This is a genomic window from uncultured Clostridium sp. (assembly GCF_900547735.1).
Taxonomy (GTDB): domain Bacteria; phylum Bacillota; class Clostridia; order Lachnospirales; family Lachnospiraceae; genus Otoolea.
The window spans coordinates 115,343-173,013 of sequence record NZ_URHZ01000001.1; the positions used below are offsets into that span (position 1 = coordinate 115,343).

The window sequence follows — 57,671 nt, forward strand, 5'->3', positions numbered from 1 at the left end:
CAACCGGAGCCACGGGAACAGCGGGAGCCGCTGGAGCAACGGGCCCAACAGGTCCAACCGGAGCAACAGGAACAGCGGGAGCTGCGGGAGCAACGGGCCCAACAGGTCCTACTGGAGCGACCGGAACAGCCGGCTCTGATGGAGCAACTGGGCCGACAGGTCCAACCGGAGCGACGGGAACAGCGGGAGCTGCGGGAGCAACGGGCCCAACAGGTCCTACGGGAGCGACGGGAACAGCGGGAGCTGCGGGAGCAACCGGCCCGACAGGTCCTACGGGAGCAACTGGCCCGACAGGTCCAACCGGAGCAACAGGAACAGCCGGAGCCGCGGGAGCAACCGGAGCCACAGGTCCAACCGGGGCGACGGGAACAGCCGGAGCTGACGGAGCAACCGGGCCCACAGGTCCAACCGGAGCAACGGGAGCCGCGGGAGCAACCGGGCCTACAGGTCCAACCGGAGCGACGGGAACAGCCGGAGCCGCGGGAGCAACCGGAGCGACAGGCCCAACCGGAGCAACCGGGCCAACTGGAGCAACAGGCCCAACCGGAGCCACAGGTCCAACCGGACCGACTGGAGCTAACGGAACAGCAGGAGCTACAGGAGCCACGGGAGCAACCGGAGCAGCCGGAGCCACGGGAGCTACAGGAGCAACCGGAACGTCGGTGACCAGCAACAGTATGAATGCCACTAACACGACGGGAGCTACCATTGCAGTAATTCTGGGTGGTACGGATGTGCCGCTGCCGAACGTACAGGTACTGGATGGATTTACTGTGAATGCGGCCAATACGACATTTACCGTACCGGCCACAGGAACCTATATGGTTGCCTACAGAGTTTCCACAACGGCGGCTTTACTGATGTCTTCCCGTGTACTGCTCAACGGAGCAGCTCTGGCAGGTTCCACCTTTGCCCCGATTGTCTCGGTCAACGCGTTTGCCGCAACAACGTTTGCCGCGCTTACAGCAGGCGATACACTGGAACTTCAGCTCTTCGGTCTGCTGGGAGCAGCAGTCCTTCAGGGAGGCAACGGAGCTACACTTACCGTGATAAGGCTTGTTTAAACAGAGTACGGAAGGTATGGAAATGTACCGGAACCGGAGAAATGAAACGAACCAATTGGATAATCATTACCGAACGGTAATTTAAGAAAAAAGGAGCAGTCCGCTTTCAGAAAAGGCCAACGGGCCTGAACGCAGGAAGCGGGCTGCTTTTATAGCAGATGACAGAACGTAATTTTCAAACGCGTTCTAATCGGTCACTTCAAAAATATCCTGAATTGTACAGCCGAACACTTTTGCAATATTCCATGCCAATACAAGAGAGGGATTGTATTTTCCTTTTTCAAGATTTCCGATGGTTTCCCTGCGGACACCCACTAATTTTGCTAAATCCTCTTGTTTCATGTCATATTTGGCCCGGTATTCTTTAATTCTATTCTTTATCATTTCCTGCCACCCAACTTTCCCTGAACCTGAAATACCCAATGGAAAAGCCATGTACGGCGACAGAAACGCCCCATCCCGAGGCAAACCCGGTTAAGAGCGCAGTGTTACCTTCCTGTCCGCCGACAAAGAAGCAAATTAAAGTGATAATGGCTGTGGTTATCATACCGCAGTAATAGGCTGCGGATGCAGACCGGTTCATATATTCTTCCACCATTTCATCCGATTTGATAAAAAAGTACTGAAAGTCCACAACAAAGGCGAAAAAGGCCAAAAAACCTCTGTTTTCAGTAAAGACTCCAATCAACCCCAACAGCGAAAGCAGCCCTGTGAATCCGCATAAACTACGCTTGAATTTCATATTTTTCTCCTTTTTATGTGGTGTATTTGTAACTTTGTGATAGAAATATACCACATTGAGGGAGATACGTCAAGATACAAGATCAAGATACAACTTCAAGATACAACTTCAAGATACAAAAATATCAGGCAAAAATATCAGGTAAAAACAGCCGCATGCTCGCAGCAGTCTATATCCATGCATCAATACGGTCCGGCAAGCCCCCGCGTCTAACTCTTTCATGTCAAAAGCAGCCCCCGAGTTTATTGTTTTTTATCATCTCTTTCATTTTTCTTTGCTTTTTTCTGCACACGCACTTTTGTTTTCTCCGATATCCTCTTTTATAAGGAGGAGTCAAAATGGACATTCAGACATTAACACGTTTTTTTCTACAATACGGAGCTATATTTATTTTCCTGATCGTACTGCTTGAGTACCTGAACCTTCCGGGATTCCCGGCCGGGGTGATTATGCCTCTGGCGGGCATCTGGGCGGCTAAGGGGAATATCAGTTTTCTGGCAGCCATGGTGATTACGGTCAGCGCCGGGTTATTGGGCAGCTGGATCTTATATTTTTTGGGAAGAATCGGCGGTGCTCTCTTTTTACCATGGTATGTGAAGCGCTTCCCAAAGCAGGAACCTCTTATTCAAAAGAATCTTGAACTGCTTCGGAAAAAAGGAGCGGCGGGGGTGTTTATCAGCAAACTGATTCCTATGATACGCACAGTGATATCAATTCCGGCCGGAATGATTAAAATGGACTTTCTCTCATACAGCATCAGCTCCGCAGGCGGAATTTTTATTTGGAATTTTGTGCTGGTAGGCGCTGGATACTGGATGGGGGATGCGGCCTTGAATCTGTTTACATAGCGGGCGGAGAAATGAAAATTAGACGCAGGAGGATGAATTGATGAGAATTGCAATGTTTACTAATAATTATAAGCCGTTCATCGCAGGAGTGCCGATATCGATTGAGAGATTGTCGGAGGGGCTGAGAAATGCCGGACACGAAGTATATATTTTTGCTCCCGACTATGGAAACTGCGGGGAAGAAACGTATGTAATCCGGTACAAAACGCTGTATAAAAAGGATGAAACCGGGATTGTGGTGGGCAACTGTTTCGACGGCAGGATAGAGAAGGAGTTCGCCAGACTCAGGTTCGATGTAATCCATGTTCATCATCCCCTGCTGTCCGGACATGCTGCCCTCTACCTTGGTAAAAAATATGGCATTCCGGTGGCATATACGTACCACACCAGATATGAGGAGTATCTGCACTACTTTAAGCCGTTCCAGGCGTGCGGTCCGGCACACCGTCAGGGCGGAGAGCCAAAGTTCGGCAGCGAGGCTCTGGTGCGTCAGTATATAAAATCCTTTGCCAACTCCTGTGACCTGATATTTGCGCCCACAAAGATGATGCGGGACTGCCTGGAGAGCTACGGTACGGACACCGGAATCGGGATTCTGCCGACGGGCCTGGAGGACAGTTCCTTTCTTGAGGATCCTGAGGCCGCCAATGCAATCAGGACGCGGTATAAGGGAGATAAAAAATATTTGTTCAGCACAATAGCCAGGCTGGAAAAAGAGAAGAACCTGGATTTTCTGCTGGAGGGAGCGGCGGCCTTGAAACGGCGGATTGGAGACTGTTTCCGCATCATGGTGATCGGGGAGGGCAGCGAGCGCGGACATCTGCAGGAACTGGCCGGCCGTCTGGGAATTGGTGATAATATCATTTTTACGGGAAAGGTTGAAAACCGGAGAATCAAAGACTACCAGTTTGCCAGCGATCTGTTCCTTTTTGCCTCCAAATCGGAGACGCAGGGAATTGTCCTTCTGGAGGCTATGGCGGCGGGAACGCCGGTGATCGCGGTTAGGGCCAGCGGTGTGTCGGATATTGTGGAAAACGGCTGCAACGGATATATGACCGGGGAAAATGCGGAGCAGTGGGCCGAAGCCGCAGGACAGGCCCTCTCCGGACGGGAGCATTACCTGGCGCTTTGCAGAAATTCGGTAAAAACCGCATCCGGCTACCGTTCCGCGGAGATTGCAGCCACGGCGGAAGCGTATTATTATCAGATGATGGATCGCGACAGAAAGAAAAGAAGTTCGGAAGCGCTGATGCAGTTCCTTTTTTATCTGAACCCGCGCAACCTGTTTAAAGAAAATAAAAATATGGTTTGAATGACAGACAGCCGCTCTCATGATTTTCCCGAAACGGCACATACTATCGGAAAACAAGATCCGTGATGTGCCAGTGGCCGGAAAGGGAAAAATATGAAATTTGATGCAGTATACTATGAACCGGACAGCCTGAATTATGTTTTGGGGAAGGAACTGAAGGAAAAATACGGTGATTTGCCATGGCTGCCCATTGCCAGCCATAATTCCATCAAAGAAATGCAGGAAAAGCCGAACTCGGAATTTGGAAAAATGAAGAGAAACCTGATAGTCGGGATACGAAAAACCCACAAGTATACGGAAAACCATAAGGTGTCGGACTATCTGGTACCTTACACATCGTCGGGCTGCACGGCGATGTGCCTGTACTGCTATCTGGTGTGCAATTATAATAAATGCGCCTATCTCCGCCTGTTTGTGAACCGTGAGCAGATGCTGGACCGCCTGATTAAGAAGGGACGGGAGAGCAGCAGCCCCGCCGTATTTGAAATCGGCAGCAACAGCGACCTGGTGCTGGAAAATATCATAACCGGAAACCTGCTCTATACAATCCCCAGATTTGCCGAGGAGGGGACGGGAAAACTCACATTCCCGACCAAGTTCGATATGGTGGACCCGCTGCTGCCTCTGGAACACAGGGGGAAAATCATCTTCCGCATGAGTGTGAATCCACAGGAACTCATCAAACGCATTGAACTCGGCACCTCGGGTCTGGCGCAGAGAATCGGGGCGGTCAATAAGATGTGCGAGGCGGGATATCCCTGCGGGCTCTTAATTGCGCCGGTGATTTTGACGGAGGGATGGAAAGAAATGTATACGGGCCTTCTCGAAGAACTGGAAGAGGGACTGACCGCGAAGATGAAGAAGCAGATGTTTCTGGAAATCATTCTGATGACCTATTCCTATGTGCACCGGGCAATCAACAGTGAGGCGTTTCCTGCCGCGCCCGACTTATATGACGGCGAACTGATGACGGGAAGGGGCAGAGGCAGATACTGTTACCGGGAGGATTCCAGAAAAGAGGCCGAAGAATTCCTGCGGTCCGAGGTGAAACGAATCATGGGTGACGTCAAAATACTTTATATCAGTTAGAAAGAACGCAGAAAAGCTCACGGACTTTTCTGCGTTCTTGTCATGGTACCCCGAAAACAAGAGGCTTATCAAGGTTAAAACACACTCCGGGCCGAAATAATTTTAACGCGGGTTTAACACCTGGATCTGGTATCTAAATGGACAGGTGACATAAAATATGATACAATTATTTTAAGTTAGCGGACGATAACATAAGCGCCGCCTGTAACCGTTAACCGGATACTTTTTCAGGAGGTATTCTTATATGAAAGGGAGGTTATTTGAATAAGAAATTAAAAGAAAAGATACAGGAATCACTGACGACAGTTCTTCCAATCACGGCCGTGGTATTGCTGCTGAGCATATTTTTGCTGCCGATTGACGTGGGAACTGTAGCCCTGTTTTTAACGGGAGCATTTTTTCTGATAGTAGGCATGGGTTTCTTCCAGCTCGGAGCGGAAATTACCATGATGCCTCTGGGGGAAGGAGTAGGACAGCACCTGGTGAAAACGAAGAATTTAGTAATAACAATTGTGGTCTGCTTTGTTGTTGGAGTCATTATCACGGTGGCGGAGCCGGATCTTCAGGTTCTGTCCAATCAGGTTCTATCCATCCCTAATGCAGTTCTAGTCTGGACCGTAGCGTTCGGCGTCGGTATTTTTACCATTGCTGCGGTTCTCAGAATCTTACTGAATATCAGTCTTTTGAAAATTCTGATAGTTTTATACCCTGTGCTCTTCCTTGTCTCGTTTCTGGTGCCGGCGGATTTTACGGCGATCGCCTTTGATTCGGGCGGAGTGACCACGGGTCCTATGACGGTTCCCTTTATTATGGCTCTCGGTATCGGTTTTTCCTCCGCCAGGTGCGATAAAAACAGCGACAGCGACAGCTTTGGTCTTGTTGCCCTGTGCAGCATCGGGCCGATTCTGATGGTGCTTCTTTTGAGCCTCTTTTTCCATCCCGGGGACGCGTCATATGACATGGCCGAAATCGTGGAGCTTTTCACGATGCAGGATGTGGTTCATCAGTTCATTATTGCCCTGCCCGCGCAGTTAAGGGAAGTATCGGTTATCATTTTCCCCATACTGCTTGTTTTTGTTATCTTTCAGCTTTGTACGAAACAGTACAGAAGAAAACAGATTTTGCGTCTGCTGGTGGGACTTCTGTATACGTTAATTGGAACAACCCTGTTTCTCACGGGCGTCAATACCGGTTTTGCGCCGGTTGGGACCCTGCTGGGAGCGGAACTGGCCGGAAGTCCGTTTAAGTGGATGCTGGTTCCCGTCGGGGCGCTGGTCGGATTCTATATTGTAAAGGCAGAGCCTGCGGTACAGGTCCTGAATAACCAGGTCGAAGACATTACAAACGGTACGGTATCCAGAAACTCGATGAACCGCTGCCTTTCAATCGGCGTTTCGGTTGCGGTGGCCCTGGCCATGGTCAGGATTCTGACCGGCGTCAACATATACTGGATCCTGATTCCTGGTTACATACTTGCCCTCTGCATGGCAAAACGAGTTGAACCCATTTTTGTGGGGATTGCCTTTGACTCCGGCGGCGTTGCCAGCGGCCCGATGACATCCACGTTCCTGCTTCCGATGGCGATCGGCGCATGTGTGGGCGTCGGAGGCAATATCACGACGGATGCATTCGGCGTGGTGGCGCTTGTCGCGCTGGCTCCGATTATTGCAATCCAGGCCACCGGCCTGGTATACGCATACAAAGCAAAACGGCTGCCGGTTACGGCTGTCTCTGAAGAAACAGATTATGAGTTCGTCGATCTGGAGGAGGAATAGAAAATGGAAGGGCACAGCGACAGTTTGTTATTGAGAATGCTTGTGATTATCACCGATAAGCCCGTAGAAAAGAAGGTAGTAAAGATACTGGACGACTTCCAGGTGAAGGTCAGATACCAGTTCCGGGGAAAAGGCACGGCAAGTTCGGAGTTTTTGGAAATCTGCGGGCTCAGTGAATCCGGCCGTATCATAACGGCGGGCCTGGTACTGAAAAGCAGTGTGCACGGCGTATTTGAGGCATTGGAAGAGAAATTGAAGATCAGGGAGAGAGGACGAGGTATTGCGTTCACGGTCCCGGTAAGCGGTCTTCAGAACTATCTTCTGAAACAGTTGGAGGAGGAGCAGCTTGAGATTGCATCAGGGGATGCAAAGAGGAAGGAGGAGGATATGAAAGAGGAGCTGAGGGAAGAAATGTCATATGTGATGATACTTGCGGCCTGCAACCAGGGATACAGCGGAGAGGTAATGGAGGCAGCCAGGGGCGCAGGAGCCACCGGAGGCACGATTCTGAAAAGCAGAAGACAGGGTCTGGAAGAACCTGTCAAATTCATGGAAGTCTCCATCCAGGAGGAGCAGGAGGTCATAAGCATTGTTGTTCCTAAAAGTATCAAGAAGGAAGTGATGAAAGAAATCAGTGAGAAGTGCGGATGTCAGACTCCGGCAAGAGGAATGATTTTATCCCTGCCGGTGGATGAGATCATCGGTTTATCATAAATTCCGTTATACGGAAAAAACGGAAAAAAATAAAAGAATATTGAGCAAGAGAGGATTCTGTAAGAAATGTCTTATAGAGTCCCCTCTTTTATAGTCTGCCTATTTAGTCTGTCTATTTAGTCTGCCTATTTAGTCTGTCTATTTAGTTTGCCTGTTCAGCCTGTCCGGCCGCTCAATCTTTTTTTCCATTCAACCCATCATTTCAAAAGGTTAGCAATCGCGGGAATCCTGTCTTTAATTACCAGATTCGTCGTATTGAAACAGAAATCATAGTTTGCTTTATCGCCCCATACCTGGCTGGTATAAAAGCCGTAATACCGGGAACGGTTTTTATCCACCTTCTGGATGTGCTGTTTCAGCTCTTTATCGGACAGGGATTCCTGCGGCTCGGCTTTTTCGCGGCAGCGCTTCATCTTGCTTTCCATGCCGGCATATACGAATATGCGGATTGGATTTTGTTCCTGCAGGATGTAGTCGGCGCAGCGGCCTACGATGACGCAGTCCGATTTAGCGGCCATTTCCCTGATAATGCGGCTCTGTTCCTGGAAGATGGTGCAGTTCTGCTCCAGGATAATATTTTCCCTGGGGTAGAAGCTCCGGCCGATGGTGATGGGAAACATGGTGGCAGGGCGCTGTTCCACAACCTGGCTGATGTACGTCTCCGACAGGGCCGTGCGTTTTGCAATTTCCGCAACGATCTCTTTGTCGTAATAGGCAATCCCGAGCTCCTCGGCAAGGCGGCGTCCCAGTTCACGTCCGCCGCTTCCAAATTCACGGCCAACCGTTATAATTTTATTCATTGTCAATCCTCCCTGATAGTTTTTTCGTGTAGCTGCCGATAAGGGCGACGACGGCCACAGCTACGACAGCTTCCGTGATCGGCATGGCAAACCAAAGAGAATTGGCTCCCGCCATCAGCGGCAGTGTGTAAATCAAGATTCCGCTTATAATAAGCCCCCTGGAGACCGATACAAAGAAAGAGGCTCCCGGTTTCATCAGTGACTGGAAATAGTAGGTGGAAAAAATGTTCAGCGGAAGCAGCAGGAAGGAAATTCCGTAGCTTCTCATAATAAACGGCGCAATGCGGTAAATCTCATCGGTCGGTGCCATGAAAATCCGGATAAACCCGTTGGGAAAGGCAAATATCAGGAGTGTCCAGATGACGCTGAAGAAACATACGGAATAGAGCGCGTATTTCAGCGTGTCTTTAATGCGGTTCCACTTCCCTGCGCCGAAGTTGATGGAAAAAATCGGCTGTGACGCCTGCCCTACACTGTATGCGCAGCACTGTACAATTGTGCTGATGTTGACAATGACACCGTAGACGGACAGGGAATCGGCTCCCAGATACTTCATAATCTGACGGTTAAACAGCATGGTCAGGATCCCCATGGCAATATCGATGAAAAAGGTGGAAAAACCAGTCACGATGATTTGCCTGAATTTTATCATAAACTGAACCGGTTTGTCTATTTTAAGCGTGTTTCTTTTTGAAAAGAAATGGGTGAGCATAACGGCAAACGTGATCAGCGCCCCGGCGGCCGTAGCCAGGCCGGCTCCCATAATTCCCATGTCCAGCATAAAAACAAAGAAGTAATCCCCGAACACATTGAAGATTCCTCCCGACAGCACCGCAGCCGTAGCCAGGCCGGGATTGTTGTCGTTTCGCAGAAATGCCGCCAGCATCTGGTTAAACAGAAAGACCGGAACAATAAATTTAACCGGCAGAAGATACTGTTTGGCCAGTGGGAGAAGCGTCTCCTCCGCCCCGAACAGAAGCAGCATCTGTGTGTCGAAAAGTACGATGACAAACCAGCAGGCCAGTCCAAGCAGTAAGGTGGAGATCAGGGACGTTGTGAAATACTGGTTTTCTTTTCCCCTGTCCCCGCTGCCCCTGGCGGCGCTGAAAAGCACGGAACCGCCGATTCCCGTCAGCAGCCCGAGACTGTAGATGATGTTCCAGACCGGCGCAACCACGGCCAGCGCCGCGGTGCCGCCGGGCCCCTGGTACTGGCCGACCATGGCCATATCCACAAGGCCGTAGATAGAGCTTATCAGGGCGCTGCCGAACGCGGCGCTCAGATACTTAAAGTAGATGTTTTTTACATTTCCCTGTAACAAATTCATGTCGTGTTGTCCTCCTTTTACAGAACCAGGAACGTAATTTCCTATGAATCAACAACGAAAAGCACGCTTCGCGAACTTTTCATTGCCACTCAAAAAAAGCCGGACAGGATAACAGGCTTCTCAGCCTGTCACCTTATCCAGCTCATCATTTCCAAACGAATGACTCACCCTCCGAGTGAACAGTGGTTAGTATACTAAATGAAATCCTGAAAGTCAAGTATTTTTCTGCGTCATATACACTCCCTTTCGGCCGGGGCGGGAAACGTGGTAAAAACATGAAAACAGGGAGGAAACAGCTCCCTGAAAGAGCGTTTTCCTCCCTGTCATAAATCGTCTGAAGGAGTCCACGGCAGCCGCCGTAAATCCTTCATCGTGTCCGTGTTATATCTTAAGAACCGTAATTATCTGCGGCCGGTAAGAGCCGACGTATAAGGCAGATTTCTGGCATCGCTGATGCCGAGCTGTCCTGCAATTCTTGAGAGAAGGAGTTTGCACTCCGCCTCGGAAAGAAGGTTTAAGTCTTTCTGGGACCGGGAAGCCGGTGCTGATGTAACGGAATTGTCTCTTTTCATAGGAATTCTCCTTTCATACCATGTGTTGTGGGGGTGAACAGTAACCTTTTAATTCCCCGTCCTGATTTCTTGACAAATCAGGTATTGCAATATTATTATGGGGGATGAGGAATCAAAAGTGTTATTTATGTTGAAAATAATATAACACGATTGAATCATGATGCCTATTCCCGGTTCTGTCATAAAGATATAAGTAATTTGCAATACGAGAAACGGTAGATCTTATGCCTGAAACAGTGCCATGATGCGGAAAAACGTTTTAAAATCAATCTTTTTCAGTCTGGGAGGAAAGAAAATGTATACGAAAAATCCGGAATATTTTTTAACGGTCGCCAGGGAGGGAAGTATTTCCAGGGCGGCGGAAAAGCTGTACCTGTCACAGCCATATCTGAGCCAGTGCATCGGGAGGCTGGAACAGGAGCTTCAGATGAAGCTGTTTGACCGGAGCCACACTCCCCTTGTCCTGACGGAGGCGGGGAGGCTCTATCTCAGTTATCTGGAAAGCGTGGGGACGCTCACCGGCAAGTTTGAATCGCAGGTGGAGGGCTTGAGAACGGGCAGCAGGCAGACCCTGAACGTGGGGATGACGCCGTGGCGCGGTTCCGTACTGCTCCCGGATATCCTTCCGGCCTTTGCCGCTTCACATCCCGAGGTGAGGATTGTGCTGCATGAGAACCATTCGAATATCTTGTCGGGGCTTTTGGAGGAAGATAAGCTGGATTTTGCTTTGATGAATATTCCGAATAAGATGGGCGGCTTTGTCTATCAGGCCGTTTTTTATGAGAAGATGTTTCTGGTGGCCAATAAAGCCCATCCGGCGGTGCGGGATAAAAAGACTTCCCATTCCCATCCCGCATATATCGATATGCAGGAGCTGCGGGGAGAGCGCTTTATCCTTCTGCCGAATGAGCAGGTAATGGGACAGGCGATGGAAAACCTGTTTGTGAGAATGAATATGCAGAATGCCGATATTCTTTATACGACCAGCAGTACAACGGCGGTCAATCTGGTCAGCGAAGGATTCGGCATCACCTTTCTGCCGGAGGGCGGCATCCGCCATGTGCCCCACCTGGACCGTCTGGCGCTCTTCACCGTGGATGATCCGCCGTTCTGCGTGCCGTTACTGATTCTTTATAAAAAGAACGCGTTCCTGACGCCCCAGGCAGAGGACTTTATCAAAATGACGAAAGCATTTTATGCGGGACTGTAGGGGAAGTTTCCGGAGGGGCCTACCTACCTCCCGCAACATTAGCGGGATACCATTTGGCAAACCAGGCCGTGAAGACGCCTAAGAGCGCCGTAATTACCCATACGCAGATTTCAAAGGCAGGAAGTCCCGACGCGCTCCTGTATGTGACAAAGAGTGAGGCCAGGCCCCACAGCAGATAGGCGATACTCCACATGACGGTCAGAATCCGGTTCGTCTTTATAAAGAGGGGATTATTCCAGGCCTTTTCCCCGCCGTAATCCCTGCAGGAATAGTAAGCGGTGACGGGTACCTCTAAAAATGAGGACACCAGCCAGAGGACTCCGATTGCCAGGGAGGGAAGAGCGGCCTGCCACGGCGCTCCGCCGCCGGTCATCATCAAAAGTCCGATCGCTGTGGCGGTAAAAGCGCCGATTCGTTCATAGGGAGTGGGGAGCCAGTGAAAATGCAGGAGCATCACAAGGCTGCCTGCCAGGATTCCAGCCGCTCCTCCTGAAACGGGATCAAAGGGCGTTAAAATCCACATTGCCAGGTAGGGGAGCAGAAGGAGTATCATATTCGAGCTTTTCTGCGGCCTGCCGCCGGATTCGGGAGGTTTCCCGGAACCGAAGAGCTCATCCATTCTTGTCATGACGCTGAAATCGCCCAGAACCTTGTAGAGATGGTTCATCAGCGCTTCGGCTCCGTCGATTTCTCCCTTTGAAATCTTCAGCCATGTTTCAAAGGATGTTTCAATCCTTGTGGTATAAGGGGAGAAATCTTCTGTTTTCACGGTGCATTTTTCCTTTCCCAGCAGAAGCTGGTACGCTTTACCAAGATCCGTGAAATACATTTCCAGGATTATCTCTTTTGTATGGCCGTCCGGGTGATAAAGCGCCGCCATCTGCCGGAGGAACGGGTAGGAACGGTCACCCGCCGTTCCATCTTCTTTGAAGTTCCCGTCATCGGCCATATTCATTTCCCAGTCTGCATTTGCCATTTCCACAAAAACATCGGGCGGATACAGAAGCTCTTCCAGTTTATTCTGCGTTTCCTGCGTAAAAACTCCGTATGACGAATATTCCCTTCCCGCTTTTTTGACATGGGACAGGTACTCATCGATGCGCGCAGACAGCTCCGGGACACGGAACAGTTCCCCTTCCGGACAGAGAATTTTTGTAAGCCTGTCTCCGAACAGTATCTCAAACTGACGTATCAGGCCGTCGTAATTGCCTTTTGCCGAGTAAAAACCGCAGGTTGAGATTAAAAGATGGCGCTGGTGCGATAAATCATACCGGGAGGGATGGCGGTTCGTGCCGTCGCTTTCCACTTCAATCACAGGGAAAAAAAGAGGCAGCAGCCGGTCCATAAAGGCCTTGATTTGCGAAGGCATACCAAAGAAGTAGAGCGGAAAGCTCCATATGACCAGATCGGCGTTCACATACTGAGCGAGCAGTCCGGCCATACCGTCGTTGAGGACACACCGGCCGGGCGTTTTGGTCCAGCAGGCATAACAGCCGAGACAGCGGCCGATTTCTAAACTGCCGATATCCACCGTTTCGATCTTATGTCCGCCGCTCTCAACAGGTTCGCTGTCCCTAATTGATCCGTCATTCGCCGTCTGCCCGTTATCCCGGGCATTAAGTCCGTCCAGGAAGGCAGAGGTTATGCGGTAGGTGTTGCTTTTTCCGCCTTTCGGGCTGCCGTTTAATACGAGTATATTCATTGTAATTTCTCCAGAGTTTTGATGGCTTCTTCCGCAAATTCAAGGCAGGCTTTGATATGCAGTTCCCCAAAGCGGGCGGTAAGTCCCCAGTAAACGGGTTCCCGGTTTTGTGAAGTGAACTGTGAATAATGTTCGATACTGCCGCCCACTGTCTTAAGGGCATCCAGTTCCTCCAGGCATCTCACTTTATATTCCTTCAGCATTTCTATATTATCGCCGGAGTTTTTTTCACCCGAGAAAAAGAGTTTCATTAAAAACGTGCTGCGCGTCTGGAATTCGTTGTCCAGATTGTTCTCAGAAAGCCAGGCGTGCAGTTCTTTCCTTCCCGATTCGGTGAGGGAGTAGAGCTTTTTGTTCGGTTTATCGGTCTGGTAAACGATTTCCGATGTGAGCCAGCCGGACTGCTCCATTCCGTTCAGTTCACGGTAAATCTGGCTTGTCTGTGCCTTCCAGAACAGGAAAAGGGAATCCTTAAATGTTTTGTCAAGCTCGTATCCCGTCATGCTGCCGTAGCTCAGCAGACCCAGCAGTCCATGTTTTAATGACATACGAATACCTCCTGTTTATATTATACTTTTAGTATATTCTACAAGTATAATATAGTCAACCCGTATTTCAGCAGTTTTTTGTTACGATCCGTCTTTATTGAGAAAAGGAGTCAGTTGGATATCTTGACGGATGCTCCGTTCGGTTGTATTATAACGGTGTTATATAACACTATTACATTTGAGGAGATATCCGGATTATGATAGGAAACACAATTAAAAATACGGCCGATGCCATATTGAAGGCTGGAAAGAATGAATTTTTGACCTATGGGTATGAGAAGGCGTCCCTTCGGAGAATCGCTGCAGCGGCGTCCGTTACCACGGGTGCCATATACGGCTGTTTTTCGGGAAAAGAAGCTATCTTTGAGGCACTGACGGGAGAAGCGGCGCGGGAGCTGGTGGACCGGTATATCGAGGTTCACGAGGATTTTGCCTCGCTTACGCCGGAGGAGCAGGTGAGAGAACTTACAACCGTCACCGATGAATACGTGCCATGGCTGATCAATTATGTTTATGACCACTTTGACGCGTTTAAGCTTCTGCTGTGCTGCGGTGCGCCGGGAAGCGACGAGGTGTTTTTTGCCCGCCTGGCCAAAGTGGAGGAGCAGTCATGCCGTGATTTTGTCGCGGCGGTAAAGGAACTGGGCCGGGAAGTGCCGGAGTTGGATGATACGCTGATCCATATTGTCTGTCGCTCTTTTTTTCAGCAGCTTCAGGAGTTTGTGTCCCATGACGTGCCAAGGGAACGGGCGCTTTCCTGCGCGGTGATTCTGGGCCGTTTCCAGCATGCGGGATGGGCGGGGATTCTGAATCTTTAGAGGAGAGCGGGAAGGAGAGGAGTGCAGGAGTGGGAGAAAAAACAGTTATACCGGATGGTTAGTTAAAGCTAACTCACTTGCCGATGACGGTACGAAATGTCAAAGCAGTATGAAATCGTCAAAGCAGTACAATATCGTCGAAGCAGTATGAAATTATCTAAAAGGAGGAGAAATTAGTGGAAGACAGGTATGGAAATACGAAAAAGATCATGACGGAACTGCCCGGGACGGGCAAAATCTCACTGATGACGTTTGCCGGGAAACACCGGTATCTCACGGCTCTTGGCTGCGTGCTGTCCGGCATCAGCGCCGTGGTGGGACTGTTTCCCTACATCTGCATGTGGAATGTGATAAAGGAGACGGTGCTGGGCTGGGCATCGGGGCCGGACGGCGGAAGTCTCGTACGCTTTGGCTGGATGGCGGTCGGTTCCTCCCTTCTCAGCATGTTCCTGTATTTCAGCGCGCTGATGTGCACCCATATATCGGCATTCCGCACGGCCAGAAATCTGAAAACGGTGGCGCTCCATCATCTGTCGCGCCTGCCGATCGGTTACTTTAAACAGGCAGGCAGCGGAAAAATACGGAGAATCATCGACGATGGGGCGGGACTGACGGAAACGTACCTGGCGCATCAACTGCCCGATCTGGCGGGTGCTGTTGTAACGCCGGCAGCGGTGCTTGTGCTGCTTTTTGTTTTCGACTGGAGATTCGGCCTGATCAGCCTGATTCCGATGGCGGCCGGCGTACTCTTTTTAAGCCGCATGATGGGACCGGGAATGGCTAAAGCCATGAAGGAGTATCAGAATGCATTGGAAGATATGAACAATGAGGCGGTGGAATATGTGAGGGGAATCCCGGTGGTAAAGACATTCCAGCAGAGTATTTTCTCCTTTAAAAGTTTTCACGATTCTATCCTGCGCTATAAGAGCTGGGCGATGAACTATGCCGGTTCCCTGCGGATTCCGATGTGCTGCTATACCGTGAGCATCAACGGAGTATTTGCGGTTCTGATTCCGGCCGGACTTCTGCTGGCGGGAGATATTGTATCACAGGCCGCTTACACGACGGTGGCGCTGGACCTCACTTTTTATATTCTGTTCACGCCAATCTGTGTGTCGATGATGGATAAAATCATGTGGACCAGCGAGAACACCATGAAGGCCAACGATGCGCTGAGAAGGATTCTCGAAATTGTGAATGAAAAGCCTCTCCCGGAGCCGGAAAAGTCTGAGAAACCGGAAGATGCAGAGATTCGCTTCAGGGACGTTTCCTTTTCCTACCGCAAAGAAGCGCCCGGGGAAAATCCGGTTCCGGCTCTTTCCCATGTATCGCTTACCGTGCCGCAGGGGACGACGGCCGCCATTGTCGGCGCGTCCGGGAGTGGAAAGACGACGCTGGCAAGCCTGATTCCGAGATTTTTCGATGTGAACCAGGGCAGCATTTCCATCGGTGGTGTGGATGTGAGGAATATCGGGACGGAAGAGCTGATGAAGCAGATCAGCTTTGTTTTCCAGGACAGCCGTTTATTTAAGGACAGTCTGCTGAACAATATCCGTGCGGCCAGGCCGGACGCCTCAAAGAGTGAGGTGGAATACGCCATCTCCGCGGCCAGGTGTGAGGATATTATTGAGAAAATGCCGAATGGGCTTGATACGGTCGTCGGCACAAAGGGAGTTTATCTGTCGGGAGGAGAAGTCCAGAGGATTGCCCTGGCCAGGGCGATATTAAAGGATGCGCCCATTGTGCTTTTGGATGAGGCAACCGCATTTGCAGATCCCGATAATGAGTATCTGATCCAGCAGGCCTTTGAAAAGCTGGTGGAGGGAAAGACGGTGGTGATGATAGCCCACAGACTTTCTACCGTGTGCCGGGCCGATCAGATTTTTGTCATGGAGGAGGGGCGCATTGCCGAACAGGGCAGGCATGAGGAGTTACTTGCGGCGGACGGACTGTATGCATCGATGTGGAGAAATTACCAGATGTCGGTTGAATGGAAGGTAGGTGGAAAGGCATGAGCAGATATTTACAGAAAAAGTTTGCATTAAGTGAGCAGGGAGGGAAAAACCTGACCAAGGCCATATTTTCCTGTGCCCTCACCAATATAGGGCTGATGGTTCCGATGGGCCTTTTACTTATTTTTATGGAATGGCTTTTTGCACCGATGGTGAATCTTGCGGCCCCCGGTATGGGACTGGGAGGCTATATCGGTTTCAGCGCGGTTCTGCTGGCCGTTCTCTTTGTGTTTGAATATATCCAGTACAATGCCACGTTTATTTCCTCTTATGCGGAGAGCGCCAGCATGCGTATCCGAATGGCGGAACGTCTCAGGAAGCTCCCGCTGTCCTTCTTCGGGAAACGTGATCTGGCCGATTTGACGACCACAATTATGGCGGACTGCGCCTTTGTGGAGACTGCATTTTCCCATTTTATCCCGGAACTCATCGGAGCGCTTTTATCTACGGTCCTGATTGGAATCGGACTGCTTGCCGCGGACTGGCGCATGGCTCTTTCCGTACTCTGGGTGGCGCCGGTTTCCTTCCTGCTTGCAGCGGGAACGAGACCGATGGTGGATCGGATGGAGCGCCGTCAGAAGGAAAAGAAGCTGGCCGCCTCCGACGGAATCCAGGAGTGCATTGAGAATATCCAGGACATCAAGGCCAATAACCAGAGGGAAGAATATCTGGAGGGCTTGACCGGGAAGCTCCTGGATGTGGAGCATGACACAATCCGTCTGGAGCTGCTCAACGGCACCCTGGTGACGGCGTCTCAGATGTTTCTGAAGATTGGAATGGCGACGACGGTGCTTGCCGGGGCCTCCCTTCTGGTATCGGGCTCCATCGGATTTATGGTATTTCTTATGTTTATGCTGGCCGCGACGAGGCTGTATCTTCCTCTCAGCAGCTGCCTGCAGAATCTTTCCGCCGTATATTCCACTCTGCTTGTGGTGGAGAGGATGAAGGTGATAGAGGAACAGCCGATCCAGGGAGGCGGGGAGAATGCCCATTACCAGGGATATGATATTGTGTTTGACCATGTCGGATTTTCTTATGAGGGCGGGGAGACCGTTTTAAGAGACGTATCATTTACCGCCAGACAGGGTCAGGTGACGGCTCTCGTAGGGCCTTCCGGCGGAGGAAAGTCCACCAGCGCCAAGCTGGCGGCCAGATTCTGGGATATCGACAGGGGGAAAATTACGATTGGAGGCACCAATGTGAATGAGGTGGAGCCGGAAACTCTGCTTAAGAGCTTTTCCATCGTGTTCCAGGATGTGGTGCTGTTTAATAATACAATTATGGAAAATATCAGGCTGGGCAGAAAGGGAGCCGGTGACGAAGAAGTCATGGCGGCCGCCAGGGCGGCGCGGTGCGAGGAATTTATCCTGCGTCTGCCGGAGGGGTACCGGACCAGAATCGGGGAAAATGGTTCCACCCTGTCGGGAGGGGAGAGGCAGCGCCTTTCCATAGCAAGGGCGCTTCTGAAGGATGCCCCGATTATTCTGATGGATGAGGCGACGGCCTCCCTGGATGTGGAAAATGAGACACTGGTTCAGGAAGCTATCTCCAACTTGGTGAAAGATAAGACTGTTTTTATCATCGCTCACCGTATGAGGACCGTGGCGGGGGCGGATCACATCGTAGTCATTAGAGACGGCTGCGTTGCGGAGCAGGGGAGCCCGGAGGAGCTTATGAAGAGAGAGGGGATCTTCCACCATATGTCAATGCTTCAGGGCAAGAGCCTGAACTGGAGTTTGTAAGCCCCGAAAGAAGTTCCTCTTTCTACAGCAGGGCCTCAGACTTGGCTTATTGAGAGTAACAAAATGTCCGAAAAGAGTTAAAATTATACAATAAAGGTTCCGTTCATTGTTTGTTCCCGGCTTTTATGCTATACTTTGTCCATATATACATTAATATAGAACCAACGGTTCGGGATAGAGTTTTGGGAGGAATGGAAAGTGATTAAGTCTAAAAGAGGGTTGATTTTGGGATTCTTGGTTTTGGGGGCAGTTGCAGGGTGCATCGGCTGCGGAAATCGGAAGGCTCAAACGGATAACCACATTAAGATAAGCCTTTATGATTTTAAAATGTTGGGCGAATATACGGACTATGTGGAAGCGCAGGTGCCGGATGCAGAGATTGAATGGAGCGTGGGAAAGAACACATTGGATTTTTACACCTATCTGCAAAAACACGACGAACTGCCGGACATTATGACAACCAGGCGTTTTTCGGTGCTGGATGCACAGCCGCTGAAGGACAGTCTTTTGGATTTGAGCGAAACGGAGCTGGCTTCATCCTACCACAGTGTTTACTTAGATAAATACAGAAACGAGGATGGTACGGTGAACTGGCTGCCGGCTCCGGGAATTTTTGACAATCTGGTTGCAAACAAGGCTTTGTTTGAACAGTATCAGATTCCGCTGCCCACAGATTATGACAGCTTTGTAGAAGCCTGTCTGGCATTTGAAGCAAAAGGAATCCGTGGATTTGCCAGCGATTATGCTTACGACTATACCAGCATGGAGATTATTCAAGGGCTTTCCATCGAGGCGCTATCCTCGCTGGAGGGGAAAACATGGCGGCACGAATATGAGAACAGGATGACGGCAGGGCTGGACGACGTAGTGTGGCCGGAAGCCTTTGAGCGGATTCAGAATCTGATTGATAAAGGTGTCATAAGGGCGGATGAGGCAGACTGGGACTACTATAAGGTGCACGAGGAATTCATCAACAATCGTATCGCGGTAATCAGGGGAACCGGAGCCATTGCCTCAGAGGCCGTCAAATACGACAACATGGAAGTAGCGGCGCTGCCCTACTTTGGAAGCTCCAGCGAAGAAAACTGGGCGCTGACCTACCCGGTGTTCCAGATAGCGGTCAATCACAGCGCAGAGGAAGATGAGAACCGAAAAAAGCTGGTGATGGAAGTGTTGAATGCCATGTTAAACCGGGACGCACAGCTTATTTTAAATGAAAAGATTGGCGCGCAGATCTCCTACAACAAGGATATCACCCTTCCACTGCCGGAGGAAATGTCCCAGATGGAGCCGCTGATTAAAAAGAATCATATCTATATCAGAATCGCTTCCAATGACTTTTTTAAGACGTCGCTGGACGTTTTTTCCGGGATGGTGTTAGGAGAATATGATGCAGAGCAGGCATACCGGGTATTTGACGATAGCCTGAATAGCGCGGGGGCTGTGCCGGAGCAGACGGTGGTAACCTTTGAACAGAGTTATCCGTATGCGTGGGATTCCGAAAAAGGGAATGCGGCCGGTTCAAGTATTGCCAATACGGTCTGCAAAGCGTTGGGGGCAGACGTGTTTGTCATGCCGTTTTACAACGTTACCTGCGGAGTTTATGCCGATGGGCAGACCAAGGCGGAAATGGGGTATCCAGCGCAGGGACACTCGATTGTCATGGGGGCAGTTACGGGAAGCGAGTTGGAGAATTTATTGAAGCAGTTGGTTGCACAGACCGATGAGGCGTATCAGCTGCCGATCGTCAGTGGTATCACGATGGAAATCAAACAGACGGAAAACGGCTTTGAACTGACCGGCTTAAAGGTCAGAGGAACGGAACTGCCGCCGGATGATGTATTTAACTTTGCTTATTCCGATAAAGCCGGGAGAGATGTGACAAATGCGCTTCAATACGTCGGAGGAAGCGAAAAGTTCCCGGCAGTGGAAGGAAAGAATCTGCAGTCGGTCTGGACCGAATATCTTACAGAGGGGAATCAGCCTCTGGCGCCATCGGACTATCTCGTATTAAGCAAATAGGAGCGGAATATGAAGTTAAAGCTGCGTCGCATCGTCCTGCAACTGTTATTGGCTGGGGCAATTATACTTCTGGTATTTGTCCCATATACCCGGTATATGACCCGCCAGGTCCGAAATGAGAGCGCCCAGCATCTGGAAGAGCTGTTTCTTCAGGTCAACAACACTTTCTCCAGTGTTGTGTCCCGCACATGGGGTATCCTGCATGGCTGGGAGATGTCTATTCAGGAAAAGGGCGGAGATCAGAATGGGCAAAAGCAACTGGAAGCGTATATGGAAGAGCAGAAAGAAGCCTGGGACTTTATTGAAGTCTACTTCCTGGATAAAAACGGAAATTATATGACTCTTTCCGGCCGGAACGGCTATTTTGATTTGGGGGACAGCCTTTTTTCCCTGATGAACGAGAAGAGGGATATCGTAGTCAATAATACACTCAGCACTGGGGAGTCGATCTTTCTGTTTGCGGTTCCCGTAAACGAGGGCAGGCTGGGGGACTTTACCTTTCGGGCAGTCGGTGTCTCCTATCATCAGAATACCCTGATTAATCTGCTGAAAATCAACGCCTTTGATAACCAGGCGGACTGCTTTGTCATTTTGCCCAATGGCACGATTGCCATGTCCGGCCAGGAGCGGAAAGAGAAAATAACCTATAATTTCTTTGCCTACCTGGAAAAGGATGCCCGCTTCCGGTATGGAACGCTGGATTCGCTGCGCTCAGATATCCGGAATCAAAAAATGGGAATGGTAGAGTTCTATGAGGGCGGCGTGGATTACTATCTGTCTTATCTTCCGGTTGGCCTGGAAGACTGGACTATGCTGGGACTTGTTCCAAAGGATACGGTCAATGCTAATACCAACAGCCTGCGCATGGTCACGATCGCCGTGATGGGAGCGCTGTTTTTAGGGCTGTCTCTGATGATTATAGCCAGCCTGATCCGCAGAAACCGCAATTTAATCCATGGCAAGGACATAGAGCTGAAATTTAGGGAACAGTTATTTAACCTGCTCATTACAAATGTGGATGATATTTTCATCATGCTCAGTGCGGGAGCAACAGACGCAGAGTATGTAAGTCCAAATGTAGAACGGCTGCTGGGACTTTCCCAGAAGCAGGTGCAGGAGGATATTTTAAAACTGGAGCAGACCGCGCTCCGGGATACGCCGTTACTGACGGCATTGGGAACTCTTCCCATCGGTGAGAACCGCCGACAGGATGGTTACATGCGCAACTTAAGAACCGGGGAACTGCGCTGGTACTGCGCCGTACTGTACCATGAGATGGTGGAGGGCAGTGAGAAATATATCCTGATCCTGTCGGACCGCACCGACGAGAAGAGGAATGATGAGCGTCTAATCCAGGCTCTGGATGTTGCACGGAATGCAAATGCTGCAAAAAGCACGTTTCTGTCAAATATGTCCCACGATATCCGGACGCCTCTCAATGGTATTATCGGCATGACGGCCATCGCACAGGCGAGCTTAGAGGAGCGCGGCAAGATCGAGGACTGTTTAAATAAAATTTCGTTTTCTTCCAAACATCTGTTAGGACTGATCAATGATATTCTGGACATGTCGAAAATAGAGAGCGGCAAGATGACGCTCAATTACGAGAACTTTTCCATGGAACAACTGGTGGAGGGCATTATGGAAATCATAAGGCCCCAGGCATTGGCGAAGAAGCAGACTCTGGAGACGGCAGTCCGGGTTAAAAACCACGAACTTCTCGGAGATACCCTGCGGCTGAATCAGGTGCTCCTAAATCTTCTGTCAAACGCCGTGAAATATACTCAGGATGGCGGAAAAATTCTGCTCTCCGTAGAAGAACGGGACAGGACGTCCGCTAACTATATGGGATTTCGTTTTACGGTAACAGACAACGGACGGGGAATGACCGGAGATTACTTAAAGACGTTATTTGATCCGTTTTCCAGAGAGAAAGGCGCGGAGGTGTCTAAAATACAGGGGACCGGGCTGGGGATGTCCATCTGCAAGGGTATTGTGGAGCTGATGGGAGGAATTATTCAGGTGAACAGCGCTCCGGGAGAGGGCAGCACGTTCATCGTGGATTTATCCCTGCGAATCGAGAAGGAGACGCTTGAAACTCAGGAAAATGCCAAATCCGGGGGAACCGGAGATTTTGACTACCATGGCAGACGCTTTTTGGTCGCCGAGGATAATGAATTGAACGCGGAGATTATCTGCCAGCTCCTTTCCATGGAGGGAGCCGAAGCTGTCCTGGCCCGCAATGGCCGGACGGCGGTAGAAATATTTAACAGTTCCGGTGAGTTTGCTTATGACGCTGTCTTCATGGACATTCAGATGCCGGTCATGAACGGTTATGACAGTGCGCGGGCGATCCGCGGACTTGACCGGCCGGATGCCGGCAGGGTTCCGATTATAGCGATGACGGCAGATGCTTTCGCGGAGGATATCCAGAAAGCCAGGGAGGCCGGAATGGATGCCCATGTGGCAAAACCGATTGACATGAAAGTATTGTCGGAGGCGCTGAGAGAAGTAGTGGTGGATCAAGAACATACGATTGAAGGCGGCGGCCAGGACTGAATACGCGCAGGTTTGCGGCCGTTCCGGGACAGAGCGGCCGCTGTAAGGCCTTGTTTATATGAATATGACATTATAGATATGACATGACAGACAGTTGTCATGTTTCCTCTGATATAATAAGTCATAAAAAGACAAAAAGTGGAGGAATACGGTGATGGCTGAGTCGAGATGTGGTATTTTATGCGGGGAATGTGAATATAAAGAACAGATGGGGTGCAAAGGCTGTGTACAGATTGACAAACCGTTCTGGGGAGAAAGCTGCCTCGTAAAAGTCTGTTGTGAAGAGAAAGAACAGGAACACTGCGGACTGTGTGATGAATTTCCCTGTGACCTGCTGAAGCAGTTTGCCTATGATGAACAGCAGGGGGATGACGGTAAACGCATTGAACAGTGCAGATGCTGGGCAGAAAACGGAAGGTAAAACGAATATCATGTGGAGCGGCCTGTTTTCCGTACAGAGGATATATTCCTGTACGGGGAACGGGCCTGTTTTATATTGGAGGAATACAGGCCCATGAGAGAAAGGCAAATCTGAGCCCGGACAATATTGATAATAATTATTAATATTATTTCTTGACAAAATAAACGGCGTCTGATAGAATAAGGACAAGTTAGTAATAACTAACTGGGAAAAACAATGATTCAGGTTAAACAAAAATATAGATCGCAAAAAGAAAGGAAGAAAACCATGAAAGAATTAATGAACAATTTAAATCAGTTACTTGCAGACTTAAACCTCTTATACCGCAAATTACAGAATTACCACTGGAACGTACAGGGAAAGGAATTTTTCGTCCTGCATGGGAAACTGGAAGAATATTACAACGGAGTAAATGAGGAGATTGACCAGATAGCGGAGCAAATATTGATGCTGGAGGGGCAGCCTCTCGGAAGGATGAAAGATTACCTGGAGATTGGTAAGATTGAGGAAGCTTCCAATGAAAAAGTGGGAGCAGCCGTTATTCTGGAAAATGTCCTGGCCGATTTCAGCTATGTGAAGAGACTTCTCATCAGCGTGAAAGAAAAGGCGGACGAAAACAAAGTATACGAGGTATCCGCGATGGCGGATTCCATGATAGCCCAGTACAGCAAGGCTGTCTGGATGCTCGAACAGTCAAAGTAGAAAACAAAAAATACAGACAATCATTTTAAGGAGGAATTATAATGTCATTAATTGGAAAAGAGATAAGCGACTTCACGGTACAGGCCTATGCAGACGGCAGTTTTAAAGAAATCAGCAAAGCGGATGTAACAGGAAAATGGGCGGTGTTTTTCTTCTACCCGGCGGATTTTACCTTTGTGTGCCCGACCGAGCTGGAGGATTTAGCCAATAAGTATGAGGAGTTCAAGGCAGTGGGCTGCGAGATATACAGCGTATCCTGCGACAGCCATTTTGTACACAAGGCATGGCATGATGCATCCGCAACGATTAAGAAGATTGGATACCCGATGCTGGCCGACCCGACAGGCAAGCTTGCCAGGGACTTTGATGTGATGATCGAAGAGAGCGGGATGGCAGAGCGCGGAAGCTTTATCGTGAATCCGGAAGGAAAGATTGTGGCCTACGAGGTCATTGCCGGTAACGTGGGCAGAAATGCGGACGAGCTGTTCAGAAGGGTGCAGGCATCCCAGTTCGTGGCAGAGCACGGCGACCAGGTTTGCCCGGCCAAGTGGCAGCCGGGAGCCGAGACCTTAAAACCTAGCCTGGACCTGGTGGGACTGATTTAAGGCCCGGTTCAGACACCGGAGAAGATACAAGGTAACCGAACAGGGGAGGAGGACGGAGACTTCTGAAAAGAAGAGGAAGTCTTCCTTCTTTTTTAACCGGAACAGAAAAAAGGACGGCGCATTCCGTATGGGCGGCCATACGGTGAAAGGAGCGGAATTGGAACATTTATATGATGTAATCATTGTCGGCGGCGGTCCGGCAGGGCTGTCGGCGGCTATCTATATGGCCAGGGCCAGATATAAGGTCCTGGTGATGGAAAAGGAAAAGATCGGCGGCCAGATCACGATCACATCGGAAATTGTTAATTATCCGGGAGTGGAGAGAACAAGCGGAAAGGAACTGACGAATTCGATGAAGGAGCAGGCCGAGGCGTTCGGGGCCGAGTTTATCCTGGCGGAAGTATTTGACATGGATCTTGAGGAGGATATCAAGACACTCCGCACGACAGCCGGGGAGTACAGGGCTTTGGGCGTTGTTCTGGCTACGGGAGCAAACCCGAGAAAACTGGGCTTTAAAGGAGAAAAGGAATTCCAGGGCAGAGGCGTGGCTTACTGCGCCACCTGCGACGGAGAGTTTTTTACCGATCTGGAAGTCTTTGTCATTGGAGGCGGTTTCGCAGCGGTGGAAGAAGGAATTTTCCTGACAAAGTATGCCAAAAAGGTGAACCTGATCGTCAGGGAGGATGACTTTACCTGCGCAAAAACCGTATCCGATCAGGTGCGGAAAGAGGAAAAAATCACGGTCCGGTTTCATACCGAGATTGTGGAGGCAGGCGGGGAAACTATGGTCTCCCATGCCCGTTTCAGGGACAATAAGACCGGAGAAGAGTGGACGCATGAAGCGGGAGAGGACGGAGGATTCGGAATTTTCGTCTTTGCCGGGTACGTGCCGAACACCTCCTGGATGGGCGGCAAGGTTGCCTGCAGCAGCCAGGGCTATCTCATCACCGACGAGAACCGGAAGACCAGTGTGGAGGGGGTCTACGGAGCAGGCGACGTGTGCATTAAGAACTTAAGGCAGGTGGTGACGGCAGTGTCGGATGGCGCTGTGGCTGCCACGTCTCTGGAAAAACACGTTTCCGCAGTCCATGAAAAACTCGGAATTCCGGAACTTCTAAGAAAAGACGCTCACATGGAGAAGCTGGGAACCCGCACCGAAAGCCGGAAGAAGGAAACGGAACGGGGCACGGGAGATTCTTTGCAGGAAGGTCGGAGCGGAGAGGGAAACACCTTCTTATCGGAGGAAATCAGGCGGCAGCTATCCGGCCTGTTCGAAAAGTTTGAGAGTAAGGTCATGATAAAAGCGGAGCTGGACGACACCCCGCTGGCGGGGGAGATGAGCGGCTTTCTGGGAGAACTGGAGGGGCTCACGGATCGGCTCATCTGCGTGAGGGAGAGAATGACGGAACAGGAGAAGAGCAGGAGAGAGGCGGACGGCGAACTGTTTCCGGCCTTCCGGATTATGAGGGAGGACGGGAGCGGGGGAAACATCCTGTTCCACGGAGTGCCGGGAGGCCACGAATTTAATTCCTTTGTCATTGCCCTGTATAATATGGCGGGGCCGGGGCAGCCGATCGATGGGGAATTGAAACAGCGTTTTTCATCGCTTGGAAAGGAAATGAATGTGAAAGTCATGGTATCACTGTCCTGCACCATGTGCCCGGAAGTGGTGATGGCCGCACAGAGGGCCGCCTCCCTTTCGGAGAAGGTGACGGGAGAGATGGTTGATCTGATGCATTATCCGGAGCTGAAAAAGAAATATAAGATTATGAGCGTTCCCTGTATGATTGTCAACGACAGCCGGGTTTATTTCGGAAAGAAGAGCCTCGAAGAAGTGGCGGAGATATTGGAGGAGGGATAATCTTGTAAAGCATTCCGGGGACATCACGTTATTCTCTAATTAAGAAAAGCCAAAAAAGATAAAGTACAAAAAATAAAGGAAAAATAAATAAAGGAAAATAATTAAACTAAAAAGCGTCCGGCACTGCGGGCGCTTTTTTCGTCTTAATTCAGGAGAGTTACCGGAACACGCCTGGCTGACAGAAAACCTTCAGGATGGTGCAGGACTTACAGTTATGCCGCGATATACTGAACATGCCGCAATATACTGAACATGCCGTAATATCCCGTAATATCCTGCAGGGCGGCCGCACCCGGAGAGAGTAAAAGGCTCCAAAAGGACGCACCGTGAATCTGTTTGGACATTATCTTGATTATCCTATTGATTTTTCCTTGATTAGCAGTTATATTACATATATGAACAAATGAATAACTGTTCATATGAAAAATAAATAACACTATTAACAGGAGGAGGCAGACAGAAATAAAGCCACCTTTTCCATTAGAAAGGAGAGGAAATACTATGACAAAAAAACAGAAAAAGCAGCTTGGCCGCATTCTTGCCGCCATCGCTATTTTTATTCTTTCGTCCCTGCTTCTGCCGGGACCCGGGGCAAAGACGGCCGGTTATCTCGTCTGTTATGCCGTGATTGGCTGGGATATTGTGTGGAAAGCGGTAAAGAATATTCTGAACGGACAGGTGTTTGATGAAAATTTCCTGATGACCGTTGCGACGGTCGGAGCGCTCTGCCTGGGCGAATATGCGGAGGGTGTTGCGGTCATGCTGTTCTATCAGGTGGGAGAGCTGTTCCAGAGCTACGCGGTCAGCAGATCACGCCGTTCCATCAGCAGCCTGATGGATATCCGTCCCGATTATGCCAATCTGGTGAGGGATGGAAAAACGGTCCGGGTGGATCCGGAAGAAGTGCAGGCGGGCGATATGATTGTCATCAGAGCCGGGGAACGGGTGCCGTTAGACGGAGTGGTGACGGACGGAACCTCATCGCTGGATACCTCGGCCCTGACCGGTGAATCCATGCCGCGGGAGGTGGCCGCAGGCGGCGAAGTGATCAGCGGGTGCATCAACCAGTCGGGAACTCTCAGGGTGCGCGTATCCAAGGCATACGGTGAATCTACCGTATCAAAGATTCTGGACCTGGTGGAGAATGCCGGCAGCAAGAAGTCGAAATCGGAGGCATTTATCACACGTTTTGCAAGGTATTATACACCGGTGGTTGTAATCGCGGCGGTATTGCTGGCCGTAGTGCCTCCGCTAATCCTGGGTCAGGGTTTTGCCATGTGGATTGAGCGGGCTCTGACGTTTCTCGTCATATCATGCCCATGTGCGCTTGTGATTTCAGTGCCTTTAAGTTTTTTCGGAGGAATAGGCGGAGCTTCAAAATGCGGAGTCCTGATTAAGGGCAGTAATTATCTGGAGGCGCTTGCAGACACCGGGACGGTAGTATTTGATAAAACGGGTACGCTTACAAAAGGCACATTTGCCGTCAGCGGCCTGTACCCCGAGGGCGTCACGAAGGAGGAACTGCTTTATCTGGCCGCCTGTGCGGAGAAGGATTCTGGCCATCCAATCTCACGTTCTATCAGAACCGCCTGCGGCAGGGAGCCGGACGGCAGCCGCATTACGGATGTAAAAGAAATTGCGGGCCGCGGCGTTGCGATTGTGATGGACGGCAAGTCCGTACTGGCCGGAAATGCAAAAATGATGGAGCGGGAAAATATCAGCTTCACTCCTGTCAATGAACCGGGAACCGTCATTTATGTGGCAAGGGGCGGAAAATATGCAGGAGCCATTCTGATAGAGGATGAGATAAAGGACGATGCGGCTTTTGCCATCCGTGACCTGAAGAATTCCGGCGTCAGAAAAACAGTGATGCTGACGGGAGACGCCGACGCGGTTGGCCGGAAAGTGGCTGAGAAGCTTAAACTGGATGAGGTTTATACGGAACTTCTGCCGGCAGATAAGGTCAGCCATATGGAAGAACTTTTAAAGGAGACGGGCGCTAATGGAAAACTGGCCTTTGTCGGGGACGGTATCAACGATGCTCCGGTGCTGGCAAGAGCGGATATCGGCATTGCCATGGGCGGGCTGGGCTCCGATGCCGCCATTGAGGCCGCCGATGTGGTTATCATGACGGATGAGCCGTCCAGAATCGCAACAGCCATGCGGATATCCCGGAAGACCCTGCGCATCGTCCGCCAGAATATCGTGTTTGCGCTGGGAGTTAAAATACTGGTTCTGATCTTGGGCGCCCTGGGTTTTGCATCCATGTGGGCTGCGGTATTTGCCGATGTGGGCGTGTCCGTTATTGCCATCCTGAACGCAATCCGCGCTCTGAAGGTGCCGAAGCAGGAGGAGTTTTCCTCCTGCGGGGAAGCAAAAGTGACCGGAAAGACTGCTGCGGCATAGAAAAACGGCAGAAATGAATTTTCAAACACGCTCCAGGACGGAAAGGCGAAAGAAGGGGAGGAATGGAAATGGAAAAGTACGGCAGGGTAGAAGAAATCGGCGAGGCAGTAATACACAGTGAGGAAAGCAGCTCCGTGGAAGTATTTGAGGTCCTGCCGGGAATTAAACTTGTTTACAGCGACTTTTCAGCACGGGAACGGCAAAGCTGCCCGGGGGAGGAAGGCGAGATCCTGGAGATTGACTACTGCCATGAGGGCCGTGAGGAATGCAGATGGATATGCGGAGATTATCTGTATCTGGGGCCGGGGGATCTCTGCATCACGAGGAGGGAGAGCAGCAGCCCCTCCCTCCGGTTTCCGACAGGGCGATACCGCGGGATTACCGTGGTGTTGAACCTGACCGTTCTCCGGACGGTCCCCCTTCCTCTTTTAGACAGCCGGACCCTGGCTCTCGAAGGGATGGCGGATAAATTCTGCCCCGGCAGTCATTTCTTTGCAATGCGAGCCAATGATCATATTGCCCACATTTTCTCAGAACTCTATGATATCCCGGAAGCGGTGCGGAGTGATTATTTTAAGATAAAGGTGCTGGAACTTCTGATGTATCTGCGACTGGTGGATCCGGAGGAACAGCGCCTCGTTGATAGAGAGACAAGGAACCAGATCGGCGTTGTAAAAAATATAAAGGAACGGCTGTGTGAAGACCTGTCACAGGAAGTTACCATTGAAGGGCTGGCGAGAGAATTCTGTATCAGCAAAACCGCGCTGAAGTCAAATTTTAAACTGCTTTATCACGCGTCCGTCAAGGATTATCTGCGCCGGCTCCGGATGGAACGCGCAGCAGAACTTCTTATTCATACCGAAATTCCGGTGAGCGGTATCGCATCGCAGGTGGGATATGCAAACCGGAGTAAATTTGCATCCGTTTTCAAACAACATCATGGAATCTCACCAATGGAGTACCGCAGAAAATGCAGACATGGAGAAAGGTAAACCTTATTGATAATAATTCTCTTCTAAAACTATAGACAAGGCATGCGGTGTTTGTGTATAATGCAGTTAGTTGAAACTAACTCACGGAAATACAATATAACTTATCAGGACAGGAGAGTGAATTATGAGTGTAGTTATCGTAGGCGGACATGACCGTATGGTAGGACAGTACAAGAAAATTTGTAAAAATTATAAATGTAAAGCAAAGGTGTTTACGCAGATGCCGGCGGATCTCGATAAGAAAATAGGATGTCCGGACATCCTGGTGCTCTTTACAAACACCGTCTCCCACAAGATGATTAAATGCGCGCTGGGCGAAGTGGACAGCGAGAGGACGGATATTGTGCGCTGCCATACCAGCAGCGGAACGGCGCTTACGGAAATTCTGGAACAGCGCTGTTCTTGAGTGGCAATGAAAAGTTCGCGAAGCGTGCTTTCCGTTGTTAAAAAACTTGCAGCCGGTAAAAGCGGAACATGGAAATTAAATAAATATAAGGCGGCGCAATAAACAGGTTGTGCCGCCTTTTTTCTTGAGTGGCAATGAAAAGTTCGCGAAGCGTACTTTTCGTTGTTACAAAACGCATTTCAATCGGTCCATTGTACAAAATGAAAAAAATTATTGACATTTAGGTTATACAGTGCTAACCTAAAAATAAAAGTTAGTTGAGTATAACTCGGGAAATGTACATAAAATTATCGTAACGGGAAGAACAAAGAAAAGGAGAATCCGTATGCCTTTGACAATGGCAAGAGAAGGGGATGTAACATCGATCAGACGGCTCTGCGGAAAAGAAGAGGTGCGCAGCCACCTGAAAAGCATGGGCTTTGTGCCGGGGACGTGTATGAGAGTAATTTCCATCCGCGACGGCAACGTGATTGTGACGGTTAAAAATATACGGGTTGCAATCGGGAGAGAGATGGCGGACAAAATTATAGTACTGGCCGGGTAGGCGGCAGCGCAAGAGTTCCGCAAGCGGAACTCTTGGTTCATGATATTTGGTTAGCTTGGACTAATCTTTTCCGGGCTGGTTTGGTACGGGAATAAGGAGGACCGATATGTGGCAGAAAGAACAGGTAATTGAAGAATTCCAGAAAAGGGGAAAGAGAATAACGGGACAGCGGGAAATGCTTCTGGACGTGCTCCTGGAAGGAAACTGGACCAGTTGCAAAGATGTCTATTATGAGGCAAAAAAAAGAGATCCCAAACTGGGGATGGCAACCGTTTACCGGACGGTCAACGCTCTGGAGGAAATTGGGATTCTGACCAGGACTTACCGCTATTCTTTCCCGCCCAGGGAGAACGAAAATATGGATAGTTGAGTAAATTTCTCAACAAGCCATATTAGAATTGACTAACCTGGAAAATATTGGTTATTATCCAGGTGACAAAGCAAAAGAAAATTCCCGTAAAGGAAGTGACACAAGATGAAGAATCACAGATTCTGGGCATGGGCCATGGTATTTTGTTTTGTAATGACAATGTACACAGGGTACAGGCACAAATAGGAGGACAAAAGAATGATGGATTGTTTAAACTGGAAAAAAGCAGGTCTGTTTTTGGGCGGCGTGCTGTTTGGAACAGCCGGTGTCAAGATTCTGGGAAGCAATGATGCCAAGAAATTCTACATAAACAGCCTGGCGGCAGGGCTTCGGGCAAAGGACTGCGTGATGGCTACGGCTACGAATATTCAGGAGAATGCGGAAGACATCATGGCAGAAGCAAAAGAAATTAATGAAAAACGCAGACAGCAGGAAGTATTTGAGGACGAAAGCGGTGAGAAAACCGTGGAAGATTTCAAAGAAACAGAAACCGCTCCCGCCGCCGCGGCAGAGGAGTAAAGAGGTATCCGCCCGGGGAGAAGAATTCCCCGGGCTGTTTTTTGCAGTAAAGATATATTAATGCCGGTATACATAAGAGGAGCGCTTTAATGAAATTTATAATCAGACATGAAATAAGAGGCAGGATCCGGATTCACCTGTACCAGAGGGAGATGAGCATCCGCCAGGCCGATTTACTGGAACACTATCTCAGGGAACTTTCCGGAGTGACCGGGGTGAAGGTATACGACAGGACGGCCGATGCGGTAATTCTCTTCGACGGGGACAGGGAGACGGTTCTGAAAGGAATTTGCAAATTTACTTACGACGATGAACGGCTCTGTGAGATTGTACCGAAGAACAGCGGACGGGCGCTGAACCGTGAATACAAGGAAAAACTGATCCAGAAAGTTATGATTCGTGCGTTTACAAGGATGTGTCTGCCCATGCGCCTGCGGGCCGTTTATACGACGGCGCGGTCGGTGCGGTATATGGCAAAGGGGATTGGCTGCCTGCTGAAAAGAAAGCTGGAAGTGGAGGTACTGGATGCAACGGCAATCGCCGTTTCCATCCTGCGCCGCGATTTCGGAACGGCCGGTTCGGTCATGTTCCTCCTTGGGATTGGCGAACTTCTGGAAGAGTGGACCCACAAAAAGTCGGTGGATGATCTGGCGAGGAGCATGTCCTTAAACATCACGAAAGTTTGGCAGAATGTGGACGGGACGCAGGTGCTCGTGCCGGTCATCGATATCCGTGAAGGGGACATGGTGACGGTACATATGGGAAATGTGATTCCGCTCGACGGCGTGGTGGTTTCGGGCGATGCAATGGTGAACCAGGCGTCGATGACGGGAGAGTCGGTTCCCGTAAGAAAAGAGACGGGAATGTATGTGTATGCGGGTACGGCCATTGAAGAGGGGGAGATTACGTTATGCGTAAAGAAAGCGGCCGGCGCAACACGGTTTGAACGGATTGTCAGAATGATAGAGGAGTCGGAGCAGCTTAAGTCCACGGCGGAGGGAAAAGCCGCCACGCTGGCCGACGCCCTTGTGCCGTGGAGCCTTGGAGGAACGGCTCTCACCTATCTTTTGACCGGAAACGCGACAAAGGCGCTGTCCATTCTGATGGTGGATTTCTCATGCGCCCTGAAACTGGCCATGCCCCTCTCCGTACTTTCTGCCATGCGGGAGGCGGGCGGCTACCGCATCACGGTCAAAGGCGGAAAATATCTGGAGGCGGTTGCCGCGGCGGACACGATTGTATTTGATAAGACCGGGACGCTGACAAAGGCAAAGCCGCAGGTGGCGGACGTAGTCGTGTTTAACGGGCAGGAAAAGAACGAACTTCTCCGCCTTGCCGCCTGCCTGGAGGAGCATTTTCCGCATTCCATGGCAAACGCCGTTGTCAGCGAGGCGGTGAAACGCGGCCTGGTGCATCAGGAGATGCACTCTAAGGTGGATTACATCGTAGCTCACGGAATCGCCACTTATGTGGGTGAGGAGCGGGTTGTCATCGGAAGCTACCATTTTGTCTTCGAGGATGAGGGCTGCCGTATCCCGGAGGATGGAAGAGAGGCATTTGACGGTCTTCCGGTGGAATACTCCCATCTCTATATGGCGATAGGAGGCACGCTGGCCGCAGTCATCTGTATCGAAGATCCGCTGAGGGAAGAGGCGGATGCCGTGATCAGCGCGCTGCACCGTCAGGGTATATCAAAGATTGTCATGATGACGGGAGACAGTGAACGGACGGCCCGGGCGATTGCCGGCCGGGTCGGCGTGGATGAATATTATTCCGAAGTCCTGCCGGAGGACAAAGCCGGATTTGTGGAAAGTGAAAAGAAAAAGGGCCGCAAGGTCATTATGATCGGGGATGGAATCAACGATTCCCCGGCGCTTTCCGCCGCAGACGCGGGAATTGCCATCAGCGAAGGAGCGGAGATTGCCAGAGAAATCGCCGATATCACGATCTCGGAGGACAGCCTCTTTCAGCTCGTCACACTCCGTGCCATCAGCGACGGCCTGATGCGCAGAATCGACAGGAACTACCGGTTTGTAATCGGCTTTAACCTCGGCCTGATTCTCCTGGGCGCAGGCGGTGTGATTGCACCGGCCACATCGGCGCTTCTGCACAATACATCCACACTGGCGGTGAGCCTTAAGAGCATGACGAATCTGTTAGATTAAACCGGCATCGGTAACTGCCTTTTAAATTTATTTCAGCAGTCTCCTGTAGGTCAAATCGATTAAAAAAGCTCCGAGCGGCGCGGTGATCAATATGGCAAGCACCGCCACCGTCAGCACAATATTCCCGCAGGACAGTCCCATTGCAAGCGGCAGTCCTCCGATTGCGGCCTGCACGGTCGCTTTCGGCAGGTAGGCAATCATGCAGAAAACGCGTTCTTTTCTATTTAACCTTGTTTTAACCAGGCAGAATAAAACGCCTGCCATCCGGAAGAGAAGGACTCCGGCGATCAGGAGAATTGCCGCGGGACCGGCGGCAGCGGCATATTTTAAATCGACGGTGGCTCCCACCAGCACAAAGAGCAGGACTTCCGCGCATACCCACAGCTTGTTGAATTTCATCGAAAGCCTGGCGGCCACAATCTCCCGTTTTTCTTTCAGCGCAATACCGACGCACATAACCGCAATCAGGGCAGAGAACGGGATAAAATCCGAAAAACGGTCCTCCAGCGATACAAGGATAAAGGAGAGGCTCAGAAGAATGATGACCTTCACCGTGTCCCTCATATGAAACCGTTTAAAATACCTGGACAGCAAATATCCGAGCAGAAGCCCGGAAGCGATTCCAACCAGAATCGAGATGGGGATTTTTATAAAGGCGGCAGGGGAAATACTGTCGCCCTGGGCAAGGCCGGTGAAGGCGGAAAACATGACGATAACAAAGACATCATCTACCGAGGCTCCTGCCAGAATAAGCTGGGGGATTCCTTTTTTCGTGCCTCGCTCCTCCTCAATCAGCTTCAGCATTTTAGGGACGATAACGGCCGGGGAAACGGCTCCGACTACGGCTCCCATAATCGCCGCATCCAGGATGCTTATGCCCAGAAGACGCGGAGCCAGGACAATCATGCCCAGGATCTCGAAGCAGGCGGGAACAAAACACATCAGAACGGCGGGGCGGCCGACTTTCTTCAAATCGTTGATGTCGAGAGAGAGACCGGCCCTGGTCAGGATAATAATCAGCGCAATCCTCCGAAGCTCCGATGAAATGCCGAGAATGGAACCGTCTATCAGGTTAAAAGCATACGGCCCCAGGATAATCCCGGTAAAAATCATTCCCATCAGGGCGGGCAGATGCATTTTCTTACAAAGCCAGCCCGTAAACATCCCTACAATCATCATTAAAGCAATACTGAGTAACATAACAATCCTCCTGAATTTTATGGCGGAAAACCGCGCGGCAGCGCAGGAATCCCGCGAGAGGGATTCTCCGCCTGCGGCGGGGCGCTTTAGCGGCATAATTCCTCTCCGCCGCAGTGCGATCCTGCCCGGAGAGCTTTTTTATATCATAGGAGCACTTTCCTATGACATAAAAAAGCCGATGGTTTCCGCGTAATCTACGCAGAAGTCATCAGCTTAATAAGCGGTTCCAGTATGTAACACACTGAGGGAGAACTTCATTCCCGTACGCTCTATCATAACTTTTCATGGATGGATTGTCAAGCTTATATTGCCGGTGTTATTTTGCATTTTCTTCCGGCGGTTTCGTGATTCTTAAAAGGAGGTCATGGGCCTCTTGCCCCTGTTTCAAAATCGATTCGCGGTCGGGAATCTCAATATCATGAATCAGAACATTTCTTAATTTCCTCAGCAGGACAATCTGGTTTAAGGTTTCCTGATTTAACAGTTCCATTCGTTTTAAGCGGTTAATATTAAAAGCGCCTTTTGTCTTGGGTGAATTGGGATAGGTGGCGCGGTTGAGATATTTCTCAAGGGGAACCCATTGCTCGAAGAAGTAGTGGATAGCCTGTTCCAGCTCGGGATCCGTCTCATCCTGTCTGAGCCTGAGTTCCTGATAAGTCTGATAGCGCCGTTCACTTCCCGTAATAATCTGATCAATAATCTGCTGGGAGATATTCCGCTTGTCTTTTTCAAACTTGACGGATTTTAAAACGGGTTCGATCTCCCTGACGCTGACCATTTTTAAACGGCTGAGGAGCCGGTACAGCAGCTCGATATTTCCCATGCGGAGTTCAATGTCCTCCGGCCGGAAGTTATTGCTTAAGTAGTTATAGAGGTAAGAGGCCAGATCATACTGGCTGCCGAAGGCGGTGTTCTTGTTGCGGATCCGTTCGTTACCCGCGCTCTGGAGACGTTCCAGGGCAATTTCTCCGACGAGAAGAAGACCGTTCAGTTCATCGATAATGGCAAGCTCTTCATCGGACAGAGTCCCCTGCAGCGGCTTGTAAAGAAGATCGTGTTCCACCTCGGACCAGGCGTGCATTAAAACGGAAGCAACCTGAATTTCGAGCCTGGCGGAAGCGTACTTTTTCTGCTGAGGCGTCAGATTCTCTTCTTTCATGTTCGCGCGGTAATGATTTGCCCAATAGCCGGAAAAACGTTTATTGTAGGTCGGCGGTTTGGACTGTTCGGGAAACTGACGGATCTCCTGGATGGTAAAAAGATCGGCAATCAGGGCATGTACTTTATCACGATCACCCGGAAAGTAGAGGGAAACCCGGACTCCGGACAGATCTGCGATATCCTCATAGATTTCCTTCATATTTTTATAAGGGGCGGTACGTGATGCATTGCGGTGTAAAACCTTGCTTTTTAAGCGCCCCAGATTTTTGGCGCGGGAAGTAACAATGGCACGGATACCGGCAGCCTGCATGGCCTCCTCCAACTGAGCGGCGGCAAGGCGGCCCGCCGTGTCGTAAAAAGTCATTTTTTTCTTATAATTTTCTACAAATTGGTTAATTAAGTCCATTGTGTGTTCCCTCCTTACTTACCTTAATTATATACGAAGAGAGGGACAGATTCAACCTGACATTTTCGGGAAGAAAAATGGAAAATAAAACTGATGTTCTCTTTGTCCCCGGCAACAAAAAAGGTTCACCGAAAAATCACAGTTTGAACGCTCTGTTTTAAGCTCCTTTTCAGCTTTGCATGGTAATTTTATAACCGGGCAGGAAACAACGAAAAGCGCGCTTCGCGAACTTTTCATTGCCACTCAATCAGGGCGGACAGGCCGCGCCTGAACCGCATGGCGGCGGGAACGGCATGAAATGTCTGCAGCCAAAGTAAGGAGGAGTTTTATGCACATTTTAAAGAGAACGGTAACTTTTGTCCTCACAGGAATATTCCTGGCCGTCCCCATGACGGCGATGGCGGCCACGGGAACTAAAATCAGCAGCGTTTCACTGAAGGTTTCATCCGACATAGAGGCGGGCAGCAGCGACAGTGATGTGACGGTCACGACGAGTTCGTCTAAATTCAGCGTCGGGGATATGGAGGTGACAAACGAGCCGGATGATGAGTGGGACGACGGCGACAAGCCCAAGGTGAAGGTGACGCTGGAGGCGGAGGACGGCTATTATTTTGCCTCGGGATTTGCAAAGAGCAGCGTAAGTCTCAGCGGATCCGACGCCACGGTCACATCGGTCAGCAGAAGCAGCAGTAAGCTGGTGGTCTATATTACTCTCGATGCCCTGGACGGTGACGACGGCGACTACGATCTGGATGTGGACGGACTGGAATGGGATGAGACGGACGGCGCTGCTTCGTGGGATGACAGCGGGGATGCGGTGAAATATGAGGTGCGGCTGTACCGGGGCAGCAGTGCCGTGACGTCGGTCCTTACAACCTACAACACGAGTTATGATTTTTCCGGCTATATTACAACAAGCGGGTATTATACGTTTAAGGTCCGCGGGGTATACAACTCCTCCAACAAAGGAAGCTGGGAGGAGTCTGATTCCTGGTACGTATCATCCGACGAAGCTTTAGAGATCAGCTCGGGCGGCACTTCCGGTTCCTCCGGCACATCGTCGGGACCGGGCAGCGCCTCGGGTGAAGGCGCCTGGCTTCAGGATGACGTCGGCTGGTGGTACTGCAATGCGGACCGGAGCTACACGGTGAATAACTGGCAGTATATCAACAATAACTGGTATTATTTTAACGGAACCGGATATATGGTGACAGGGTGGGTGGATTGGAATTCCAACTGGTATTACTGCGGAAGTGACGGGGCGATGCTGTCGAATGCCGCTACGCCGGACGGGTATTACGTCGGAAGCGATGGAATCTGGATTCAGTAGCGCTGCGGGGATTATTAAAAGAGAAAAGAGGAGATTACCATGAAAAATAAAATTACAGGAATACTATTAGGAGCCGGAATATGCACGGCGGCAGTGATGGGAACAGGACTGGTGAGTTATGCCGGTACAAATGCGTCCGGAGCCGGAGAACAAAGAACTTTGAAAGATGACGGTGGTTTAATGGCTAAGATTGTGTCGATCGACGACGATACGCTGACCGTCACACTGGCGGAACGGCCGGGAGCACAGAACGCGGATGGAGAAACTCCGCCGGAGAAGCCGGCAGACGGGCAGACGCCGCCTGAAAAACCGGCAGACGGAGAGACACCGCCCGAAAAACCGGCAGACGGAGAGATGCCGCCCGAAAAACCGGCAGATGGAGAGACACCGCCCGAGAGACCTGCGGACGGAGGAACGTTGCCTGAACTGCCAGCGGACTTTAAGGACATGACGGAAAAAACGGCCGGAGGGCGAGCCGGGAAGATGGAAATGAAATTTTCAGAGGAAACAAGCGTTGTGACGCTCTCTTCTTCTACAACGGTTACAAAAGGAAGCGGGCATGAGAGCGCAGATACTGCAGCGCTGACCGAAGGTGCGGTAGTGCGGATCGTACTGGACGGAACTACGGTGGTAAGTATTGACATCATGGGAGAAACAGAATAAAATTGAGAAGATACGGAGCGAATCTCCTGAGAGCGGCTACTCTCAGGAGATTTTTTTTTCGTTTAGGGAGGAATGCTCCATCAAGATACCCGTCCTTCGGGCCTTTACCGGTTTTGCACAAATACACCCGGACGAAACATCAAAAATGATAAAACAATTATCAAGAACAAGACTATATTTACAATCCTTTTTCTGCAATAATTATAGAAAATAAACATAAAAAGCAAAAAGGAGAAGGGGAATATGTGGGATTTTACTAAAATTATGGAGGCGGTTAACGGGCTGGTGTGGAATAACGCCCTGGTAGCATTGTGTCTGATTACGGGCCTGTATTTTACATTCCGGCTGCGTTTTCCTCAAATCAGGTTTTTTAAAGAAATGGTGAGACTGCTTCTGCACCAGGAGAGCAGCGGGGAAAGCGGGATAACGCCGTTCCAGGCGTTTGCGACTACAATTGGTTCCCGTGTCGGCATGGGAAGCGTTGCGGGCGTGGCGACCGGCATTTATTTTGGAGGACCGGGGGCGGTCTTCTGGATGTGGGTTCTGGGTCTGCTGGGGGCAGGCACGGCGCTGGCGGAATCAGCGCTGGCACAGGCATACAAGGATAAAGTGAACGGCGAATATGTGGGCGGACCGGCGCTGTTTATTGAAAAAGGAATCAAGTGTAAACCTTATGCGGTGGTGTTTGCCCTGGCAACCATATTGGGACCGGGGATCCTGATGCCGGGACTGCATGCCAATTCCCTTGCCAGCACATTCCAGAGGGCATTCGGGACGAACATGATAACGGGCGGCGTCATTCTGGCGGTTTTACTTGCCGTTGTTACCTTCGGCGGAGTAAAGCGCATCGGCCGTTTTGCGGAAAAGGCGGCTCCGGTTATGTGTCTCGTTTACATGGGGCTTGCAATTGGGATCCTGTTTATTTTCGGAAAGAATATTCCTTCGGTGTTAGCTGATATCATAACATCCGCATTCGGGCAGAACGCCGTTTTCGGCGGAATCGCCGGTTCGGCAATCATCTGGGGAGTGAAAAGGGGCGTCTATTCCACCGAGGCCGGACAGGGCTCCGGCGCCATCGTATCGGCGGCAGCGGAGTGCACACATCCGGCAAAACAGGGACTGATTCAGGCATTGTCGGTCTATATCGTTTCCTTTATTGTCTGCACCTCGACGGCCATTATCCTCCTGCTCAGTAAATCCTACAATGTAATCGGGCCGGACGGAGCGTCCTTCCTTGTGGAATATCTTCCGGGAAGCCCCTATGGGATAGGGTGGACACAGGATATCCTGGAATCCGTTTACGGTACGCTGATTGGCGGAAAGGTGTTTGCAGTTATCATCTCGCTTTTTATTTTCACCAGTTTGATTGGTTACTCCTACCAGGCGGAGAGCAATACCAGCTACCTGTTTAAGGGAAATAAAACGGCAATCACAATTATGAGAATTATCTTTATTATCTCCACGTTCTCGGGTGTCCTGATCAACGGCGGAGTCGTCTGGACGATGGGAGATACCGGAGCCGGTCTCATGGCATGGCTGAATATCATCGCAGTGTTGATTTTATCAAAGCAGGTGGTTGCAATTCTGAAGGATTTTGAGAAACAGAAAGCGGAGGGCAGGGATCCGGTCTTTGATCCGGAACAGTTTGGGATTTCCGATGATACGGGAGTCTGGCGCAATTTGAAAAAATAAAGGAAGGAATGGTTATTATGGCAAATACGGTTGAAATAACTCAGGCAGCCGCGGAAACTCCGGTGCTCCGGGAGGCGGCTTTGGAAAAAGAACTGGTATGGATCAATCCGGGTAAAACGGATTTTACTACAGGAACAAAAGGGCAGGAGCTGACCATGGCGGATATTGACGACGCGGAGGAGAGACTGAAGCGGTTTGCCCCGTTCATTATGCAGCGTTTTCCGGAAACAAAGGAGAGGGGAGGCCTGATTGAGTCCGTGCTGAAACCGATCCCCAATATGCAGAAGCTGCTGAACGATACGTATCATGCCGGCCTGGAGGGCAGACTGCTTTTAAAACAGGACAGCCATCTGGCGATTGCCGGCTCCATCAAAGCGAGGGGCGGCATTTATGAGGTGCTCAAGCACACGGAAGACCTGGCTTTAGAGCACGGCCTCATTAACCCGGAGGAATCCTATGCCCGGCTTGCATCCGAAGAAAACCGCCGGTTTTTCAGCCGCTATACGATACAGGTGGGCTCCACCGGAAATCTGGGAATGAGCATCGGGATTATGAGCGCCGCCATCGGATACAATGCAGTTGTACATATGTCCGCAGATGCGAAACAGTGGAAAAAAGATCTGCTGAGGAGCCGCGGCGTGACCGTTATCGAATATGAGTCGGATTACAGCGAGGCGGTAGTAAGCGGCAGAAAATTGTCGGACCAGAATCCAAACAGTTATTTTGTGGACGATGAAAATTCCAGAAATCTGTTCCTCGGGTATGCGGTAGCGGCAAAACGCCTTGTTATGCAGCTTAAGGAGCTGGGAATTACCGTGGATCAGGCTCATCCTCTGTTCGTCTACCTTCCGTGCGGAGTGGGCGGAGCGCCGGGCGGCGTGAGCTTTGGCCTGAAGCAGGTGTTCCGGGATGCGGTGCACTGCTTCTTTGTGGAACCGACACAGGCTCCCTGTATGCTTGCAGGAATGGCGACAAAACTCCATAACGCCATATCCGTACAGGACATAGGCCTGACCGGACTGACCCATGCGGACGGACTGGCGGTAGGGCGGCCTTCCGGTTTCGTGGGAAAGGTCATGGAACCGATGCTGAGCGGCATTTTTACAATCCGGGACGGGAATCTCTATGAATATATGAGAGATCTGCTCAGTACGGAAGATATTTTCCTGGAGCCCAGCGCCTGCGCGGCTTTCACGGGTCCGGCCCATCTGAATGTCTATCAGGAGACGCGGGACTATATAAAGGAACAGGGACTTCAGGATAAAATGGCCGGGTCCGTCCATATCGCATGGGCGACGGGCGGCAGTCTGGTTCCCGATCATGTCAGGGAAGAGTATAAGAATACATACCTGTAAAAACGGTGATTCGGGAAGAAATTACAATGGAAAAAACAATAATCACAATGGAAAAAACAATAATCGCAACGGGTGGGAACAGTCAAAATCCATAAAAAGAAGTGCAATTTCGAGAATATATTCTGAGCGGCGCGCATGCTAGAATGAAGTCATCAACAGGAGATAGCAAAGAAAAGGAGAATGAGGGATGTTAAAGAAAACACATGAAACGGACCCGGAACTTTACGGATTGGTAGTGGATGAGTTACACAGACAGGAACATAATATTGAGATGATTGCCTCCGAGAGCACGGCTCCGCTGGAAGTAATGGAACTTAGCGGCTCCATTTTCACCAATAAGACACTGGAGGGGTATCCGGGGAAACGGTTCCAGGCAGGTTCTGATGTGGCGGATAAAGTGGAAGTGCTGGGCGTGGAAAGAGCAAAAGAATTATTTAAGGCCGACCACGTCAATATCCAGTCCTATTCCGGCTCTACGGCAAACTACACCGTGTTTGCGGCGGCTCTTAACCCCGGCGACACCATTTTAAGCATGAGGCTGGATCAGGGCGGCCATTTGACACACGGAAGCGCAGCCAACTGGGTAAGCAAGATTTACCACCATGAGTTTTACGGGGTGAACCAGGAAACGGAAATGATTGATTACGACGAGCTTGAAAAGAAGGCAAAAGAGGTTAAACCGAAAATGATTATTGCCGGCGCCAGCTCCTACCCAAGGCTGATTGATTATGAGAGAATGGCGGAGATTGCAAAGGAAGTCGGAGCCTATCTGATGGTGGATATGGCCCACATTGCGGGACTGGTTGCCGCTGAGGTGATTCCAAGCCCTATCCCATACGCGGATTTTGTTTCCTCCTCCACGACAAAGACATTCTGCGGAGCCAGAAGCGGAATGGTGTTCTGCAAAGCCGAGCATGCAAAAATGCTGGATAAGGGAACGTTCCCGGGCTGCCTCGGTTCCATCCACCTTGCCACGATGGCGGCGAAAGCATGGTCATTTAAATATGCGGCAACCGACGAATTCAAGGCAATCATGAAACAGGTGCTGATAAATGGAAAAACACTGGCGGACGAGTTAAATAAACACGGATTCCGCGTTGTGAGCGGAACGACGGACAATCACCTTGTAATGGTAGATTTGAGGCCAAAGGGGCTGACCGGAAAACAGTTCCAGATCGCCCTTGATAAAGTGGGAATCACGGTCAATAAAAACCAGATCCCGTTTGATACGGCATCCCCGTTTGTGACAAGCGGAGTCCGCATCGGAGTTACCTCTATAACCCAGAGGGGGCTCAAAGAGGCGGAAGTAAAAGAAATCGTAGAAATTATGGATCAGGTAGCCGCGGCTCCCGAGGATGAGGCCAATCTGGCGGACTGCAAAGCCAAAGCCGAAGCGCTCATCGCCAGATTCCCGTTATATCCGGCGGGAAGCTTTGAAGTATAATTTATATAGAACATCATTTCAACGGTTCGTGCCCGCCTTCTGTAAATCAGCGATTATGGAAGACGGGTATTTTTTATATCATAGGGTGCGCCTATGATATAAAAAAGCCCTCCGGGCAGGATGCGCACTCGCGCGAAGAGGTAATATGCCGCTAAGCGGCAGCGCCCGGCGCGAAAGTCCGGCGAGCCGGACTTTTTTTAGGAGCAGGAAAAAGCAGCGGAAAGCAGAGTAAAAACAGCGGAAAGGCAGGCATATCATGACGGTCACGGAGCAGAAACAGGAGTTACGCAGGGAAGTAAGAAAAATGGTGGAGGGGCTCACCAATAAATACTGTGAGCAGGCGGATCAGGCAATCTGCCGGTCGGTCATCCACTTTGCGGGGTATCAGGAGGCGCGGACCGTTTTCTGCTATGTCGGCACGAAAGATGAGATCAACACGGTCCCCATTCTGAAGGACGCCCTGAGAAGGGGAAAACGGCTGTGCGTACCAAAATGCATTTCCAGAGGAGTGATGGAGGCGTTTTATCTGGACGCTCTGGAAAGCCTGAAAATCGGGCACTATGGGATTTTGGAGCCTCAAAAGAGCGCGGCGGCCGTACCTCCGGAAGCGATCGACCTGGCGATTATCCCGTGTCTTTCCTGCGGCAGTGACGGAAAACGGCTGGGTTATGGCGGAGGTTATTACGACAGGTATCTGTTAAAGACGAAGGCGCAGAGGGTATCCCTGTGCCGGGGGAAGATTATGAGAGAGGATATTCCTGTCGACGGTTATGATCAGGGGATGGATTATGTTATTTCTGAAAAAGGGATTATGGTGGTGAGAAAATAGAACGCCGACGGGATGGCAGGGGCGGGATGGGAGAGGGGGCTTCAGTCCCGGATTTTAGGCGGCCGCGGGTGGGGAATTCGGGCAGAAAAAGTTCCTGCGGGAAATGCTTGCTTTTTCTCCCATTTCTTTTTGGGGATGAATATTGTAAGATTAAGGTACGGGAAATGAGCAATAACGGAGAGGGGATGAAACATTGTTTATACAGAAAAAGGAATGGGGACAAATCAGGTGGCTGCATATACCGGACAAATCGGCGGTGAATCAGACGATCAATGTGGGGTTTACGGAAATTGCCCCGGGAAAAAGGCAGCCGCATCATGTCCACTACGGACAGGAACAGTTTATCTATATTATCGAAGGGGAAGGGCTCTATATTGTCAATGGCAGGGAGCAGGTTTATAAGGCGGGCATGTATCTCTATATGGAGCCGGACTGCACGCATGAGACGGTGAATCTGGGAGAGGGCGTTTTAAAGGAGCTGCTGATTTCAAATACGGCCACCAGTTCTTCCCTGATTGAAATAAAGGACAGCACGGCGGCCGGTAAACACAGTTCCAACATGATTTACACGGCGATAGAGGCGATGCGCACACAGGTGCTGGAATCTTTGCACCTTCCGGTTACTGTTTTTGATGAGGCCGGGGAGGTGGCATGGAAGGGAATGTATTTTCCAGGCTACTGCATTAAAACATGCCATATGGCGGAGGGGGAGGAGGAACCGTGTCCCTGTCTGAAAGCGGATGCGCTGGCCGAGAACGGCGAGGAGATGCAGCAGTTTTTATGTCCGTACGGCCTGACGGTGTTCCATCTTCCCGTCGTCTATAAAAATTCACGGATTGGGACGGTGAGGGGAGGCCATATCCTCTTGTCGGAGTCGGATTCCAGAGTGCATGAGGGCGTTTACGACACCCCGGAAAGCTCCGTCATCGGAATCCGGAAAATTTTAAAACAGATTGTAAAAAGCATTCTGAGCATCTGTGAGTTTAACGAATCCAAGCTTGAAATGATTGATAAGGACAGGCAGATCCGGTTGTCGGAGGAGAGACTTTACACGGTAAATGATCAGGTGACGAATTTAAAGATTAACCACCATTTTCTGTTCAATACGTTAAACTGTATGGCGGATATGGCATTGACCGGAAGCCGGGATTCCCTGTATGATTCGATCATTAATCTGGCAAAGATGTTCCGCTATACGATGGCGGTGGATTTGAGGTTTGTGTCGCTTGAATCGGAACTGGAATATCTCGGAACCTATCTGGATTTGCAGAAACTCCGCTATGGAAAGTCGCTGGAGGTCACGTATCGGATTGACGATGCCATGAAATCGGTCATGGTACCGTTTAATTTCCTGCAGCCGGTGGTGGAGAATGCATTTACCCACGGTTTTGCCGACGTGGACGGCAGAAGGAAGATCCGCATTGAGGTGGAGCCGGACGGAGAGAAGGCGGAAATCCGCGTTTATAATAATGGAAGCAATGTGGATGAAGTCACGTTAAACCGCGTAAAGAGGAGTCTGCCGAACAATAACGGCCATGGGCTTTCTTTTATCTATGATAAGCTGAAGGCGGCTTATGGGACGGAGTTTACAATGGATATCTGCTCGGGGGAGAAGGAGGAAACCTGCGTCAGCGTCACGGTTCCCGCCCGCGCCGGAGAGATCCGTTGTCAGGAAAGATAAGGGGATGATACGGTATGGTTAAGGCAATTATAGTGGACGATGAACCGGCTGTAGCGGCAATTATCACGCATTTTATTGAAAGAGAGCATATTCCCATAGAAATAACCGGAACGGCCGTGAACGGAAGACAGGCCGTGGAGATGATTAAAAAGCAGGACCCGCGGCTCGTTTTCCTGGACATACAGATGCCGCTGATGAACGGGTTCGAGGTGATGAAGGAATGTCCCGATATTCATTATATTATCATAACGGCATATGAATCTTTTGAATATGCGCAGCAGGCGCTGAGGCTGGGGGCCAAGGATATTTTATTAAAACCCGTGGAATATAAGCAGTTTATCCAGGCGATTACGAGGGCAATCGGCTGGCAGTTTACGCCGAATGCAATGGTAAACAGCATCCTGGAATACATAAACGGCCACTACACCCGGAAGGTGGAGTTAAACCAGCTTGCCCAGATGCTTTACACGACGCCCAGCCATATGGCGCGGTTATTTAAAAAACATATGGGGATCAGTATGGTGACTTATGTCAACAAAGTGAGGATTGAGAAAGCCGTGGAACTTTTGAATGACGGCCAGTACAGTATAAAAGCGGTGGCGGAGCTGACCGGCTACGACAGTCTGAACAATTTTTATAAATACTTTAAGATCCACATGGGGATGACGCCTGCGGCCTACTGCCAGAAGCTCAAGACAGGCGGCCGGGAAGATGGGACGAAAAGCCCTTCAAATGAACTTTAACTAATGGCCGTCAGGGGAAAGTCTGCATAAATCCGTAAAGAAAAACGCAAAAACAGGAATATATCGTGCATCGGATCAATGGTATGATTGTCTTATCAAAATACGAGGAGGTCTGTCCGATGAATCTGATCAAAGGAGCCGAAGTCGCAGATGCCATGATCCGGAAGATGAAGGGGTCTATGGAGTTTCAGGAGGGCAAAAAACCATGCCTTGCGATTGTCAGGGTTGGTGAAAAACCGGATGATATTGCATATGAGAGAGGAGCGGTAAAGCGCCTGTCCTCTCTGGGAATAGAATGCAGGCTGGAAATACTTCCGGCCGATGTTACCCAGGAGGAATTTATCGGGCGTTTCAGGGAGGTAAATGAGGATGACGGCGTGAACGGGATACTTTTACTCCGTCCGCTGCCGAACCAGCTCGATGTGTCCGCTGCCGAGAATATGATAAGTCCCGATAAGGATGTGGACGGGATCAGCCCGGTCAACACGGCCAGGATTTATCTGGGAGAAGAGAACGGCTACGCCCCCTGCACGGCCCAGGCCGTCATGGAAATTCTGGATAATATGGACTGTGGACTGCGGGGTAAAAAAGTCGTGATTGTAGGCTGCGGAAAGGTGGTCGGAAAGCCGCTGTCCCTGCTGATGCTGGGAAGGGACGCGACGGTGACCGTATGCAACGAGTTCACGCACGAACTGGAGAAGGAATGCAGAAGCGCCGAAATATTGGTGGCGGCCGCCGGAGTGAGGAAACTTATAAAAGCGGAACACGTATCACCGGAATGTATTGTCATCGACGTTGGAATCAACATGGATGAAAACGGAAAGCTGTGCGGGGATGTGGATTTTGAAAACGTCGCCCCCGTCGTAAAGGGAATCACCCCCGTACCCGGCGGAGTGGGTTCCGTCACCACGTATGTGCTGGCTAAGCATGTGATGCAGGCCGCGGGAATTGCAGTTTAAAAACGTCAACAGGACACCAGACAATTTTAAAAGTCTGGTGTCCTGTTGACGTTTTCAGGGGATGGAATCAGCGAAAAAGAGCATGGAAAGTTAATTGTGCGCCATACAATTCTCCTGTTTTAGTGGTACAATGTTAATGCTATAATTACGGTGAATTCGATACTGCGGCTGAAACGCAGTGAGAAATAAGGAGCAGACTGCAGGATGGACGAAAGAATGAGAAGAAGCCGTAAACGTGTAACAGAAGAAAACACCGGGATTTGTACGGTAAGATCAAAGAGCGGCTTACCGAAGCGCCGTAAGAAAAAGAAGAGAAGAAATGCGGGCAGATTACCCGCGGGATTTAAAATGATATTTGCCGGAAGCGCGGCGGCATTTATATCGGCCTATTGCCTGTTCGGCCTGAACTATAAAAACAAGTTTCTGCCCAATACAATGATTGGAGGAATCCCTGCCTCCGGCCTGACTGCGAATGAGGTAAAAAAACGGTTAGACGGGGCTGTCGGCCGCTATGAACTGGTTCTGGAAGAACGGGGCGGGAGCGAAGAACGGATTTGCGGCAGTGAAATCGGTCTGTCCCCAATTTTCGACGGAACGATGGAAGCAATTTTGAAAGAACAGAAGCCGTTATTGTGGGGATTCCGGTATTTTGGCGGAAAAAAGGAATATCTGCCCGTGTCTTCGGTGGTATTTGACAGAGAAAAGCTGGCAGTTGCAATAGATTCCCTTGATTGCATGAATCCGGAACTGATTACGGAACCGGCCGGCGCATACCTTGCCTGGGAGCCGGAGAAAGGACTTTCGATTGTTCCGGAAGAAATGGGGAATTCCCCGATCCGGGAGCGGCTTTTGGAGGAGATTGCCGATGCGGTTTCAGGGTTAAAAAGCCGGATTTCCCTGGATGAATCGGGCATTTATAAGGAGCCGGAAATTACCGGGGAAGATCCCGGCCTGATAAGCAGAAACGAGGCATTTAAACCCTATACGGATGTGACCGTAACCTACCGTTTCGGCAGCCGGACGGAGGTACTTGACGGAAGCCGCACCCTCAACTGGCTAGCAAAAGGCAGCGGCGGGGAGGTTACCGTAAATAAGGAGGAAGCGGAGGCGTATGTGCAGGAGCTGGCGGAGAAGTACAACACGGCTTACCGGACAAAAGAGTTAAAGACTTCCTACGGACCGGCCGTGACACTGACAAAGGGGCATTACGGCTGGATGATTGACAAGGAGAAGGAGGCCGCGGCTCTGGTTGAGGTGATAGAGAGCGGAGAGAGCCGGGAGAGGGAACCTGTTTACCGGCAGACGGCGGCCAGTCATGACGGCCCGGATTACGGGGATACTTACGTGGAAATGAACCTGACCGCCCAGCATCTGTATTTTTATAAAGGGGGAAAACTTCTGCTCGAATCGGACTTTGTCTCCGGAAATGAATCAAAGGGCTGGAGCACCCCGGCAGGCGCCTATGAGCTGACCTACAAACAGCGCAATGCGGTGCTCCGGGGAAAGAATTACAATACCCCCGTTACATACTGGATGCCGTTTAACGGAAATATCGGGATGCATGACGGATACTGGCGTACCAGTTTTGGAGGAACGATCTATAAAAAGAATGGTTCCCACGGCTGTATCAACCTGCCTCCCGCCGTGGCCAAAACCATTTATGAAAATATAAATGCGGGAATTCCCGTGCTGTGTTACCACCTGGAAGGAACGGAAAACGGAAAAACCACATCCGTTCCGGCCGGAAAGGCGCCTTCATCCTCACCGGCTTCCGGAACTGGGAACGCGGCGCAGGGAGGAACAGCGGCACAGCCGGAAAACAAGAATGGGACGGCGGGACAGCAGAGCAATTGGCCGGAAGTTCCACAGCAGGGGAACCAGCCCGGAACGGCGGAATCCCGGGAGAACCAGCCGGGAGTGCAGTCTCCGGTAAATCCGTCCGGAACGGAACAGCCTCAGGCGGGACAGCCGGAAACCGAACAGCCGCAGGCCGGTCAGCCGGGAATGGAACAGCCGCAGGCGGGTCTGCAGGGAACGGCGGAATCCCGGAAGAATCAGCCCACAGTGCAATCTCCGGTGATTCCGTCCGAATCCGCCCAGTCACCGGACGGCGGTCAGGGCCCTGCAGGACCGGGAAACACAGTCGGCGGGGAGGGCGGACAGCCGGTCATCCCTCCTGTCGGCCAGTCAACCGCCCCGCAATGACCGGAGCTTCAGCCTAACCGAAACCAACCGTACCGCAGAATAAAGGAGAACATTATGCCAATCAATTCTTTCGACGAATATCCGATGTCATGGAAACCGGATAAAGAGGAGCTGACCTATCCCATCTACTATTGTCTTGCGGATATGCTGGAACGTGATATCAGGGGCGGAATTCTGACCGCGAATACGAAGCTGCCTCCCCAGAGGGAGCTGGCCGATTTCCTGGACTTGAATCTCAGCACAATCACAAAAGCATATAAACTTTGTGAGATGCGGGGACTGATTCATGCGATAACCGGAAAGGGAACCTTTGTAGCCCCCTACGCCAACGTGCCCACTTCGACGGTGGAGAAGAGCACCGGCCCCAGGATTGAGCTGGCGCTCATCCATCCCTTTTATGAGTCAAATGCAGCCATCCGTGATTTGACGGTTGAACTACTGAAAAAACCGTTTTCGGAGCAGCTATTTGAATATTCCCATCCGCTGGGCGACCGGGGGCAGATTGTAACCGCGGCCGGGTGGCTGAAACGGTTTGGCCTCGATGCGGACGAACATAAGACGATGATTGCCGCAGGAGCCCAGAATGCCCTGGCAACGGTTCTGTCGACCCTCTTTGAGGCAGGGGACCGCATTGCCGTCGATACTTACACCTACCCTAATTTCATCAGCCTGGCAAACCTTCTTTACCTCCAGCTTGTCCCGATTGAAAGTGACGAATGGGGAATGCGGCCCGATAAGCTGGAAAATGCCTGCCTGCTTCAGAAGGTCAGGGGAATCTATATGATGCCGGCGGGGGGAAATCCCACCAACCATGCATTTTCCGCACACCGCAAAAAGGAAATAGCAGAGATTATACGCAACAGGGATTTAATCGCAATTGAGGACGACAATTATGCCGCTTTGATGGAGCCGCTTTACTCGCCTCTGACGCTGGAAGCGCCGGAGCACTGCATTTTTGTCAGCGGCCTCTCAAAACCGCTCTGTCCGGGACTTCGGATTGCCTATCTGTGTCTGCCGGAGAAATACATCAATGCGATGGAACAGGGAATGTTCAGCCAAAATCTGAAAATTTCCTCCTTAAATATGGAAATTGCCGCCGAGATAATCAGAAGCGGGATGGCGCACAAAATCATACAGAAGAAACGGGCGGCCGCAGTGGAGCGCAACCGGATATACGCCTCATTTTTCCCGGAAAGCGGCCTGCGGAAAGAGTCGTATTACCAATGGCTGGAGCTTCCAAAACAGTGCAGCGGAAAACAGTGTGAGACGGAGCTTAAGTATCAGGGCGTGAGTGTCTTCGGAGCCGAGCGTTTCTCAGTGGGAAATCAAGTGAGGGCCAACGCGGTCAGGGTAGCCACCTGTTCGGCCCGGTCGGATGAAGAACTCCGCCTGGGTCTGAAGGCGCTGCGGGATTTCATAGACAGACAGCAGGAGACGGCGGCGGGATTCATCGTATAAAAAATTACATTCGGGAAAAGGCAGAGGGCATTTTATCCCGCTGCAGAGGCAGGTTGCCGGAAAGCCGTTGCTTTTGCCGGATGGAAAAAATATAATGATACCGTAACAGGATAACCAGTGTGCATCGGGAAGCGGTATCTACCGTCACATGCAGCTTATCAAGGAAGGCAGGAAACCGTGAAACTGACGATTAACCAGGATATGAACCGATTGGAGGAAGAGATCATCATCAACTGCATCTATGCGGATGAACGAATTAAAAAAGCGGCCGATTACATCAGACAGTTTTTCTTTTCCCTGGAGGCAGAAAAAGAGGGCCGGATTTACCGGATTCCGATTGAGGAAATCTACTATGCGGACTCTGTGGACGGCCGGACATTTTTATATGCCAGGGATGATGCCTATGAGGTTAGGCGGACGCTGTCCGCCCTGGAAGAACAGCTTTACCGCACTTCCTTTGTGCGCATCAGCAAAAACTGTATTATGAACACCGCAAAGCTGAAATACGTGCAGCCCTATGTAAACCACAGAATGAAGGCGGAACTGGAGAATGGGGAACAACTGGTGATATCGAGAAACTACATTGAAACCCTGAAAGAGAAGCTGAGAAGATAGGAGAAACCATATGAACCTGATCATAAAAAATTATATACCCTCGTTTGCCATTACCTTTACACTTGTGATTCTCTACACCGGCATCATGACCCTAATCTCGGGTTCAGGCTCTTTAAGTATTGTGTTTGTGGCGGAACTGTCCCTCTATCTTCTGGTAGCGGAGCTGATAGAGGGAATTCTGGACGGAATTAATTTCAGAAGTACGAAGGCGTATCTGGCCGCCGAGGCCGCGCTGATGTATGGGGTGCTGCTCCTGTTTGCCTATTATGGAGACTGGATTCCGTTTACCACGGGGGAAGTTTTAAACCTTACCCTGGCTTTTGCCCTGATTATGGCCGCCGTCCACATCTATTTTTACTGGAGAACGAGGAGCAGCGCCGAGCAGATCAACCGGATGCTGACGGAGCGGGGGAGTTCTCCTATTCGGTAAAACTGTCGACCGGCGTGACGGGAGAAGCGCTTTTGGAGGCCGTCCCGGGATACACGCAGTCCAGGGGCAGCGAAAGTACAAACCTGGCTCCGTGAGCCGGAGATTCTGCATTGCAGGCTTCGGCTCTGCCGCCCATATATTCCATGGCCGTGCGGACGATCGACAGCCCGATGCCGAAATTTCCGCCGGGTCCCTTGTAAAAGCGTTCAAAAACATGGGGGAGATCTTTCTCATCAAATCCCTGCCCGTCGTCGGTGATCACAATATGGACCCAGCCGTCATTTACGCTTATCTCCGAAGTGACCTTCTCGGAGGCATACCTGACACAGTTGGAGATGACATTCCGAAACGCTTTGGATAACAGAGCGGGATCGGCGGATACGGTGATTTTCCCGCGCAGGGGAACGGCCTCAAGACGGATATGTTCCATGAGTTCCATGCCCCGGAGCGCCGTCATTTCATTTTCCATAAAATCATTCAAATCCATGCATGTTTTTTCCAGCGCCAGGCAGCGGCTGTCCATTTTCGAAATGGTGAGGATACCGTCCACAAGTTCTTTCATGCGCATCGATTCCGTGAGGATGACACCGGCTGCTTCATTGTGGTCAGGAAATACGTTGCACTGGATCCCCTGGGCATAGCCGCAGATGGACATAAGCGGTGTGCGCAGCTCATGGGACGCATTCTGAAAAAATACATTCTGCTGACGGTTCATTCTCTCCAAATCCTCAGACATCCTGTTAAAAGAACATCTGAGTTCCTCAATTTCCCGAATGGAGGACCGTTCGTCAATGGGGGAGAAGTTTCCCTTGCCAATGGCATGCGTATGGCGGCAGAGCGCCTGAAGCGGTTTTGAAATTCCGCCCGCGATAATCCAGACGGCAACCAGGGAGAGCAGACACAGAATGCCCGCGATGAGAAGCAGCAGAGTGCCGGTGTAGGAAATGAGGGCACGGGTGTCGGGGACCGCCACATATCCGAACATATATTTATTGCGGACATTTCCGCTGCTTTCGGCCTCATACATACTGAGCAGGTAACGCGTGCCTCCGACCGAGACCTCTTCCACCCCGGAGCCGTCCCCGCTCAGAGTGCCGTTATAGACAGTTTCCCTGCATACCTGATAAAGCGCCTGGGTGTCGGGCTGCTCATTGCCCGACTTCGGGTAGGTGAGCTTCATCCGGGAATTCATTGTCAGAAGCTGTGCCTCCGGCCGATCCTTCCTGATAAATGATTTCACCTGGCTCATAAGTTCCTTCGAAAGGTCTTTTTCATCGGCGCGGTCCCTGTCATCGCTGCCGGAATACAGCGTCTCCGCCGTAGAAACGATGGAATTCATCAGAAACGACAGGCTCTTCCTGGACAGACGGTTCATATACCAGCCGGAGGTGGACGAGAAGATCCCCCAGGACAGAAGGGGAAAGATTACAATCACAACAAGCACGGGGATAAAAATACGCATACGGATACGGGAAATCATCTTCATTCCTCACTTTCACAGTTCAGGCGGAAGCCGAAACCCCACACCGTTTCAACGGAAACTCCGCAGTCTGCATCTTTCAGTTTGCGCCGCAGACGCTTTACAAGATCGTCCGCAACTCTTGTTTCAAGCGTATAATCGGGCAGTTTCCATACCTCTTTCAGAAGTTCCTGCTTGGATACGGCCTGGTTTTTGTGCTCCATCATATAGGTCAGGAAATCAAATTCCATCGGAGTCACGGAAAAAGGCTGATTTCCGGCCGTAATGGAGCGGGAGCCGCGTTCCAGCCTGAGGCCTCCATACACCAGTGCTGTTTCGGGCTCAGGCTGTCCGTACCCGGCGCGCCGGAATAAGGCCCTGACCCGGGTGACCAGCTCCAGGGGAAGAAACGGTTTGACCATATAATCATCGCTGCCCAGCGTAATTCCGGTGACGCGGTCGAGAGGGCTGTCCTTGGCGGACACGATGATGATGGGAACCTGGCTTATTTTCCGTATTGCAGCGCAGAGAGTAAGACCGTCCGTGCCGGGCATCATGATATCGAGAATAATCAAATCGGGGCATGATTCGGTAAAAGCGGCAAACAGACTGTCGCCGTCCGAAAATGTCTCCACCTCATATCCTTCATTAGCCAGAAAGGTCTGTATTAAAGTGCGTATATGAAATTCATCATCTGCCACATAGATGCGTTTTGCCATAGCTGCCTCCGAAATTTTTTTCTTTAGATGTATATTACCATTCCGACAGGAATTCGTAAACGTCTGCCACAATTTTGCCACAGTTTCGGCCTTTTATGGCCGGGGTGGAAAATGGTATGATTGGGATGTCAAAGAAACATCATCACAAGCCGGACATCGAAAGGAGAAAGAACCATGAAAAAAACACCGTTAATATTATGCACGGCAGCGCTTGTCTGCATTATGAATTTTCCGGTATTTGCGGCAGGGACAAAGTCAGAGTATAAAAATGAATCGGCGCAGATTCGCCGGGAGATGGAGAACACGGGCAAAGAAATCAAGAGTCTTAAGGCGGAGAATAAGGCAGTTTCCGATGCGTGCAAGGCCGCAAAAAAGGCTCAGAAAGAGGCCGGGAAACTGAAAGAAAACAAGGAGCTGTGGAAACAGGTGAATGCGCTGAAGGATAATCTGGAGGATGCACGCGTTTCCTATGTGGAAGCCGACAGCCAGGTAAAAGTCCTGAAGGCAAAGAACCGCCAGGATGCAAAGGACAAAAAATATGATGATGCCATCTCAAAACTGAACCAGGCCCTGGAACAGAAGAAAGACGCCCTCGACAGCGCCAGACAGATGAATGAAATATGGGATCAGATTGAGCAGCTTATAAAATAGGTGTGAACGTATCAGAGCCGCTCAAAAAACGTTTGTACGGATATAAAATTACACTTCGTAAACTCTTTACCTAAACAATTTACCTTCATAAAAAGGAGTGAAAAGACAGTCTCAGTCTTTTCACTCCACCTTCGGATGTCCCGGAGCCACGGCAGAATTGCCGGGAGGCTTTGGGACATTCCGGAATTTATTCCGGCTGTTTGATCAGAACAAGGTCGCAGTCCGTAAATTTCTGCACAGGGGAGAATGCTTCCCCCTTTTTTATACTTTCAATCAGGATGTCCACGGACTGGACGGCAATTTCTTTCGGGCGCTGCGTGACAACGCTCACGATCTTATCATAAATATTCTTGTTGAAACCGGCGCTGTACTCGGTGAACGGTATCATAAAATCGTCAAACACCCCAATCTCAAAATCATTATGCTCCAGATACTTAGTCTCATGAATCAGGTTGATAAAATTAGGGACATCCCACGCCGTATTGATGATAAATGCACTGAACTTCTGCGAGGAATTTAAGAGCGAGAAGATCGGCTGCTGCCTGTAATCGCGGTCCGGATAAATTATCTCATTGTATCCGGGAAGTCCGTGTTTGTTCATTGCGGCATAATATCCGTTCAAGCGTTCCAGGGATACATTGGTCAGGGTGGATTTGTCCTGGATGATACTTAATATATTCTGGTGGCCTCTGGCGATCAGGCTCTCGGTCAGGAGGTACATATAATCCCGGTTCTGCGAGGAGACAATGGAAAAACGTTTATCATTGGGGTAGCAGTCGATAAAGACCACGGGCAGTTCCCATTCGTGCAGTTTTTCGATGTAATTCCTGTTATTGCTGTTGGCGAAGGAGTTCAGGATAATGCCGTTCACACCCAGCGTATGGCAGAGTTCCAGGTATTTTAATTCCAGGGCGCTGTCCTCTTTGCTGTCAAACACAATGACGGAATATCCGTTGTCATAGGCGTGTTCAATGACACCCTCCGTAATCTGGGCGAGGAACTGGAAGTTCAGGTTCGGCTGTATGAGGGCAATCGTCTTGTTGAGCCGCGGCGAGGATACACCGGTAAGAATCTGCCCGGAAGGGATATAATCCAGTTCATTCGCGATTTTCAAAATCTGCGCTCTTTTCTGTTCGGACACTCTGACGGGCCTGTTGTTGAGAACTCTTGATACGAGGGCCTTGGAAACATGCGCCTTGTCGGCTATCACCTGCAGTGTTACGTTTGCGTTTTTCATACCGTTGCCTCCTGATTTAGATAAAAGTTTATCATATAAATGAATTTATCAATTTTTGAATGGAATGTCAATCTGATTTTGTCGGTCTGTAAAATAATAATAGGATGTAAAAACATATTTTGATATAAAATTAAGAAAAATAAAATGGATAAATCAGGAAATTGTGGATATTGACCAAAAATTAACCGATAAATTTGTGAGATATGGCGGTGAAAAAGTTCTTGTGATAAAAGTTGCACCAATGCTAGTATTGTATCAACGGATACAGGTAATACAGTACGGCAGGGTAAAGGTTTAAGACGGAATGAACCGATACACGGCAGGTAAAAGCGAAGAGAGCAGGAGGCTTAATATGATTATTGACGCGCATATGCATTTGGCAGAGAGCAGCGGTTTTTCGGCAGAGACATACGGGAAATACGGGATGTCGTTTCCGGAAAAAACGACGGATGTGGATTTCCTGGTGGAGAGCTACAGGCGGGCGGGAGTAGAAAAAGCGGTCGCAATGGGACAGGCGATGCGGAGGATCTTCGACACTTCATTTGGTGAAGAGTATGTGATGGAATGTTATCACAAATATCCCGATTTTTTTATCCCGTTTTGCAGCGTAGAGGCGGTGGACAAGGGAGGACGGTTCAATAAGAAAGACTTCGAATACCTGAAACGGGCCGTTCTGGAAAACGGATGCAGGGGCGTTTTGATGGCTCCTCCGTTCAGCCATTACCATTCTAATGTAAACGCGGCCTATCCTTTCTACGAATTTGCGGATGAACAGGGAATTGTGGTCCAGTTCCACCACTCTGCGCAGATCGGAAAGGCAATTCTGGCGCCGGCCGAGTACACCTCGCTCTACGACCTGAATGAGATAGTCCTGGATTTTCCGAACCTGAGAATCAATGTGGAGCATCTGGGATACCCCTGGGCGGAACAGCTCTTTACGCAGATGGCTACGGATGAGAATCTGTATACGGATCTGGCCATGTGCTACGACCGGGAAGTTTCGACGGTCTGGAACCTGGTTCTGGCGAAAGAATACGGCGTGATCGGCCAGGTGATGTTTGCCACCGACTTTGTGGCCTGCAATTTCGACTGTTTTGGGGCGGATCCCTATGACGACGTGACGCGGTGGGCGGAATACGTGACAAAGAAGATAAATGCCATATGTAAGGCCAGCGGATGGCCGCTGTTCACCGGGGAGGAAATTGACGGGATTATGTATCGGAATGCGGCAAGGCTGCACAGGATTCAGGTTTAAACCGGCAATCTGAGGGAGTTTTATATGAGTGAAAACATTCTGGAAATGAGACATATTTACAAAAGCTACGGCGGCATTGAGGCCCTGACGGATGTGAATCTGGAACTGGGAAAGGGAGAGGTTCTGTGCCTCTGCGGTGAGAACGGAGCCGGTAAATCGACATTAATGAAAATCCTGGCGGGTGTCGAGAAACCGACCTCGGGAGAAATCTTCATTGACGGCGGGAAAGTACAGATTGAACGCCCCCTGGATGCCATCCGCCTGGGAATCAGCATGGTGCACCAGGAGCTGGTACAGATTGAGGAGATGACCGTGGCAGAAAATATTTTCGT

The 57,671-nt window shown here is 50.4% G+C and carries 51 protein-coding genes and 1 riboswitch (2 of these 52 running past the window's edge); of the genes, 39 read left to right on the forward strand and 12 right to left on the reverse strand.

Annotated elements, in window-relative coordinates; genetic code table 11:
- A protein-coding gene (locus QZT18_RS00520; protein ID WP_294143522.1) for a collagen-like protein crosses the window boundary here: on the forward strand, positions 1-1,064 show its 3' portion. 40 nt of this gene lie to the left of the window's left edge; only the last 1,064 of its 1,104 coding nucleotides appear in the window; the start codon falls outside the window, past its left edge; it ends in the stop codon at positions 1,062-1,064.
- Positions 1,065-1,250: 186 nt separating this feature from the next.
- Here QZT18_RS00520 and QZT18_RS00525 read toward each other — a convergent pair whose 3' ends face one another.
- A complete protein-coding gene (locus QZT18_RS00525; protein WP_294143523.1) occupies positions 1,251-1,448 on the reverse strand; it encodes a helix-turn-helix transcriptional regulator in 198 nt (65 codons plus the stop codon).
- On the reverse strand, positions 1,435-1,806 hold the full coding sequence (locus QZT18_RS00530; protein ID WP_294143524.1) for a DUF3796 domain-containing protein: 372 nt from the start codon (positions 1,804-1,806) through the stop codon (positions 1,435-1,437). The genes QZT18_RS00525 and QZT18_RS00530 overlap by 14 nt, the downstream gene beginning before the upstream one ends.
- A gap of 338 nt (positions 1,807-2,144) precedes the next feature.
- On the opposite strand from QZT18_RS00530, the gene QZT18_RS00535 reads away from it, so the two are divergent.
- From QZT18_RS00535 to QZT18_RS00555, 5 genes are all read left to right on the forward strand, one after another.
- Complete coding sequence (locus QZT18_RS00535; protein ID WP_294143525.1) at positions 2,145-2,654, forward strand: DedA family protein; 510 nt, start codon at positions 2,145-2,147, stop codon at positions 2,652-2,654.
- A gap of 40 nt (positions 2,655-2,694) precedes the next feature.
- Positions 2,695-3,966, forward strand: a complete 1,272-nt coding sequence (locus QZT18_RS00540) for a glycosyltransferase (protein ID WP_294143526.1) — start codon at positions 2,695-2,697, stop codon at positions 3,964-3,966.
- A 93-nt stretch (positions 3,967-4,059) separates the two neighbouring features.
- Positions 4,060-5,055, forward strand: coding sequence for a spore photoproduct lyase family protein (locus QZT18_RS00545; protein WP_294143527.1), 996 nt, complete (start codon positions 4,060-4,062; stop codon positions 5,053-5,055).
- Positions 5,056-5,315: 260 nt separating this feature from the next.
- The gene (locus QZT18_RS00550) at positions 5,316-6,830 is read left to right on the forward strand and encodes a DUF1538 domain-containing protein (protein ID WP_294143528.1); all 1,515 of its coding nucleotides are present in this window, start codon (positions 5,316-5,318) and stop codon (positions 6,828-6,830) included.
- 3 nt (positions 6,831-6,833) lie between these two features.
- On the forward strand, positions 6,834-7,544 hold the full coding sequence (locus QZT18_RS00555; protein ID WP_294143529.1) for a hypothetical protein: 711 nt from the start codon (positions 6,834-6,836) through the stop codon (positions 7,542-7,544).
- Positions 7,545-7,741: 197 nt separating this feature from the next.
- Here QZT18_RS00555 and QZT18_RS00560 read toward each other — a convergent pair whose 3' ends face one another.
- From QZT18_RS00560 to QZT18_RS00570, 3 genes are all read right to left on the reverse strand, one after another.
- Positions 7,742-8,344 carry an AAA family ATPase gene (locus QZT18_RS00560; protein WP_294143530.1) on the reverse strand — a complete coding sequence of 201 codons (603 nt, stop codon included), beginning with the start codon at positions 8,342-8,344 and terminating at the stop codon, positions 7,742-7,744.
- Entirely contained in the window at positions 8,337-9,671 is a 1,335-nt protein-coding gene (locus QZT18_RS00565; RefSeq protein WP_294143531.1) for an MATE family efflux transporter, read from the reverse strand. Before QZT18_RS00565 ends, QZT18_RS00560 begins: the two co-directional genes overlap by 8 nt.
- 401 nt (positions 9,672-10,072) lie before the next feature.
- Entirely contained in the window at positions 10,073-10,243 is a 171-nt protein-coding gene (locus QZT18_RS00570) for a hypothetical protein (protein WP_164516842.1), read from the reverse strand.
- Between the two features lie 295 nt (positions 10,244-10,538).
- Here QZT18_RS00570 and QZT18_RS00575 point away from each other — a divergent pair, with 295 nt between their 5' ends.
- Positions 10,539-11,453, forward strand: coding sequence for a LysR family transcriptional regulator (locus QZT18_RS00575; RefSeq protein WP_294143532.1), 915 nt, complete (start codon positions 10,539-10,541; stop codon positions 11,451-11,453).
- A 19-nt stretch (positions 11,454-11,472) separates the two neighbouring features.
- Here QZT18_RS00575 and QZT18_RS00580 read toward each other — a convergent pair whose 3' ends face one another.
- Entirely contained in the window at positions 11,473-13,155 is a 1,683-nt protein-coding gene (locus QZT18_RS00580; RefSeq protein WP_294143533.1) for an NAD(P)H-dependent oxidoreductase, read from the reverse strand.
- A complete protein-coding gene (locus QZT18_RS00585) occupies positions 13,152-13,703 on the reverse strand; it encodes a PadR family transcriptional regulator (RefSeq protein ID WP_294143534.1) in 552 nt (183 codons plus the stop codon). The genes QZT18_RS00580 and QZT18_RS00585 overlap by 4 nt, the downstream gene beginning before the upstream one ends.
- A 197-nt stretch (positions 13,704-13,900) precedes the next feature.
- Between QZT18_RS00585 and QZT18_RS00590 the strand changes: the two genes are divergently transcribed.
- The 16 genes from QZT18_RS00590 to QZT18_RS00665 all read left to right on the forward strand — a co-directional run bounded on the left by QZT18_RS00590 (position 13,901) and on the right by QZT18_RS00665 (position 33,847).
- Positions 13,901-14,521, forward strand: coding sequence for a TetR/AcrR family transcriptional regulator (locus QZT18_RS00590; protein WP_294143535.1), 621 nt, complete (start codon positions 13,901-13,903; stop codon positions 14,519-14,521).
- A gap of 209 nt (positions 14,522-14,730) precedes the next feature.
- Entirely contained in the window at positions 14,731-16,536 is a 1,806-nt protein-coding gene (locus QZT18_RS00595; RefSeq protein WP_294143574.1) for an ABC transporter ATP-binding protein, read from the forward strand.
- Positions 16,533-18,275: an ABC transporter ATP-binding protein gene (locus QZT18_RS00600; protein WP_294143536.1), complete on the forward strand. Its 1,743-nt coding sequence runs from the start codon at positions 16,533-16,535 to the stop codon at positions 18,273-18,275. Before QZT18_RS00595 ends, QZT18_RS00600 begins: the two co-directional genes overlap by 4 nt.
- Positions 18,276-18,473: 198 nt before the next feature.
- A complete protein-coding gene (locus QZT18_RS00605) occupies positions 18,474-20,297 on the forward strand; it encodes an extracellular solute-binding protein (RefSeq protein WP_294143537.1) in 1,824 nt (607 codons plus the stop codon).
- A 9-nt stretch (positions 20,298-20,306) separates the two neighbouring features.
- Entirely contained in the window at positions 20,307-22,856 is a 2,550-nt protein-coding gene (locus tag QZT18_RS00610; RefSeq protein WP_294143538.1) for a hybrid sensor histidine kinase/response regulator, read from the forward strand.
- A gap of 154 nt (positions 22,857-23,010) precedes the next feature.
- Entirely contained in the window at positions 23,011-23,277 is a 267-nt protein-coding gene (locus tag QZT18_RS00615; RefSeq protein WP_294143539.1) for a DUF3795 domain-containing protein, read from the forward strand.
- Positions 23,278-23,544: 267 nt separating this feature from the next.
- Positions 23,545-23,979, forward strand: a complete 435-nt coding sequence (locus QZT18_RS00620; RefSeq protein WP_294143540.1) for a DNA starvation/stationary phase protection protein — start codon at positions 23,545-23,547, stop codon at positions 23,977-23,979.
- A gap of 41 nt (positions 23,980-24,020) precedes the next feature.
- Positions 24,021-24,584 (forward strand): alkyl hydroperoxide reductase subunit C, encoded by a 564-nt coding sequence (gene ahpC, locus QZT18_RS00625; RefSeq protein WP_294143541.1) that lies wholly within the window; start codon positions 24,021-24,023, stop codon positions 24,582-24,584.
- A gap of 157 nt (positions 24,585-24,741) precedes the next feature.
- Positions 24,742-26,445 (forward strand): FAD-dependent oxidoreductase, encoded by a 1,704-nt coding sequence (locus QZT18_RS00630; RefSeq protein ID WP_366925765.1) that lies wholly within the window; start codon positions 24,742-24,744, stop codon positions 26,443-26,445.
- A 501-nt stretch (positions 26,446-26,946) separates the two neighbouring features.
- Positions 26,947-28,851: a heavy metal translocating P-type ATPase gene (locus QZT18_RS00635; RefSeq protein WP_294143543.1), complete on the forward strand. Its 1,905-nt coding sequence runs from the start codon at positions 26,947-26,949 to the stop codon at positions 28,849-28,851.
- A 68-nt stretch (positions 28,852-28,919) separates the two neighbouring features.
- On the forward strand, positions 28,920-29,843 hold the full coding sequence (locus tag QZT18_RS00640) for a helix-turn-helix transcriptional regulator (protein WP_294143544.1): 924 nt from the start codon (positions 28,920-28,922) through the stop codon (positions 29,841-29,843).
- A gap of 124 nt (positions 29,844-29,967) precedes the next feature.
- Positions 29,968-30,249 carry a DUF2325 domain-containing protein gene (locus QZT18_RS00645; RefSeq protein WP_125142424.1) on the forward strand — a complete coding sequence of 94 codons (282 nt, stop codon included), beginning with the start codon at positions 29,968-29,970 and terminating at the stop codon, positions 30,247-30,249.
- 325 nt (positions 30,250-30,574) lie between these two features.
- On the forward strand, positions 30,575-30,793 hold the full coding sequence (locus QZT18_RS00650; RefSeq protein WP_125142425.1) for a FeoA family protein: 219 nt from the start codon (positions 30,575-30,577) through the stop codon (positions 30,791-30,793).
- 106 nt (positions 30,794-30,899) lie between these two features.
- Entirely contained in the window at positions 30,900-31,163 is a 264-nt protein-coding gene (locus QZT18_RS00655) for a Fur family transcriptional regulator (RefSeq protein ID WP_294143545.1), read from the forward strand.
- 198 nt (positions 31,164-31,361) lie between these two features.
- Positions 31,362-31,682: a DUF6110 family protein gene (locus QZT18_RS00660; protein WP_294143546.1), complete on the forward strand. Its 321-nt coding sequence runs from the start codon at positions 31,362-31,364 to the stop codon at positions 31,680-31,682.
- An 89-nt stretch (positions 31,683-31,771) separates the two neighbouring features.
- Complete coding sequence (locus QZT18_RS00665; RefSeq protein ID WP_294143547.1) at positions 31,772-33,847, forward strand: heavy metal translocating P-type ATPase; 2,076 nt, start codon at positions 31,772-31,774, stop codon at positions 33,845-33,847.
- Between the two features lie 27 nt (positions 33,848-33,874).
- On the opposite strand, the gene QZT18_RS00670 is transcribed toward QZT18_RS00665, so the two are convergent.
- Both QZT18_RS00670 and QZT18_RS00675 read right to left on the reverse strand, forming a co-directional pair.
- On the reverse strand, positions 33,875-35,047 hold the full coding sequence (locus QZT18_RS00670; RefSeq protein WP_294143548.1) for a sodium:proton antiporter: 1,173 nt from the start codon (positions 35,045-35,047) through the stop codon (positions 33,875-33,877).
- Positions 35,048-35,239: 192 nt separating this feature from the next.
- Positions 35,240-35,318: riboswitch (Fluoride riboswitch) on the reverse strand.
- Positions 35,319-35,363: 45 nt separating this feature from the next.
- On the reverse strand, positions 35,364-36,614 hold the full coding sequence (locus tag QZT18_RS00675; protein WP_294143549.1) for a RelA/SpoT domain-containing protein: 1,251 nt from the start codon (positions 36,612-36,614) through the stop codon (positions 35,364-35,366).
- A 328-nt stretch (positions 36,615-36,942) separates the two neighbouring features.
- On the opposite strand from QZT18_RS00675, the gene QZT18_RS00680 reads away from it, so the two are divergent.
- The 13 genes from QZT18_RS00680 (at position 36,943) to QZT18_RS00740 (ending at position 52,018) form a co-directional block, all read left to right on the forward strand.
- Positions 36,943-37,944: a hypothetical protein gene (locus tag QZT18_RS00680; protein ID WP_366925766.1), complete on the forward strand. Its 1,002-nt coding sequence runs from the start codon at positions 36,943-36,945 to the stop codon at positions 37,942-37,944.
- A 39-nt stretch (positions 37,945-37,983) separates the two neighbouring features.
- Entirely contained in the window at positions 37,984-38,607 is a 624-nt protein-coding gene (locus QZT18_RS00685) for a hypothetical protein (RefSeq protein WP_294143550.1), read from the forward strand.
- 243 nt (positions 38,608-38,850) lie between these two features.
- Complete coding sequence (locus tag QZT18_RS00690) at positions 38,851-40,299, forward strand: sodium:alanine symporter family protein (RefSeq protein WP_294143551.1); 1,449 nt, start codon at positions 38,851-38,853, stop codon at positions 40,297-40,299.
- A 17-nt stretch (positions 40,300-40,316) separates the two neighbouring features.
- A complete protein-coding gene (locus QZT18_RS00695) occupies positions 40,317-41,654 on the forward strand; it encodes a D-serine ammonia-lyase (RefSeq protein ID WP_366925767.1) in 1,338 nt (445 codons plus the stop codon).
- Between the two features lie 187 nt (positions 41,655-41,841).
- Positions 41,842-43,098 (forward strand): serine hydroxymethyltransferase, encoded by a 1,257-nt coding sequence (gene glyA / locus QZT18_RS00700; protein WP_294143553.1) that lies wholly within the window; start codon positions 41,842-41,844, stop codon positions 43,096-43,098.
- A 256-nt stretch (positions 43,099-43,354) separates the two neighbouring features.
- Positions 43,355-43,927, forward strand: coding sequence for a 5-formyltetrahydrofolate cyclo-ligase (locus QZT18_RS00705; protein WP_294143554.1), 573 nt, complete (start codon positions 43,355-43,357; stop codon positions 43,925-43,927).
- A gap of 193 nt (positions 43,928-44,120) precedes the next feature.
- Entirely contained in the window at positions 44,121-45,608 is a 1,488-nt protein-coding gene (locus tag QZT18_RS00710) for a histidine kinase (RefSeq protein WP_294143555.1), read from the forward strand.
- Positions 45,609-45,622: 14 nt separating this feature from the next.
- Positions 45,623-46,351, forward strand: coding sequence for a response regulator (locus QZT18_RS00715; RefSeq protein WP_294143556.1), 729 nt, complete (start codon positions 45,623-45,625; stop codon positions 46,349-46,351).
- Positions 46,352-46,470: 119 nt separating this feature from the next.
- Positions 46,471-47,310 (forward strand): bifunctional 5,10-methylenetetrahydrofolate dehydrogenase/5,10-methenyltetrahydrofolate cyclohydrolase, encoded by an 840-nt coding sequence (locus tag QZT18_RS00720; RefSeq protein WP_294143557.1) that lies wholly within the window; start codon positions 46,471-46,473, stop codon positions 47,308-47,310.
- Positions 47,311-47,514: 204 nt separating this feature from the next.
- Positions 47,515-49,515, forward strand: a complete 2,001-nt coding sequence (locus QZT18_RS00725) for a L,D-transpeptidase family protein (RefSeq protein WP_294143558.1) — start codon at positions 47,515-47,517, stop codon at positions 49,513-49,515.
- Positions 49,516-49,569: 54 nt separating this feature from the next.
- Positions 49,570-50,973 (forward strand): PLP-dependent aminotransferase family protein, encoded by a 1,404-nt coding sequence (locus QZT18_RS00730; RefSeq protein WP_294143559.1) that lies wholly within the window; start codon positions 49,570-49,572, stop codon positions 50,971-50,973.
- A gap of 177 nt (positions 50,974-51,150) precedes the next feature.
- Positions 51,151-51,588, forward strand: a complete 438-nt coding sequence (locus QZT18_RS00735) for a LytTR family DNA-binding domain-containing protein (RefSeq protein ID WP_294143560.1) — start codon at positions 51,151-51,153, stop codon at positions 51,586-51,588.
- Between the two features lie 10 nt (positions 51,589-51,598).
- Complete coding sequence (locus tag QZT18_RS00740; RefSeq protein WP_294143561.1) at positions 51,599-52,018, forward strand: DUF3021 family protein; 420 nt, start codon at positions 51,599-51,601, stop codon at positions 52,016-52,018.
- Here the strand turns inward: QZT18_RS00740 and QZT18_RS00745 are convergent.
- Positions 52,008-53,498 (reverse strand): HAMP domain-containing sensor histidine kinase, encoded by a 1,491-nt coding sequence (locus tag QZT18_RS00745; RefSeq protein WP_294143562.1) that lies wholly within the window; start codon positions 53,496-53,498, stop codon positions 52,008-52,010. The genes QZT18_RS00740 and QZT18_RS00745 overlap by 11 nt on opposite strands.
- Before the next feature lie 2 nt (positions 53,499-53,500).
- Complete coding sequence (locus QZT18_RS00750; protein ID WP_294143563.1) at positions 53,501-54,196, reverse strand: response regulator transcription factor; 696 nt, start codon at positions 54,194-54,196, stop codon at positions 53,501-53,503.
- 174 nt (positions 54,197-54,370) lie between these two features.
- Here QZT18_RS00750 and QZT18_RS00755 point away from each other — a divergent pair, with 174 nt between their 5' ends.
- A complete protein-coding gene (locus QZT18_RS00755) occupies positions 54,371-54,847 on the forward strand; it encodes a hypothetical protein (RefSeq protein ID WP_294143564.1) in 477 nt (158 codons plus the stop codon).
- A gap of 187 nt (positions 54,848-55,034) precedes the next feature.
- Here QZT18_RS00755 and QZT18_RS00760 read toward each other — a convergent pair whose 3' ends face one another.
- Positions 55,035-56,084: a LacI family DNA-binding transcriptional regulator gene (locus QZT18_RS00760; protein ID WP_294143565.1), complete on the reverse strand. Its 1,050-nt coding sequence runs from the start codon at positions 56,082-56,084 to the stop codon at positions 55,035-55,037.
- Positions 56,085-56,436: 352 nt separating this feature from the next.
- On the opposite strand from QZT18_RS00760, the gene QZT18_RS00765 reads away from it, so the two are divergent.
- Complete coding sequence (locus QZT18_RS00765; RefSeq protein WP_294143566.1) at positions 56,437-57,339, forward strand: amidohydrolase family protein; 903 nt, start codon at positions 56,437-56,439, stop codon at positions 57,337-57,339.
- Positions 57,340-57,363: 24 nt separating this feature from the next.
- Positions 57,364-57,671, forward strand: the 5' end (the start) of a protein-coding gene (locus QZT18_RS00770; protein WP_294143567.1) for a sugar ABC transporter ATP-binding protein. Its footprint extends 1,201 nt past the window's final position; the window shows 308 of its 1,509 coding nt (coding positions 1-308); its start codon is at positions 57,364-57,366; the stop codon falls past the right edge of the window.

Excerpts from the sequence above, each read along its gene's own strand:
- QZT18_RS00525 (WP_294143523.1), bottom strand. The coding sequence starts at position 1,448 with ATGATAAAGAATAGAATTAAAGAATACCGGGCCAAATATGACATGAAA.
- QZT18_RS00530 (WP_294143524.1), bottom strand. The coding sequence starts at position 1,806 with ATGAAATTCAAGCGTAGTTTATGCGGATTCACAGGGCTGCTTTCGCTG.
- QZT18_RS00535 (WP_294143525.1), top strand. The coding sequence starts at position 2,145 with ATGGACATTCAGACATTAACACGTTTTTTTCTACAATACGGAGCTATA.
- QZT18_RS00540 (WP_294143526.1), top strand. The coding sequence starts at position 2,695 with ATGAGAATTGCAATGTTTACTAATAATTATAAGCCGTTCATCGCAGGA.
- QZT18_RS00545 (WP_294143527.1), top strand. The coding sequence starts at position 4,060 with ATGAAATTTGATGCAGTATACTATGAACCGGACAGCCTGAATTATGTT.
- QZT18_RS00555 (WP_294143529.1), top strand. The coding sequence starts at position 6,834 with ATGGAAGGGCACAGCGACAGTTTGTTATTGAGAATGCTTGTGATTATC.
- QZT18_RS00560 (WP_294143530.1), bottom strand. The coding sequence starts at position 8,344 with ATGAATAAAATTATAACGGTTGGCCGTGAATTTGGAAGCGGCGGACGT.
- QZT18_RS00565 (WP_294143531.1), bottom strand. The coding sequence starts at position 9,671 with ATGAATTTGTTACAGGGAAATGTAAAAAACATCTACTTTAAGTATCTG.
- QZT18_RS00570 (WP_164516842.1), bottom strand. The coding sequence starts at position 10,243 with ATGAAAAGAGACAATTCCGTTACATCAGCACCGGCTTCCCGGTCCCAG.
- QZT18_RS00575 (WP_294143532.1), top strand. The coding sequence starts at position 10,539 with ATGTATACGAAAAATCCGGAATATTTTTTAACGGTCGCCAGGGAGGGA.
- QZT18_RS00580 (WP_294143533.1), bottom strand. The coding sequence starts at position 13,155 with ATGAATATACTCGTATTAAACGGCAGCCCGAAAGGCGGAAAAAGCAAC.
- QZT18_RS00585 (WP_294143534.1), bottom strand. The coding sequence starts at position 13,703 with ATGTCATTAAAACATGGACTGCTGGGTCTGCTGAGCTACGGCAGCATG.
- QZT18_RS00590 (WP_294143535.1), top strand. The coding sequence starts at position 13,901 with ATGATAGGAAACACAATTAAAAATACGGCCGATGCCATATTGAAGGCT.
- QZT18_RS00595 (WP_294143574.1), top strand. The coding sequence starts at position 14,731 with ATGACGGAACTGCCCGGGACGGGCAAAATCTCACTGATGACGTTTGCC.
- QZT18_RS00600 (WP_294143536.1), top strand. The coding sequence starts at position 16,533 with ATGAGCAGATATTTACAGAAAAAGTTTGCATTAAGTGAGCAGGGAGGG.
- QZT18_RS00610 (WP_294143538.1), top strand. The coding sequence starts at position 20,307 with ATGAAGTTAAAGCTGCGTCGCATCGTCCTGCAACTGTTATTGGCTGGG.
- QZT18_RS00615 (WP_294143539.1), top strand. The coding sequence starts at position 23,011 with ATGGCTGAGTCGAGATGTGGTATTTTATGCGGGGAATGTGAATATAAA.
- QZT18_RS00620 (WP_294143540.1), top strand. The coding sequence starts at position 23,545 with ATGAAAGAATTAATGAACAATTTAAATCAGTTACTTGCAGACTTAAAC.
- ahpC (WP_294143541.1), top strand. The coding sequence starts at position 24,021 with ATGTCATTAATTGGAAAAGAGATAAGCGACTTCACGGTACAGGCCTAT.
- QZT18_RS00635 (WP_294143543.1), top strand. The coding sequence starts at position 26,947 with ATGACAAAAAAACAGAAAAAGCAGCTTGGCCGCATTCTTGCCGCCATC.
- QZT18_RS00640 (WP_294143544.1), top strand. The coding sequence starts at position 28,920 with ATGGAAAAGTACGGCAGGGTAGAAGAAATCGGCGAGGCAGTAATACAC.
- QZT18_RS00645 (WP_125142424.1), top strand. The coding sequence starts at position 29,968 with ATGAGTGTAGTTATCGTAGGCGGACATGACCGTATGGTAGGACAGTAC.
- QZT18_RS00650 (WP_125142425.1), top strand. The coding sequence starts at position 30,575 with ATGCCTTTGACAATGGCAAGAGAAGGGGATGTAACATCGATCAGACGG.
- QZT18_RS00655 (WP_294143545.1), top strand. The coding sequence starts at position 30,900 with ATGTGGCAGAAAGAACAGGTAATTGAAGAATTCCAGAAAAGGGGAAAG.
- QZT18_RS00660 (WP_294143546.1), top strand. The coding sequence starts at position 31,362 with ATGATGGATTGTTTAAACTGGAAAAAAGCAGGTCTGTTTTTGGGCGGC.
- QZT18_RS00665 (WP_294143547.1), top strand. The coding sequence starts at position 31,772 with ATGAAATTTATAATCAGACATGAAATAAGAGGCAGGATCCGGATTCAC.
- QZT18_RS00670 (WP_294143548.1), bottom strand. The coding sequence starts at position 35,047 with ATGTTACTCAGTATTGCTTTAATGATGATTGTAGGGATGTTTACGGGC.
- QZT18_RS00675 (WP_294143549.1), bottom strand. The coding sequence starts at position 36,614 with ATGGACTTAATTAACCAATTTGTAGAAAATTATAAGAAAAAAATGACT.
- QZT18_RS00680 (WP_366925766.1), top strand. The coding sequence starts at position 36,943 with ATGCACATTTTAAAGAGAACGGTAACTTTTGTCCTCACAGGAATATTC.
- QZT18_RS00685 (WP_294143550.1), top strand. The coding sequence starts at position 37,984 with ATGAAAAATAAAATTACAGGAATACTATTAGGAGCCGGAATATGCACG.
- QZT18_RS00690 (WP_294143551.1), top strand. The coding sequence starts at position 38,851 with ATGTGGGATTTTACTAAAATTATGGAGGCGGTTAACGGGCTGGTGTGG.
- QZT18_RS00695 (WP_366925767.1), top strand. The coding sequence starts at position 40,317 with ATGGCAAATACGGTTGAAATAACTCAGGCAGCCGCGGAAACTCCGGTG.
- glyA (WP_294143553.1), top strand. The coding sequence starts at position 41,842 with ATGTTAAAGAAAACACATGAAACGGACCCGGAACTTTACGGATTGGTA.
- QZT18_RS00705 (WP_294143554.1), top strand. The coding sequence starts at position 43,355 with ATGACGGTCACGGAGCAGAAACAGGAGTTACGCAGGGAAGTAAGAAAA.
- QZT18_RS00715 (WP_294143556.1), top strand. The coding sequence starts at position 45,623 with ATGGTTAAGGCAATTATAGTGGACGATGAACCGGCTGTAGCGGCAATT.
- QZT18_RS00720 (WP_294143557.1), top strand. The coding sequence starts at position 46,471 with ATGAATCTGATCAAAGGAGCCGAAGTCGCAGATGCCATGATCCGGAAG.
- QZT18_RS00725 (WP_294143558.1), top strand. The coding sequence starts at position 47,515 with ATGGACGAAAGAATGAGAAGAAGCCGTAAACGTGTAACAGAAGAAAAC.
- QZT18_RS00730 (WP_294143559.1), top strand. The coding sequence starts at position 49,570 with ATGCCAATCAATTCTTTCGACGAATATCCGATGTCATGGAAACCGGAT.
- QZT18_RS00740 (WP_294143561.1), top strand. The coding sequence starts at position 51,599 with ATGAACCTGATCATAAAAAATTATATACCCTCGTTTGCCATTACCTTT.
- QZT18_RS00745 (WP_294143562.1), bottom strand. The coding sequence starts at position 53,498 with ATGATTTCCCGTATCCGTATGCGTATTTTTATCCCCGTGCTTGTTGTG.
- QZT18_RS00750 (WP_294143563.1), bottom strand. The coding sequence starts at position 54,196 with ATGGCAAAACGCATCTATGTGGCAGATGATGAATTTCATATACGCACT.
- QZT18_RS00755 (WP_294143564.1), top strand. The coding sequence starts at position 54,371 with ATGAAAAAAACACCGTTAATATTATGCACGGCAGCGCTTGTCTGCATT.
- QZT18_RS00760 (WP_294143565.1), bottom strand. The coding sequence starts at position 56,084 with ATGAAAAACGCAAACGTAACACTGCAGGTGATAGCCGACAAGGCGCAT.
- QZT18_RS00765 (WP_294143566.1), top strand. The coding sequence starts at position 56,437 with ATGATTATTGACGCGCATATGCATTTGGCAGAGAGCAGCGGTTTTTCG.